The sequence below is a fragment of the Streptomyces sp. NPDC031497 genome (assembly GCF_055580905.1).
This window is the reverse complement of the sequence record NZ_JBVIKO010000037.1, coordinates 1-56453: the sequence shown is the minus strand read 5'-3', so window position 1 is coordinate 56453 and position 56453 is coordinate 1. Positions and strand designations below refer to the sequence as shown.

The 56453-nt window shown below is 70.1% G+C and carries 51 protein-coding genes, 1 tRNA gene and 5 pseudogenes (1 of these 57 running past the window's edge); 29 read left to right on the top strand and 28 right to left on the bottom strand.

What is annotated here, in order from left to right:
* A protein-coding gene (locus ACZ5K7_RS44055; protein ID WP_450973621.1) for a tetratricopeptide repeat protein crosses the window boundary here: on the top strand, positions 1-40 show its 3' end. The gene continues 1994 nt to the left of window position 1, outside the view; only the last 40 of its 2034 coding nucleotides appear in the window; its start codon lies beyond the left edge, outside the window; the stop codon is at positions 38-40.
* Here the strand turns inward: ACZ5K7_RS44055 and ACZ5K7_RS44050 are convergent.
* Positions 15-2189 (bottom strand): SpoIIE family protein phosphatase, encoded by a 2175-nt coding sequence (locus tag ACZ5K7_RS44050; RefSeq protein ID WP_468923340.1) that lies wholly within the window; start codon positions 2187-2189, stop codon positions 15-17. The two genes, ACZ5K7_RS44055 and ACZ5K7_RS44050, sit on opposite strands and share 26 nt — an antisense overlap.
* A 204-nt stretch (positions 2190-2393) precedes the next feature.
* Here ACZ5K7_RS44050 and sigJ point away from each other — a divergent pair, with 204 nt between their 5' ends.
* On the top strand, positions 2394-3350 hold the full coding sequence (sigJ, locus tag ACZ5K7_RS44045; protein ID WP_351709248.1) for an RNA polymerase sigma factor SigJ: 957 nt from the start codon (positions 2394-2396) through the stop codon (positions 3348-3350).
* A 99-nt stretch (positions 3351-3449) separates the two neighbouring features.
* Positions 3450-4649, top strand: coding sequence for an NAD(P)/FAD-dependent oxidoreductase (locus ACZ5K7_RS44040; RefSeq protein ID WP_468923337.1), 1200 nt, complete (start codon positions 3450-3452; stop codon positions 4647-4649).
* Between the two features lie 61 nt (positions 4650-4710).
* Here ACZ5K7_RS44040 and ACZ5K7_RS44035 read toward each other — a convergent pair whose 3' ends face one another.
* From ACZ5K7_RS44035 to ACZ5K7_RS44025, 3 genes and pseudogenes are all read right to left on the bottom strand, one after another.
* Positions 4711-5034 carry an antibiotic biosynthesis monooxygenase family protein gene (locus ACZ5K7_RS44035; protein WP_450973624.1) on the bottom strand — a complete coding sequence of 108 codons (324 nt, stop codon included), beginning with the start codon at positions 5032-5034 and terminating at the stop codon, positions 4711-4713.
* Positions 5031-5552, bottom strand: a pseudogene (locus tag ACZ5K7_RS44030) (DinB family protein). The gene ACZ5K7_RS44035 and the pseudogene ACZ5K7_RS44030 overlap by 4 nt, the downstream one beginning before the upstream one ends.
* 174 nt (positions 5553-5726) lie before the next feature.
* Positions 5727-6647 carry a LysR family transcriptional regulator gene (locus tag ACZ5K7_RS44025; protein WP_351709261.1) on the bottom strand — a complete coding sequence of 307 codons (921 nt, stop codon included), beginning with the start codon at positions 6645-6647 and terminating at the stop codon, positions 5727-5729.
* A gap of 99 nt (positions 6648-6746) precedes the next feature.
* Here ACZ5K7_RS44025 and ACZ5K7_RS44020 point away from each other — a divergent pair, with 99 nt between their 5' ends.
* Positions 6747-7619, top strand: a complete 873-nt coding sequence (locus ACZ5K7_RS44020; RefSeq protein ID WP_468923333.1) for a polysaccharide deacetylase family protein — start codon at positions 6747-6749, stop codon at positions 7617-7619.
* A 99-nt stretch (positions 7620-7718) separates the two neighbouring features.
* Here ACZ5K7_RS44020 and ACZ5K7_RS44015 read toward each other — a convergent pair whose 3' ends face one another.
* Positions 7719-8336 (bottom strand): hypothetical protein, encoded by a 618-nt coding sequence (locus tag ACZ5K7_RS44015; protein ID WP_468923331.1) that lies wholly within the window; start codon positions 8334-8336, stop codon positions 7719-7721.
* A 351-nt stretch (positions 8337-8687) separates the two neighbouring features.
* Between ACZ5K7_RS44015 and ACZ5K7_RS44010 the strand changes: the two genes are divergently transcribed.
* The 8 genes from ACZ5K7_RS44010 to ACZ5K7_RS43975 all read left to right on the top strand — a co-directional run bounded on the left by ACZ5K7_RS44010 (position 8688) and on the right by ACZ5K7_RS43975 (position 18241).
* Entirely contained in the window at positions 8688-9266 is a 579-nt protein-coding gene (locus ACZ5K7_RS44010) for a carboxymuconolactone decarboxylase family protein (RefSeq protein WP_468923329.1), read from the top strand.
* On the top strand, positions 9263-10123 hold the full coding sequence (locus ACZ5K7_RS44005; RefSeq protein ID WP_468923326.1) for an RNA polymerase sigma-70 factor: 861 nt from the start codon (positions 9263-9265) through the stop codon (positions 10121-10123). Before ACZ5K7_RS44010 ends, ACZ5K7_RS44005 begins: the two co-directional genes overlap by 4 nt.
* Before the next feature lie 138 nt (positions 10124-10261).
* A complete protein-coding gene (locus tag ACZ5K7_RS44000; protein ID WP_468923323.1) occupies positions 10262-10840 on the top strand; it encodes a TIGR03086 family metal-binding protein in 579 nt (192 codons plus the stop codon).
* 167 nt (positions 10841-11007) lie between these two features.
* Entirely contained in the window at positions 11008-12489 is a 1482-nt protein-coding gene (locus ACZ5K7_RS43995) for an FG-GAP and VCBS repeat-containing protein (RefSeq protein ID WP_468923320.1), read from the top strand.
* 60 nt (positions 12490-12549) lie between these two features.
* On the top strand, positions 12550-14043 hold the full coding sequence (locus ACZ5K7_RS43990; protein ID WP_468923317.1) for an FG-GAP-like repeat-containing protein: 1494 nt from the start codon (positions 12550-12552) through the stop codon (positions 14041-14043).
* A gap of 228 nt (positions 14044-14271) precedes the next feature.
* Complete coding sequence (locus ACZ5K7_RS43985) at positions 14272-15714, top strand: FG-GAP-like repeat-containing protein (protein WP_468923314.1); 1443 nt, start codon at positions 14272-14274, stop codon at positions 15712-15714.
* Positions 15715-15716: 2 nt separating this feature from the next.
* Positions 15717-17141: an FG-GAP-like repeat-containing protein gene (locus ACZ5K7_RS43980; protein WP_468923311.1), complete on the top strand. Its 1425-nt coding sequence runs from the start codon at positions 15717-15719 to the stop codon at positions 17139-17141.
* A 65-nt stretch (positions 17142-17206) separates the two neighbouring features.
* Positions 17207-18241, top strand: coding sequence for a Yip1 family protein (locus ACZ5K7_RS43975; protein WP_468923309.1), 1035 nt, complete (start codon positions 17207-17209; stop codon positions 18239-18241).
* Positions 18242-18332: 91 nt separating this feature from the next.
* Here ACZ5K7_RS43975 and ACZ5K7_RS43970 read toward each other — a convergent pair whose 3' ends face one another.
* The gene (locus tag ACZ5K7_RS43970) at positions 18333-18761 is read right to left on the bottom strand and encodes a DUF7144 family membrane protein (protein WP_468923306.1); all 429 of its coding nucleotides are present in this window, start codon (positions 18759-18761) and stop codon (positions 18333-18335) included.
* 724 nt (positions 18762-19485) lie between these two features.
* On the opposite strand from ACZ5K7_RS43970, the gene ACZ5K7_RS43965 reads away from it, so the two are divergent.
* On the top strand, positions 19486-19692 hold the full coding sequence (locus ACZ5K7_RS43965; RefSeq protein ID WP_351709297.1) for an acetyl-CoA synthetase: 207 nt from the start codon (positions 19486-19488) through the stop codon (positions 19690-19692).
* A 44-nt stretch (positions 19693-19736) separates the two neighbouring features.
* Here ACZ5K7_RS43965 and ACZ5K7_RS43960 read toward each other — a convergent pair whose 3' ends face one another.
* The 5 genes from ACZ5K7_RS43960 to ACZ5K7_RS43940 form a co-directional block, all read right to left on the bottom strand.
* The gene (locus tag ACZ5K7_RS43960; protein ID WP_468923303.1) at positions 19737-22400 is read right to left on the bottom strand and encodes a WD40/YVTN/BNR-like repeat-containing protein; all 2664 of its coding nucleotides are present in this window, start codon (positions 22398-22400) and stop codon (positions 19737-19739) included.
* A 156-nt stretch (positions 22401-22556) separates the two neighbouring features.
* Positions 22557-23828 (bottom strand): MFS transporter, encoded by a 1272-nt coding sequence (locus ACZ5K7_RS43955; RefSeq protein WP_468923300.1) that lies wholly within the window; start codon positions 23826-23828, stop codon positions 22557-22559.
* A 375-nt stretch (positions 23829-24203) separates the two neighbouring features.
* Positions 24204-25034 (bottom strand): oxidoreductase, encoded by an 831-nt coding sequence (locus ACZ5K7_RS43950; RefSeq protein ID WP_468923297.1) that lies wholly within the window; start codon positions 25032-25034, stop codon positions 24204-24206.
* A gap of 15 nt (positions 25035-25049) precedes the next feature.
* The gene (locus ACZ5K7_RS43945; protein ID WP_468923294.1) at positions 25050-25928 is read right to left on the bottom strand and encodes an NmrA family NAD(P)-binding protein; all 879 of its coding nucleotides are present in this window, start codon (positions 25926-25928) and stop codon (positions 25050-25052) included.
* A gap of 152 nt (positions 25929-26080) precedes the next feature.
* Positions 26081-26578, bottom strand: a complete 498-nt coding sequence (locus ACZ5K7_RS43940) for an MFS transporter (RefSeq protein WP_351709311.1) — start codon at positions 26576-26578, stop codon at positions 26081-26083.
* Between the two features lie 112 nt (positions 26579-26690).
* Between ACZ5K7_RS43940 and ACZ5K7_RS43935 the strand changes: the two genes are divergently transcribed.
* Entirely contained in the window at positions 26691-27317 is a 627-nt protein-coding gene (locus tag ACZ5K7_RS43935; RefSeq protein ID WP_468923291.1) for a TetR/AcrR family transcriptional regulator, read from the top strand.
* Positions 27318-27737: 420 nt separating this feature from the next.
* Here ACZ5K7_RS43935 and ACZ5K7_RS43930 read toward each other — a convergent pair whose 3' ends face one another.
* Positions 27738-28250 carry a phosphoribosyltransferase gene (locus ACZ5K7_RS43930; protein ID WP_468923288.1) on the bottom strand — a complete coding sequence of 171 codons (513 nt, stop codon included), beginning with the start codon at positions 28248-28250 and terminating at the stop codon, positions 27738-27740.
* A 10-nt stretch (positions 28251-28260) separates the two neighbouring features.
* Positions 28261-28836 (bottom strand): dCTP deaminase, encoded by a 576-nt coding sequence (dcd, locus tag ACZ5K7_RS43925; protein WP_351709320.1) that lies wholly within the window; start codon positions 28834-28836, stop codon positions 28261-28263.
* 522 nt (positions 28837-29358) lie between these two features.
* Here dcd and ACZ5K7_RS43920 point away from each other — a divergent pair.
* Positions 29359-29432, top strand: a tRNA-Gly gene (locus tag ACZ5K7_RS43920).
* A 79-nt stretch (positions 29433-29511) separates the two neighbouring features.
* On the opposite strand, the pseudogene ACZ5K7_RS43915 reads toward ACZ5K7_RS43920, so the two are convergent.
* Positions 29512-29762, bottom strand: a pseudogene (locus ACZ5K7_RS43915) (hypothetical protein); the annotation flags it as partial.
* A gap of 239 nt (positions 29763-30001) precedes the next feature.
* Between ACZ5K7_RS43915 and ACZ5K7_RS43910 the strand changes: the two are divergent.
* On the top strand, positions 30002-31204 hold the full coding sequence (locus tag ACZ5K7_RS43910; protein WP_468923285.1) for an IS110 family RNA-guided transposase: 1203 nt from the start codon (positions 30002-30004) through the stop codon (positions 31202-31204).
* 190 nt (positions 31205-31394) lie between these two features.
* On the opposite strand, the gene ACZ5K7_RS43905 is transcribed toward ACZ5K7_RS43910, so the two are convergent.
* From ACZ5K7_RS43905 to ACZ5K7_RS43895, 3 genes are all read right to left on the bottom strand, one after another.
* Positions 31395-31826: a DUF6924 domain-containing protein gene (locus ACZ5K7_RS43905; protein ID WP_468923283.1), complete on the bottom strand. Its 432-nt coding sequence runs from the start codon at positions 31824-31826 to the stop codon at positions 31395-31397.
* Positions 31827-32082: 256 nt separating this feature from the next.
* Positions 32083-32556 (bottom strand): hypothetical protein, encoded by a 474-nt coding sequence (locus ACZ5K7_RS43900; RefSeq protein ID WP_468923281.1) that lies wholly within the window; start codon positions 32554-32556, stop codon positions 32083-32085.
* 86 nt (positions 32557-32642) lie between these two features.
* Entirely contained in the window at positions 32643-33473 is an 831-nt protein-coding gene (locus ACZ5K7_RS43895) for a hypothetical protein (RefSeq protein ID WP_468923278.1), read from the bottom strand.
* Between the two features lie 644 nt (positions 33474-34117).
* Between ACZ5K7_RS43895 and ACZ5K7_RS43890 the strand changes: the two genes are divergently transcribed.
* Complete coding sequence (locus ACZ5K7_RS43890; protein ID WP_468923276.1) at positions 34118-34549, top strand: hypothetical protein; 432 nt, start codon at positions 34118-34120, stop codon at positions 34547-34549.
* A 548-nt stretch (positions 34550-35097) separates the two neighbouring features.
* Complete coding sequence (locus ACZ5K7_RS43885) at positions 35098-35421, top strand: hypothetical protein (protein WP_468923273.1); 324 nt, start codon at positions 35098-35100, stop codon at positions 35419-35421.
* Between the two features lie 241 nt (positions 35422-35662).
* Here ACZ5K7_RS43885 and ACZ5K7_RS43880 read toward each other — a convergent pair whose 3' ends face one another.
* On the bottom strand, positions 35663-36208 hold the full coding sequence (locus ACZ5K7_RS43880) for a hypothetical protein (RefSeq protein ID WP_468923270.1): 546 nt from the start codon (positions 36206-36208) through the stop codon (positions 35663-35665).
* Positions 36209-36730: 522 nt separating this feature from the next.
* On the opposite strand from ACZ5K7_RS43880, the gene ACZ5K7_RS43875 reads away from it, so the two are divergent.
* Positions 36731-38035, top strand: a complete 1305-nt coding sequence (locus tag ACZ5K7_RS43875) for a HEAT repeat domain-containing protein (RefSeq protein WP_468923267.1) — start codon at positions 36731-36733, stop codon at positions 38033-38035.
* Between the two features lie 538 nt (positions 38036-38573).
* A pseudogene (locus ACZ5K7_RS43870) lies at positions 38574-38876 on the top strand (transposase); the annotation flags it as partial.
* Between the two features lie 12 nt (positions 38877-38888).
* Here ACZ5K7_RS43870 and ACZ5K7_RS43865 read toward each other — a convergent pair.
* From ACZ5K7_RS43865 to ACZ5K7_RS43835, 7 genes are all read right to left on the bottom strand, one after another.
* Positions 38889-40901, bottom strand: coding sequence for a S9 family peptidase (locus ACZ5K7_RS43865; protein WP_351709441.1), 2013 nt, complete (start codon positions 40899-40901; stop codon positions 38889-38891).
* Positions 40902-41519: 618 nt separating this feature from the next.
* Positions 41520-41729 carry a hypothetical protein gene (locus tag ACZ5K7_RS43860; RefSeq protein ID WP_351709580.1) on the bottom strand — a complete coding sequence of 70 codons (210 nt, stop codon included), beginning with the start codon at positions 41727-41729 and terminating at the stop codon, positions 41520-41522.
* Positions 41730-42124: 395 nt separating this feature from the next.
* The gene (locus tag ACZ5K7_RS43855; RefSeq protein WP_351709444.1) at positions 42125-42400 is read right to left on the bottom strand and encodes a hypothetical protein; all 276 of its coding nucleotides are present in this window, start codon (positions 42398-42400) and stop codon (positions 42125-42127) included.
* Positions 42401-42536: 136 nt separating this feature from the next.
* On the bottom strand, positions 42537-43271 hold the full coding sequence (locus tag ACZ5K7_RS43850; RefSeq protein ID WP_468923263.1) for a class I SAM-dependent methyltransferase: 735 nt from the start codon (positions 43269-43271) through the stop codon (positions 42537-42539).
* Complete coding sequence (locus ACZ5K7_RS43845) at positions 43268-43777, bottom strand: hypothetical protein (RefSeq protein WP_468923415.1); 510 nt, start codon at positions 43775-43777, stop codon at positions 43268-43270. The genes ACZ5K7_RS43850 and ACZ5K7_RS43845 overlap by 4 nt, the downstream gene beginning before the upstream one ends.
* A 2-nt stretch (positions 43778-43779) precedes the next feature.
* A complete protein-coding gene (locus ACZ5K7_RS43840) occupies positions 43780-45108 on the bottom strand; it encodes a molybdopterin-dependent oxidoreductase (protein WP_468923260.1) in 1329 nt (442 codons plus the stop codon).
* 507 nt (positions 45109-45615) lie between these two features.
* Positions 45616-46353, bottom strand: a complete 738-nt coding sequence (locus ACZ5K7_RS43835; protein ID WP_468923257.1) for a flavodoxin family protein — start codon at positions 46351-46353, stop codon at positions 45616-45618.
* A 170-nt stretch (positions 46354-46523) separates the two neighbouring features.
* Here ACZ5K7_RS43835 and ACZ5K7_RS43830 point away from each other — a divergent pair.
* Together ACZ5K7_RS43830 and ACZ5K7_RS43825 are read left to right on the top strand one after the other, a co-directional pair.
* A pseudogene (locus ACZ5K7_RS43830) lies at positions 46524-46721 on the top strand (SRPBCC family protein); the annotation flags it as partial.
* Positions 46722-46739: 18 nt separating this feature from the next.
* Positions 46740-46937: pseudogene (locus ACZ5K7_RS43825) on the top strand (transposase); the annotation flags it as partial.
* A gap of 192 nt (positions 46938-47129) precedes the next feature.
* Here the strand turns inward: ACZ5K7_RS43825 and ACZ5K7_RS43820 are convergent.
* The 3 genes from ACZ5K7_RS43820 to ACZ5K7_RS43810 all read right to left on the bottom strand — a co-directional run bounded on the left by ACZ5K7_RS43820 (position 47130) and on the right by ACZ5K7_RS43810 (position 50818).
* Positions 47130-49298: a bifunctional polysaccharide deacetylase/glycosyltransferase family 2 protein gene (locus tag ACZ5K7_RS43820; protein WP_468923412.1), complete on the bottom strand. Its 2169-nt coding sequence runs from the start codon at positions 49296-49298 to the stop codon at positions 47130-47132.
* Positions 49299-49357: 59 nt separating this feature from the next.
* Entirely contained in the window at positions 49358-50155 is a 798-nt protein-coding gene (locus tag ACZ5K7_RS43815) for a hypothetical protein (protein WP_468923254.1), read from the bottom strand.
* 165 nt (positions 50156-50320) lie between these two features.
* Positions 50321-50818: a DUF1877 family protein gene (locus ACZ5K7_RS43810; protein ID WP_351709461.1), complete on the bottom strand. Its 498-nt coding sequence runs from the start codon at positions 50816-50818 to the stop codon at positions 50321-50323.
* On the opposite strand from ACZ5K7_RS43810, the gene ACZ5K7_RS43805 reads away from it, so the two are divergent.
* The 7 genes from ACZ5K7_RS43805 to ACZ5K7_RS43775 all read left to right on the top strand — a co-directional run bounded on the left by ACZ5K7_RS43805 (position 50817) and on the right by ACZ5K7_RS43775 (position 56294).
* Complete coding sequence (locus ACZ5K7_RS43805) at positions 50817-50996, top strand: hypothetical protein (protein ID WP_468923252.1); 180 nt, start codon at positions 50817-50819, stop codon at positions 50994-50996. The genes ACZ5K7_RS43810 and ACZ5K7_RS43805 overlap by 2 nt on opposite strands.
* 334 nt (positions 50997-51330) lie before the next feature.
* Positions 51331-51963 (top strand): RNA polymerase sigma factor, encoded by a 633-nt coding sequence (locus ACZ5K7_RS43800; protein WP_351709464.1) that lies wholly within the window; start codon positions 51331-51333, stop codon positions 51961-51963.
* An 86-nt stretch (positions 51964-52049) separates the two neighbouring features.
* Entirely contained in the window at positions 52050-52832 is a 783-nt protein-coding gene (locus ACZ5K7_RS43795; protein ID WP_468923248.1) for a hypothetical protein, read from the top strand.
* A gap of 844 nt (positions 52833-53676) precedes the next feature.
* Complete coding sequence (locus ACZ5K7_RS43790) at positions 53677-53880, top strand: cold-shock protein (protein ID WP_004986771.1); 204 nt, start codon at positions 53677-53679, stop codon at positions 53878-53880.
* 180 nt (positions 53881-54060) lie between these two features.
* The gene (locus ACZ5K7_RS43785; protein ID WP_468923245.1) at positions 54061-55551 is read left to right on the top strand and encodes a DEAD/DEAH box helicase; all 1491 of its coding nucleotides are present in this window, start codon (positions 54061-54063) and stop codon (positions 55549-55551) included.
* Between the two features lie 99 nt (positions 55552-55650).
* Positions 55651-55932, top strand: coding sequence for a CBS domain-containing protein (locus ACZ5K7_RS43780; protein WP_468923409.1), 282 nt, complete (start codon positions 55651-55653; stop codon positions 55930-55932).
* A 47-nt stretch (positions 55933-55979) separates the two neighbouring features.
* On the top strand, positions 55980-56294 hold the full coding sequence (locus ACZ5K7_RS43775; RefSeq protein WP_351709473.1) for an SCO5918 family protein: 315 nt from the start codon (positions 55980-55982) through the stop codon (positions 56292-56294).
* Positions 56295-56453: the final 159 nt, after the last annotated feature.

The following is a 56453-nucleotide window of genomic DNA, read 5'->3' as shown; positions in this document are numbered from 1 at the left end:
CGCCGGGACGGCCACTACGACCTACGGCCACCACCACTGAGTCCCGCACTCCGGTCGGTCCTCGCCGTCGCGGCCGTCGCGGCCGTCGCGGCCGTCCGCAACAGGAGTACCGCCACGTCGTCGGTGTGGCCGCCGGCCGGCCAGGCGTGCTGGACGAGGCTGTCGATGAGGCGTTCCAGGTCGTGGGCGTCGGCGCGGGCCAGGTGGGCGGCGAGGTCGGCGGTGGCGTGCAGGACGTCGGTGCCGGGGCGCTCGATCAGGCCGTCGGTGTAGAGGGCGAGGACGGAGCCGGCCGGGAGCGTGGTACGGGTGACGGGGTAACGGGCGTCCGGATCGACCCCCAGGGGTGGCCCGGGATCGACGTCCAGGGGGTGGGCCCGGCCGGGCCCGGGACGCAGCAAAGGCGGTGCGTGCCCGGCGCTGGCCAGGGTCAGTACCTGGCCGACCAGGTCCAGGTGGGCGTAGAGGCAGGTCACCAGGAGCTCGGAGGAGAGATCGGCGAGCAGCCGGTTGGTGCGGGCGATGACCTGGTCCGGGGCGGCTCCGGTGGTGGCGTGGGCGTGGATGGCGGTGCGGACCTGCCCCATCAGGGCGGCCGCGGCCATGCTGTGGCCCTCCACGTCCCCGATGACGGCCGCCGCGTGGGTGGCGTCGAGGCGCAGCAGGTCGTAGAAGTCGCCGCCGACGTCGATGCCGTGCCCGGACGGCAGATAGCGGGCGGCGACGTCGAGACCGGGCAGGGTGGGCAGGCAGCGGGGCAGCAACGCCTGCTGGAGCTGGTGGACGAGGTGGTGCTGGGTGTCGTACACCCGGGCCCGGTCCAGGGCCTGGGCCAGCAGGCCGGCCAGCGGGGTGAGGACGGCGCGTTCGTCGGCGGTGAAGGTGTGCGGGCGGTCGTACGAGAGGACGCAACAGCCCACCGGACGCCCCGAGATGACCAGGGGCAGCACGGCCCACGCCTGCTTTCCGCTGATCAGCGGGGCGCGCGGATAGGTGTGGGCCAGTTCGGCGGGGCTGCCGAAGTATGCCGGGACGCCGCTGGCCAGGGCCCGGCCGGCGGGGGTGAGGTCGGTGTCGAGGGGGAGGGCGTCGAGGCGTTCGGCGACGTCGGCGGGGTAGCCGTGCTGCCCGGCGATCCGGAGGCGGCCCGCCTCGGCGATGCTGAGCACCAGCCCCTGGGCGCCGAACGCCGGCAGGATCTGGTCCGCGATCAGCGCCACGAGGTCCTGGGTGGTCACCGTCTCGGTGAGCGCGACGGCCTGGTGGATCAACTGGTAGAGGCGGCCGGGCGTGGTCGGGGCGGGTTCCGTGCCGACGGGCGGCGCGGCCGCCGTCTCCGCGCCGGGGGTGATGCGCACGCTGATGCCGCTGTGGTCCGGATGCAACTGGAAGGTCAGCCACCGGTCCGGCGGGCGGCGCGCGCTGAACGACACGGGGGCGCGGCTGACGACCGCCATGCGGTACCGCTCCTCGTACCGCAGGTCGTCCAGCCAGGGCAGGGACTGCCAGGGCCGGGTGCCCAGCAGCAGGTCCGGTTCCCGGCCGAGCAGCCGGGCGGCCGCGGCGGACACGAACGTGACCCGGCCCTCCAGGTCGAGGGCGAGGGCGCCCTCCGGGAGCCGGTCCAGGTAGGCGGCGGCGGCCGGCCCGGTCCTGGCGGGGTGGCACAGGCAGTCCAAGGGGACGACCCGCGGCTGCTCGGGGAGGGCCGGCGGCAGCGGCGAGTCGTCCAGGAACCGGGTCAGCCGGCGGGCGCTCGTGATGATGTGGTGCCGTTCGCGGGCGGTGGCCCGGGCCGGGTGGTCGGCGGGCCACATCAGCACCACCCCGCCCCAGCAGCGGCGCGCCCCGTGCAGCGGCACCGCGGCGAGCGTGAAGGGGTACGGCAGGACGGCCGCCGTACGCGGATAGCGGCGGGCCATCTCGTCCTGGCCGCCGACCCAGACGAGACGGTGCTCGCGGATCGCGTCGGCCACCGGGACGGGGGCGGTCAGCGCCAGCCGCTGCCACGGCGCGGTGAAGTCGACGGGCAGTCCGCACAGCGCCACCAGGCGCAGCAGCGCGGCCGGCTCCTCGATGAGATACGCCCCGCCGATCGCCGCCCCCGTCCGGCACACCAGGCCGGCCAGCGCCCCGTCCAGGGCATCGTCGACCGGGAGGTCCCCCCTGAGCCGGGCACGGTGCCACATGACGTCGTCCTCCGGTCGTGTGCCACGGGCAGCACGCGCCGTACCGTCCCCCGCGGGGGGTGACGCGTACCACCCATTCACGACAATATGCGCATACCTCCTTACGACAACAGCGCCGGGGGTCGCTGGGCGGCGGCGGGTGGCGGTGGAGGGCGGTGGACGGGGGTGCGGCGGCCCTGCACTGTGCGGGCTAGGATCCGGGCCATGGCGCAGACCGTGAGCGAGGTGGAACGGTTCGAGGCGGCCAGGCCCCGGCTGGCGGCCATCGCCTACCGCCTCCTCGGCTCCGCGAGCGAGGCCGAGGACGCCGTGCAGGAGACGTATCTGCGCTGGCAGGCCGCCGACACCGGCCGTATCGAGGTTCCCGAGGCCTGGCTGACCAAGGTGCTCACCAACCTGTGCCTCAACCAGCTCACCTCGGCCCGCGCCCGGCGCGAGACCTACGTCGGCCAGTGGCTGCCCGAACCGCTGCTCGCCGGGGACCCGATGCTCGGCCCCGCCGACACCGCCGAACGGCGCGAGTCCGTGTCGTACGCCGTCCTGACCCTGCTGGAGCGGCTCACGCCCGGCGAGCGCGCGGTGTACGTGCTGCGGGAGGCCTTCGACTACCCGCACCGGGAGATCGCCCGGATCCTCGACATCACCGAGGCCGCCAGCCAGCAGACCTTCCACCGGGCCAGGAAACACGTCGCGGCCGGCAAGGCGCGCGCCGAGGTCGACGAGGCCGCCGCCCGCCGGATCATCGGGGAGTTCCTCGCGGCCGCCACCAGTGGCCGGACGGAGCCGCTGGTCCGGCTGCTCACCGAGGACGCCGTCGCGATCGGCGACGGCGGCGGGCAGGTGCCGGCCCGCGCCAAGGCGTTCGAGGGTGCCCACGCGGTCGCGGCGTTCATGCGGGGCCTGTTCAAACCGGGCCCGGCGCAGCGAGCCCTGGCGGGCGGCACGGTCGAGATCCATGCCGCGACCGCCAACGCCGGCCCCGCCCTGGTGGCGGTCGTCGACGGCCGGGTCTTCGGCGTCATGTGCCTGGAGATCACCGCCGAGGGCATCGCCGCGTTCCGCAACCAGGTCAACCCCGACAAGCTCGAACGCGCGACCCGGCAGTGGGCTGCCACCGGTCACGGCGAACCCCTGCTCCGGCTTTTCTCCGACCCTGTGTGAGCTGCTTCACTCCGCGTTCCTGTCAGGAAACGCCGGCCCGCCCGGTTCAAGGGGCGACTTGCCGTTTCCCGACTGCCGTTTCCCGACAGGAGCACGGACATGCAGCACCGCATCGTCGTCCTCGGCGCCGGATACTCCGGAGCCATCGCCGCCGGCCGTCTCGCCAGGCGGCTGCGCCGCGAAGACGTCGCTCTCACCCTCGTCAACGCCGAACCCGACTTCGTCGAGCGCGTCCGGATGCACCAGCTCGCGACCGGCCAGGACCTCAAGGCCCGGCCCTTCACCGAGATGTTCGCGGGCACCGGCGTGGAGCTGAGGCTGGCGAGGGTCACCGCCGTGGACGTCGACCGCAGGACGGTCACCGTCGTCGACGCAGGGGAGGAGACGGAGGTCCTGGAGTACGACACCCTCGTCTACGCCCTCGGCAGCGCCTGGAACGACCAGGGCGTCCCCGGCACCGCCGAGCACGCCCACCAGATCGCGAGCCGCCCCGGCGCGCTCCGGCTGCGCGAGCGCCTCGCCGGCCTGACCGCCGGAGAGCCGGTGCTCGTGGTCGGCGGCGGGCTCACCGGCCTGGAGGCCGTCACCGAGATCGCCGAGGCCCGCCCGGACCTCGCCGTAGCCCTGGCCGCCCGCGGCGCCCTCGGCGACTGGCTCTCGCCCAAGGGCCGCCGGCACCTGCGGAAGGTCCTCGACGGGCTCGGCGTCACCGTGCACGAGCACACCGCCGTCACCGCCGTGGCGGCCGACCGGGTCACCACCGCCGACGGCGGGACGATCCCCGCCGCGGTCACCGTGTGGACCACCGGCTTCGCCGTCCACCCCATCGCGCGGGCCACCGCGCTGGAGGTCACCGGCTCCGGCCGGATCGTGGTCGACGGGACCATGCGGTCGGTCTCGCACCGGGACGTGTACGCCGTCGGCGACGCGGCGATGGCGACGGGCCCCGGCGACAAGCCGCTGCGGATGTCGTGCGCCACCGGTGCCCCGATGGCGTGGCTGGCCGCCGACACCATCGCGGCCCGCCTGACCGGTGGAAAGCTCCCGAAGGTGCCGCTGCGCTACTTCAACCAGTGCATCTCGCTGGGCCGCGGGCAGGGCCTGATCCAGTACGTCACCGCCGACGACCGCGCCGTACGGGCGGCCCTGACAGGCCGCACCGCCGCCCTCTACAAGGAACTGGTCTGCAAGGGCGCCGCCTGGGCCGTCGCCAACCCGACACTCGCCCTCCCGACCCGCCCCCGCCGCACCCTGCCCAAGCCGACCCAGCCGGCCGAGAAGACAACCACCCCGGCCTGACCCACCCCGGGGGAGCGCGGGGCGTCGCCGCCGCCCCGCGTCCGGCGGTCCGGACCGGCCGTCACTCGCCCTTCGGCCCCGCCGACTGCACCACCTCGAAGGACCACAGCGTCGACCCGGAGGCGGCCGGCTTGGGACGGTCACCCTCGGCGCCGCCCTGGTGAGCCGTCTTCATCGGCCCCTCCATCCACGCCTGGAACGACTCCTCGTCCCGCCACCGCGTGTACACCAGGTACTGGTCGGTCCCCTCGACCGGCCGGAGAAGCTCGAACCACTCGAACCCGTCGGAGTTCTCCACGGCGTGGGCCCGGGAGGCGAACCGCTTCTCCAGGGTCTCCCGCTGTTCGGCGGGGACGGTCAGTACGTTGATCTTCACTACGCTCATGGCCTCATCCTGACGCAAGGGTGATCAGAAGCGCGTGAGTGACTTGGTGCTCCAACTTGGTTGACCCACCACACGATGTCGATGAACGGCTCGTCCGGGTCGCTGCCGTGCGGGTAGGTGCAATACCCCACGATGTCGAGTGCGGCGTCGTCAACGCTCAGCAGTGCCTTCCGCCAGGCCGTCGCGCCGGCGTCGAAGGCACTTCACTGAGGTGACTCAGGCGCCACGCGATGGTGGTAAAGGGCGGCGGCGGGGTGCGGGTAGGACGCGTCGTCGCGTCCCCAGTCGCCGGTGCCTGCCAGCAGCGTCGCGCGCGATCCCGGCCCGTCCACGCGCCGTCGTACCGACCAACAGCCAGGCACCGGCTCCCAGAGGTATTCCTCGTCGGTCATGAGGCCGACCTGCGTATCCGTCCCGTCGCCGCTGTCCATGAAGGGCCCCGACATGCGGTCGGCGAGGCGCTTGCGTGCGAAGTCGTACTGCTCCAGGAGCGGAGACAGGCGGGACGGTATCGTCATCGAACGCTCCTGTGGCGAGCCAGGCCGGGACGATCCGCCAGCTGGCACAGCCGACACCACGGCCCCGTCTCATTTTCAGAGGAACCTCGCCAAGGACGGCCCATGGGAGCCCTGCCCGCCTGGGCGTCGGCGAACGACTCAACCACGCGACATCCAGCAGTTGCGGGACATCGCTCAGGTGGCTTTGTCCGCGCGAGTTCTGAAGCCGGCACGGGACGCGACCTCGCAGACGGTTTCGACGAAGGAGCGGACCCGCGCTGTGACACCGTTGCGTGGCCAGAGCAGGCCGTACTCGATCGGTGGCGCGTCGCGGAACGGTACGAAGACGATGCCGGGCCGCGAGTGGTACTGCGCGGCGCGCAGTGCGGCGGGCGAAACTCCGCGGCCGGCCGCGACGAGCGAGAGGACCTCCATCCAGTAGACGGCGGTGGCGCCGTGAGTGACGGGCCGTCCCTCAGGTGTCCGGCGAGGGTAGTGGTGGTCGATCCAGTAGAGCGGGATATCGCCCGACACGCTCACCAGCGGAGTGCGCGCCAGGTCTTCGAGGCCGACCGACTCGCGCCGGGCGAACGGATGTTGTGCGGGGACGATGAGTGCACGCGGCTCGGAGAAGAGCACTGGTCCGGCGACCAGATCCGGCTCGGCGACGGGGAACTCGGTGAGTTGCAGATCGAGCGCGTTCGCACGCAGCGGGCCGAACGGGTCGCTGAGCTGGACCTCCTGAATCCGCACCGCGCAGTCGGGATGCCGTTCCCGGAACACGTCGGCGGCCCTGACGAGCAGGTCGGCGGCCCACTGCGAGGAGAAGCCGACCCGGAGGGTTCCGGTGACACCTCTGCCCCTCGCGACGGCCCGCGCTATCGCCTCCTGGACCTGTCGGTACGCCGGGGCCAGGTCGTCGCGGAGCTGCTGCCCGGCCGGGGTCAGCGCGACATGGCGGCTGGTGCGTTCGAACAGGGTGACACCGAGGCGGTGTTCGAGCTTCTTGATCGTCTGGCTGATCCTGCCATGGGCCAGCCCGAGGCGCTCCCCGGCACGACGGAAGTGCAGCTCCTCGGCCAGGGTCAGAAACGCCTCGATCTCGTGCCGCTCCATCGCTTTCCCGGGACAGCTCGCTCATCGATGAGTTCCGCGCATCGATCGTAGAACACATCGGTCTTGTTCGGCCCCGACGGCTGTTCGAGGCTTTGGGCCATGGGATCTGCCAACGAGCTCTTCGACTACAGTCCGATCACCGAACGCCCACCGATCACCTGGCCCGGCGGCGCCAGGGTCGCCGTCTACGTCGGGCTCAACATCGAGCACTTCCTGATCGACCGCCCGTCCACGAGCATCTGGCCGGGGACCGCCGACCTGGTTCCGGACGCGCTCAACTACGGCTGGCGCGACTACGGGCCCCGCGTCGGTATCTGGCGCGTCACGGAGATCCTGGACCGGCACGGCATCAGGGCAAGCGCACTGCTGAACTCCGACGTCGCCCACCACTACCCGCAGATCATCAAGGCGGGCCTGGAACGGAACTGGGCCTGGCTCGCGCACGGGCGGACCAACTCGATCCTCCAGGCGGGCATGACCCGCGACGAGGAGCTCACTCATCTCACCGACATCGTCGACACCATCGCCGCTGCCACCGGCCGGCGCCCACGCGGCTGGATGGGGCCCGGACTGACCGAGACGTTCCACACCCCGGCCCTGCTCGCCGAGCTCGGCCTGGGCTACGTCCTCGACTGGACCAACGACGATCAGCCCTACCCGTTGAACGTGCCCGGGATGCTCAGCGTCCCCTACACGGTGGAACTCAACGACCTGGGCCTGTTCTCCAAGGGCACGACCGGGCCTGGGTTCGTTCGGATCGTCAAGGACCAGTACGAGCAACTGCGCGCCGACTCCGAGCACAGCGGACGGGTGATGGCCCTGGCTCTGCACCCGTTCGTGATCGGCCAGGCCTTCCGCGCCCCCTATCTGAGCCAGGCACTGGCCTATCTCGCTGCACAACCCGACGTCTGGCTGACCACCAGCGACGAGATCGCCGAGCACTACCGGCACATGGTCCAGCCGCGAGCCTGATGTCCTCCCGCCGCGCACGAATGCTGCCGCCGGAAGTGCGCGAAGCCGACGAGGGCCTGTGGTAGGTCAGCGCACCTATTGCGGCGCGAGGGTGAGGCTTTAGAACGGGCGCTCGGCTCGTCCCAGGACGACGAGTTCGGTGCCGTCCAGTACCTCCGAGAGCGCCTGCGGCGCGCCGCGCATGTGGTAGTAGTCCCACCGCGCGCGGCGGATTGCCTGGTCCGGGTGGCCGAGCGCACGCAGTACGTCCCAGTGCAGGGCCTGGGCCCAGACGTACCCTGGCTCGCCGTCGACGTCCTTGTCCTCCGCGTCGATCGGGGTGTCCGCGAGCGCGGAGGCCAGGCGGTGGCTGTCCACGGGCCCGGTGGCGAAGTCCAGGAACGCGGCAGGGTCCGCGCCCACGGGTGCGTCGTCGGCGTCCTCATCGTCCCGTCCCGGCCAGGAGTCGTAGCGGTGGGCGAGAACTCCGTCACGCCAGATCTCCAACTCCAGCCGGTCACCGTCGTACTGGAAGGCGGCCAGTACTGGAGCACCCAATTCGGAGCTGATCGGTCCGGCGAGCGCGAAGACGCTGTTCTCGTCGACGGACCGGTCCGGGTGGACGAGGCAGAATCCCGGCCCGGCAGGGGTCGCGTAGCCCGCCGCGCAGACCCCGCGCAGGACGGGGGCCGCCTGTTCGAGGGGCGCGGGAATCAATATCGTGCCGTACGTGGTCACGGCCTCACCTCCTGGGACGCGGTGACGCTACGCGGCGGTGACGCTGCGAGCCAACGAAATACACCCACTTCAGTCCTGTCGTTGCAGGTCATGGGGGCTTTCTGGCTTTTTCGACCAACCCTCGGACGGCCTGCCTTACAAAAATGCGGCTAGGGGTACATCAACGCACCTGCTGCGGCCGGAGAAGCTCGAACCACTCGAACCCGTCCGAGTTCTCCACGTTCTCCACGGCGTGGTCCACAGGGACGGGCCGCGAGCGCAGGCCCGGGGTGGCGGCGGCTGTCACATGGGCGGGCCGGACGGTGTCTTCATGCCGAACAACCCACAAGGATATGTGCGAGGAGAGACATCATGACGCTGCGCGTGCCGAAGACCGAGCTTCCGGCCGAGCTCCAGGAGAACATGATCAAACAGCTGGGCGTCGTGCCCGAGAACGTCGAGGTGCTGTGGCACAGCCCCCGGGTGGCCCAGGACAACCTGGAGTTCGGTGCCAAGGTGGGTGCTTGGGACGTGGTGGACCCGGGCCTGAAGTCGTTCGCGCACATGGCCGTCGCGTCGCAGGTCGGGTGCAGCTGGTGCCTGGACGTCGGCTATTTCCAGGCCCACAACGAAAACCTGGACCTGGCCAAGGCGAGCCAGGTGCCGTGCTGGCGGGAGGCGGACGTGTTCACGCCACTGGAGCGCGACGTCATGGGGTACGCCGAGGCGATGACGAACACGCCGCCGACCGTCACCGACGAGCAGTACGCCGCACTTCTGGAGCGGCTCGGAACACCGGCGATGGTGGAGCTCACCGCGTTCATCGCCTACGTCAACCTGGCGACCAGGGCGAACGTGGCGAACGGTGTCAGTTCGCAGGGCTTCTCCGACGCCTGCGAGATCCCGCTGGCCAGGCGCCCTGCGACGTCCCGCGCAGGGACCACGGCATGACCGAGGACTCGTTCGTCGCCCACCGCAGCCTGCTGTTCACCGTCGCGTACGAGATGCTCGGCTCCGCCGCCGACGCGGAGGACGTGGTGCAGGAGACCTGGCTGCGGTGGGCCGACGTCGACCGGGCACAGGTCCACGACCCGCGGGCGTACCTCGTCCGGGCCGTCACCCGGCAGGCACTCAACCGCATACGCACACTCGCACGCCGTCGCGAGGACTATGTGGGCGAGTGGCTGCCGGAACCCCTGCTGACGCACCCCGACGTCGCCGACGACGTCGAACTCGCGGAAGACGTCTCCATCGCCATGCTCACCGTCCTGGAGACGCTCGGACCGGTGGAACGCGCGGTGTTCGTGCTCCGTGAGGTCTTCGACCTGCCGCATGACGAGGTGGCCGAGGCAGTGGGCAAGACCGCCGCCGCGGTGCGGCAGATCGCCCGGCGGGCCCGGAACCATGTCGCCGCTCGCCGGCCACGCGTCAGCGTCAGCCCGATGGAGCACAAGGCTGTGACGGACCGGTTCCTCGCCGCGCTGCGCACCGGTCGTATCCAGGACCTTCTGGAGCTCATGGCTCCGGACGTGATCCTCGTCGCTGACGGAGGCGGGCTCACGGCCGCCGCACCGGCCCCCGTCCACGGGGCCGAACTCGTGGCGACGATGCTCGCCGGCACGGAACGGGGCGAGTACGAGACCATGCTGGTCTGGCTCAACGGCGCCCCCGCGATCCGGATCGAATCCGACAGCGGACGGGCCGCGGTCAGCCTCCTGATCGAGAACGGGCGCATCACCCGGATCTACGCGACATCCAACCCGCGGAAGCTGGCACGACTCGACAGTCCGACCGATCTCACCAGGTAGCAGGCGGGCGGTGTTCCGGGCAGGACGACGTGCCCGGAACACCGCCCGCGGCGGCATCAGTCGAGGATGGCCGGGACAGGCTGCGGCGCTCCGAAAACGAGTGGCCCGCGAACGGGAGGCGCGGCTAACGTCGCGGCCGTGGATATCAGGGAACTGGACCGCCGTGCCCTCGCCACCCTGGGAGCGGTGATCGCGCAGATCGGCCCGGACCAGCTTCGTCTTCCGACGCCGTGTGCCGACTGGACGCTGCACGGCCTGCTGCGCCACCAAGTGAGCGAGAACCTCGGCTTCGCGGCCGCCGCCGCAGGCGTCACCGGTGACCTCCGGGCCTGGGACCAGGGCGACCTGGGCGGGGATCCCTACCAGGCGTACCTCGACTCGGCCGACGCCATGACGACGGCGTTCGCCGAGGATGTCCTGGAACGGTCGCTCCAGATCAGGGAGTTCGGCTTCTTCCCCGGCCGGGTCGCGCTCGGTATGCACGTGCTCGACTGCGTGGTCCACGGTTGGGACGTCGCCCGGACCATCGGCGTCGCCTACGATCCGGACGCCGACCTCGTCGGCCACTCACTCAAGGTCGCGGCGCTGATCCCGACCGGAGCACCGTCCGACGACCGGCCGAGGACTCCGTTCGCCCCGGCGGTCGAGACCTCCGCGGGCTCTCCCGACCTGGAGCGGCTCCTCGGACTCGTCGGCCGTCGCCCGACGGCAGACTGAGCGACGGCTCACCGACCGCCGGCGTCTCCGGCGGCCTCCAAGATTTCACCGAACTCACGTACAACCCTTACTCCCCGGCGCGGGTCTCCTGATCGTCGGACACCTCATTGACTCCGGCCGTCCGCCGGATCGCGGACGGCCCCCGCATGCCGCAGGAGACGACCCGCATGCACACGTTTCCGCGACTCGCCCTCGCGACGGCCGCCGCGGCCGCGCTGACGGGCGGTCTGCTCACGTTCTCCGCCGCCTCGGCGACCGCCGCGGACTCCTTCAAGGTCGCGCGCGCCGACTTCAACGGCGACGGTATCGGCGACATCGCCACCTCCGCCGCGACCTCCTACGTCAGCGGTCACAAGGGCGCCGGCCAGGTCGTCGCCCTCTACGGCTCCGCCTCCGGCGTCACCACCGCCAAGCGCACCACCCTCAGCCAGAACAGCGCCGGTGTCCCCGGCACCGCCGAGGCCGGTGACGGCTTCGGCTACGAGCTGGCGTACGCGGACTTCAACGCCGACGGCTACGACGACCTCGCCGTCTCCTCGCCGTACGAGAAGGTCGGCAGCGACACCAACGGCGGTACCGTCACCCTCCTCTGGGGCTCCAGGAGCGGGCTCACCGGCAAGGGCGTCGACCTCAAGGACCCCTCCCCGAGCGGCCACGACTACTGGGGCCTGAACCTCGCCGCCGGCGACTTCGACGGCGACGGCAAGGCCGATCTCGCCGTCGGCAGCTCCGCCGCCACCCTGTGGGTGCTCAAGGGCGGCATCGCGGCCAACGGCACGCCCGGCGGCCGGTACACCGTCAAGCCGCCGATCGAGCCGGGCAGCGACGCGAGCCCGTACGGCCCGATGAACCTCACCGCCGGTGACGTCAACGGCGACGGCCGCACCGACCTGATCGCCGACGGCTACGAGACGAAGACCTCCCGGCACTGGAACACCAACTACTGGCTGCCGGGCACCTCCAGGGGCCTGACCGCGACCGGCGCCAAGGCGCTGAAGAGCGGCATCGTCACCGGCGTCGGCGACATCAACGGCGACGGCTTCGGCGACATCGTCAGCGGCGCCTCCTGGGACACCGCCACCGACGACGGCACCGCGGTGCCCGACTCCGCCAAGGGCGGCCGGGTGGCCGTCACCTACGGCTCCGCCGCCGGGCCCGCCAAGGCCACCATGTTCAACCAGAACTCCGGGAACGTCCCCGGCACCTCCGAGAAGGGCGACGGCTTCGGCTGGGACCTCGACCTCGGCGACGTCAACGGCGACGGCTGTGCCGACCTGGTCGTCTCCACCCCGAACGAGGACATCGGCAACAACACCAACACCGGCCAGGTCACCGTCTTCTACGGCTCGAAGACCGGGATCAACATCACCTCCGGCGCCCAGTCCTTCGCGCAGAGCACGGCCGGCGTTCCCGGCGACGACGAGAAGGCCGACCTCTTCGGCGCCGACGTCAAGCTCGACGACGTCACCGGCGACGGCCGGGCGGACCTGGTCGTCGGCTCGTACGAGAACGGCGGCGACGGCGCGGTCACCTACCTGCCGTCCAACGGCTCGAAGATCACCACGACCGGATCCCGGGCCCTGGCCGCGAGCAAGCTGGGCGTGTCGACGTCCGGCACCCCGCAGCTCGGCGCCCTCTTCGCCGACTGACCGGCACCGCCTCCGCGTACCTCCGGCACCCACGCCGCTGATCTCAGGAGCTCCCGCCCCGTGAACGTCTCCGTGAACGTCCTCGCGAACGGACATCACCGCCGCCGCCTCGCCCTCGCGACGGTCACCGCCGCCGCACTGACCGGTGGTCTGCTGACCCTCTCGGCCCCCGTCGCGTCCGCCGCCACGGCGCACGCCTACAAGGCCGACTTCAACCACGACGGCTACGGCGACGTCGCCTTCGCCGCCCCCTACGCCAAGGTCGGCGGCAAGAGCATGGCCGGGTACGTCGCCGTGGTCTACGGCAGCGCCTCCGGGCTCAACCCCGCCAAGCGCACGATCGTCAGCCAGAACACCACCGGTGTCCCCGGCACTGCCGAGACCGAGGACTTCTTCGGCCGAGCGCTCGCCGTGGCCGACTTCAACAAGGACGGCTACACCGACCTCGCCGTCGGCGCGCCCGGCGAGGACAACGGCTCGGACTCCGAAGGCGGTTCGGTCACGATCCTGTGGGGTTCGGCGAGCGGCCTGAAGAACGGTACGTCCGTCAAGGACCCCTCGGCGACCAAGCACGAGGCCTGGGGCTCGGCACTGGCCGCCGGTGACTTCAACGGCGACGGCAAGGCCGACCTGGCGTCCGGTACGGCCGCGTCCTACGCCTACATCGTCAAGGGCGGCTTCACCAAGTCCGGCACCACCGGCGGCACCCAGAAGGTCCCCACGCCGGACAAGGCGAAGTACGGTATCGACGCGCTCGCCGCGGGCGACACCAACGGCGACAAGAAGGCCGACCTCGTCCTCACCTACCGCACCGCGCTCACCTCGGACCCGTCGGGCAGCTGGTCCAAGGGCGCCGCCTACCTCGGTGCGTCCACGGGCGTGGTCGTGACCCAGCCGCGCCCGCTGAACGGCGGCACCTCCCTCGCCCTGGGCGACATCAACGGCGACGGCTACGACGAGATCGCCATCGGCAACGTCTTCTCGAAGGACGACGACCACACCGGCACCCTCGGCGGCCAGGTCGTCGTCATCCGCGGCAGCAAGGGCGGCCCGGTCAACGGCGACGCCCCCATGGCCGAGCTCACCCAGTCCGCCACCGGCGTCCCCGGCACCGACAAGGCCGACGACGGCTTCGGCGGCGCCGTCTCCATCGGGGACACCAACGGCGACGGCTACGGCGACCTGGCCATCGGCGTCGTCTTCAAGGACATCGGCGCGGCCGAGGACACCGGTCTCGTCGTGCTGATGAACGGCTCGGCCGGCGGCGTCTCCCGTACCGGTGCCCGGACCATCTCCCAGAACACCGTCGGTGTCCCCGGCACCGCCGAGGCCATGGACTACTTCGGCTCGGACCTCGTGCTCTCGGACGTCACCAAGGACGGCAAGGCGGACCTGACCGTCGGGGCCTCCTTCGAGGACGAGGGCGTCGGCGCGGTCACCGCCCTGCGCGGCAGCGCCTCCGGCATCACCGCCACGGGTGCCAAGTCCTTCGGCCCGGGTACCTTCGGGCTCTCCCGTACGTACGGCGCGTTCGGTACAGGCCTCACCGGCTGACGCCCCGGGCGGCCCCGGAACCGGCCCCCCAGGAGCCGGTTCCGGGGATCCCACAGCTCTGCCGCGAGCGACGGCGGCGGCGGCGGCGGCGGCAACCTCGGTGTGACCAGCATGAGTTGACGCGCCCCCGCCCGACCACGCCTTGTCACCTCGCCACTTCACCACCTCGCCAATTCACCACCTCGTCACTCCACCACCTCGTCACTTCACCACCTCACGGGGAAGTCCATGCCCAAGCGCACCACCCTGCTGCTCGCCACGGCCCTCACCACGGGCCTTCTCACCGCCCTGCCCGCCGCCACCGCCACCGCCGCCCCCTCGGGCCTGGCCGGTGACTTCAACGGCGACGGCTACCGCGACCTCGCGATCGCCGCTCCCGTCGCCAAGATCTCCGGCAAGACCGGCGCCGGTTACGTGGCGGTCGTCTACGGCACCAAGAACGGCCTCGACACCACCAAGCGCCAGATCATCAGCCAGGCCACCACCGGCGTCCCCGGCAACCCGGCCTCCGGCGACTACTTCGGCGACCGGCTCACCACCGGTGACCTGGACGGCGACGGCTACACCGACCTGGTCGTCGGCGTGCACAGCGAGCCGGTCGGCACGACCGGGGACTCCGGCAACGTGACCGTGCTCTGGGGCGGCGCGAGCGGCCTCAAGGGCGCCAGCAACCTCTCCTCGCCGCTGCCGAGGTACCGCAATGAACTCGGCTGGGCGCTGGCGGCCGGCGACTTCGACGGCGACGGCCACACCGACCTGGCCGTCGGCAACGTCGCCGCGCCCGAGCTCAACATCTTCCGGGGCCCCATCACCCGCAAGGGCAAGGCGGCCTCCCTCGTCGGCATCGACACCTCCACCCAGACCGGCATCAACACGGACAAGATCATCGCGGGCGAGGTCAACGGCGACGGCAGGACGGACCTGCTGGTCATGGGCCAGGAGGAGACCGCCTCCGGCGACTACCGCACCCGCAGTGTCCTCTACACCGGTTCCGCCACCGGCACCCTCAAGGCCGGCAAGAAGCTCGCGGGCGGCTACGACGCGGCCATCGCCGACGTCAACAAGGACGGCTACGGCGACATCGTCACCGGCAACTTCCTGGAGAAGTCGGCCACCGAGCCGAACGGCGGCCTCGGCGGGGCGGTCACGGTGACGTACGGCGCGGCCGGCGGCCTCAGCAGCCGTACTCCGGTCCGGATCACCCAGGACACGGCGGGCGTGCCCGAGAAGGGCGAGAAGAACGACGGCTTCGGCTGGAGCCTGTCCGCCGGGGACGTCAACGGCGACGGGTACGCCGACATCGCCGTCGGTGCCGACACCGAGACCTTCGGTGCGAAGAAGCAGGCCGGCACGGTCACCGTGCTGCGCGGCTCGGCCTCCGGCCTGACCGGCAGCGGCGCCAAGCTCTTCTCCCAGGACACGACGGCCGTCCCCGGCACCGCCCAGTCCCAGGACTTCTTCGGCTCCGCCGTCCGCCTCACCGACACCAACCACGACGGCCGCGCGGAGCTGGTCGCGAGCGCCTACGGCGAGGGCCGCGGCGCCGGCGCCGTCTGGCTGTTCAGGTCCACGGCCTCCGGCGTCCAGGCCGGCGGCTCCAAGACCTTCACCGGCACCACCCTGGGCGGCCCGTCGGGCACCGCCTACTTCGGCGACGTACTGGAAGGCTGATCATGCGCATCCGCACGGCGGCGACCCTCGCCGCCCTCCTCACCGCGGGCCTCGTCCCGCTGGCCGGCACCGCCTCGGCCGCGCCCGCCAAGTACGCGGACGACTTCAACGGAGACGGCTACCACGACCTCGCCACCGCCGCCCCGGACGCCACGGTCGGCGGCAAGGCCGACGCCGGCGCGGTGGTCGTCACCTACGGCTCCAAGTCCGGCGTCAAGGCGTCCAGCCGTACCGTCGTCACCCAGAACTCGGCGGGCGTCCCGGGCACGGCCGAGAAGTACGACGCGTTCGGCTCGTCGCTCGCCTTCGGGGACCTCAACCGGGACGGATACGCCGACCTGGTCGTGGGCGCCGAGGGCGAGGACGGCGAGGCCGGGTCGGTGACCATCGTCTGGGGGAGCAAGAAGGGCCTGACCGGCGGCCGTATCGTCGCCGACCCGGCCCGTACCTCCCACACCCGCTTCGGCATGTCCCTGGCGGTCGGCGACTTCACCGCGGACGGCCGGGCGGACCTGGCCGTCGGCAGCACCGGTGCCGACGTGCAGATCTTCCGGGGCACCTTCACCAAGACCACCGGGGCCGCGTCCCGCACCTGGGTGGTGCCGTCCCTGGAGACCGGCAACCTCTACGGCTCCCAGTCCCTGGCCGCCGGCGACATCAACGGCGACGGCGTCGACGACCTGGTGATCAGCGGCTCGATCCGCTCGGGGAGCGGCGACTACATCGACGGCAACCTGGTGTACCTGGGCGCGGAGTCCCGGCCGAAGGCCCAGCGGACGCTGGTGAGCGGCGGCTGGCAGCGTGCGGTCGTCGGCGACGTCAACGGGGACGGCTACGACGACGTCGTCACGTCCTACAACACGGTCTACGGCGACAAGGTCGGGCCCGGCACGGTCGCCGCCTACCTGGGCGGCGCGCACGGCATCAGCGGCACGCCCCAGGCAGCGCTCACCCAGGACAGCCCGGGCGTCCCCGGCGCCACCCGCGCCCCGGGCAGCGACTCGTTCGGCGACTCGCTCTCCGTCGGCGACGTCAACGGCGACGGATACGCCGACGTGGCGGTCGGCACGCCCTACGAAGGGGTCGGCGCGGCCTGGCAGACCGGCACGGTCACGCTGCTGCGCGGCTCCGCCGCCGGTCTGACGGGCGCGGGCTCCACGCGCTGGACCCAGAACACGCCCGGGGTGCCGGACGTGAACGAGGACAACGACTTCTGGGGCTCCGCCGTCCACCTGACCGACCTCAACGGCGACGGCAAGGCCGACCTGGCGGTCGGCGCCCGGCACGAGAACGGTGGCAAGGGCGCCGTATGGACCCTGCGCGGCTCGTCCGCGGGGCTGACGACGACGGGCGCGGTCAGCTTCGGGGCGACGTCGGTGGGCCTGTCGGGATCGTGGTCGCAGCTGGGGATGGTGTTCGGGCAGTGAGGTCCGGGGCCCCTGGGCCGGTCCCGGGGGCCCCTTGGGACAACCCCTGGGGCATCCCTTAGGGGATGTCACAGCTCTGCGGCAAAGGCGGGCCCGGACGGCCGAGCCCGCCCCAAGGTTCTCCCGGACCAGGTACGTTCGATGACGTGGCTGGATTCAGGAACGGACGCGGTGGCCGGGACGCCCGTGCCCCGCAAACGCGACCGCAACAACCCGCGTACGGGCAGCAGACGCCGCCCCAGAGCTTCGGCGGGCAGCCGGCGGCACCGTCGTACGGGTACCCGTCGGCCCCGCAGCCGTACCCGCAGAACGGCGGGGGCGGCGGCTGGCCGCAGGGCCGCGGCGGCTACCCGGGGCAGGGACAGGGGCAGCCCGGCGGCGACGGTCCGGAGTACTTCGGCGACGACAACGGCTACGGCGGCCAGGGCGCCGGCACCCCCGACCCGTACGCGGCGAACAACCCGGGCCACACCCAGTCGTTCTCGGTCGACGAGGCCGACGGCTACTCGCGGGGCGCGACCTATCACGCCGGTTCGGCGGCGCCGTCCGGCCCGATCGGCCCGCGCCTGCACTGGAAGGACCTGCTGAAGGGGATCGTGCTCTCCCCGAACCAGACGTTCCTCCAGATGCGGGACTACGCGATGTGGGGCCCTGCCCTCATCGTGACCTTCCTCTACGGCCTGCTCGCGGTCTTCGGCTTCGACGGCGCCCGTTCGGACGCGATAAGCGCCACCCTCACCAACGCGATCCCGATCGTGCTGACGACGGCGATCGCGATGGTGCTCTCCTCCTTCGTGCTGGGCGTGGTGACCCACACCCTGGCCCGCCAGCTCGGCGGCGACGGGGCCTGGCAGCCGACGGTCGGCCTGTCGATGCTGATCATGTCGATCACCGACGCCCCCCGTCTCCTGTTCGCCATGTTCTTCGGCGGCGACGCGGGCTTCGTGCAGGTCCTCGGCTGGGCGACCTGGATCGCGGCCGGCGCCCTGCTCACGCTCATGGTCGGCAAGTCCCACGACCTGCCGTGGCCGAAGGCGCTGGGCGCGTCGGCGATCCAGCTGATCGCACTGCTGTCGATCGTGAAGCTGGGCACGTTCTAGCCCCACCCGTACCCGAAACGGCGCACATGAGAAGGCCCCCGGCTGTCGTGCCGGGGGCCTTCTCGTGCGCTTCGGGATGCCGACCGCTGGTTCACCGACCGCCGCGGGTCTCGACATGGACCCTGGTCAGCGCGAACAGGATCAGGAGGTCGAGGGTCATCACAGGGATGGACCACAGCGGGTAGTACGGAACGAACATGAACTGGGTGATCAGGCTGACCACGGCCACCGCCACGCCGGCCCCGCGACCCCAGCTCTGGTTCGTCAGCACGCCCAGGCCGGCGACGACCAGGACCACTCCGATCACCAGGTGGATCCAGCCCCAAGCGGTCAGATCGAACCGGTAGGCGTACCGGGACGCGGCGAACAGGGTGTCGTGTGCGATGCCGGCCGCGCCCATCAGAATGCTGAGGGGCCCGCTGAGCATCATCAGGATCCCGGCGAACGCGGAGGCGCCGGTTATTGCGCCGCTGTCGGGCCCGCCGTACCCGCGCTGTGTCCTGTTCGGCACCGTAGTCATGGCAGCAGCCTCCCTCCGGTACGGTGCGGTCACCGACGCACACGGTCCGTGCGACGCCGGCTGCGCTCCCCTGCCAGCATCACCGCAATCCGTCGGCTCCGCGACTGCAGCCCGCGTGGCCGTCGTCGCGTAGCCGCAGGTGCCGCGAAGGGTGCACCCGTACCGTGGACGAACGAGCGCGGGGTCGAGACGAGGCTGTCTGCCGCCTTCGCCGCGCTGTGTGCCGGAGAACCGGGACAACTCGCGGGGCGGAGCCACTTGTGACGCTGCTCGACGGGGGACCACCCGTCAGCGCTTCGTGGCACGCGTGGGGGATTCGGCGGCGTCGTCGGGGCATGCTGGTGGTCCTACGCGCGGGCCGGGAGGTGCTGGGATGCGGTGGTGGGCCGGGGGATGGATGGTTGCCGTGGTGGTTGTCCTGGCGGGGTGCCACGCGTCGGAAGCCGGCGGATCGGTGGGAGGACCGTCGGAGAACGACAACTCGGCGGGGCCGTCGGCCAGTGCGTCGACGCACATGCCGGCAGCGCCGTCTGCGAGCCGGACCGGGGGAAGCCCGTCGGTGTCGGCCACCAGTCCCTCCCCCGCGCCGGGGAGCTGTGCCGCTGGGCATACCGAGGTCACCGTCAGTCCTGGTGACGCGGTCGAACAGCGGCTCTGTGTACGCCCTGGGACCGTGGTGTCGCTCGTCCTGCGGCCTCGCACGGATGACAAGAGGTGGACGGCCGTGCGGAGCTCCGCGCCGGTTCTCGTCCTGGCGTCCGGATGGCGGGTGGACGCGGACGGTACGTCCCACGCCTCACTGCGGTGTGCGGGGACCCGGGCCGGTGCGGCCGAGGTCACCGCGTCGGCGAAGGCGCCGGATGTGGCGGGTGCGGCAAGGGTCGCCTTCACTCTGCACGTGAGTGTGGTGCCGTATACGACGCAGGGGTGACCCCGGCAACCCGGGATCACCCCTCCGACACCGACACCGCCGCGTCAGTGGCAGTCGCGCACGTCGATCGTGTAGATGCCGCGGCCGTGGGTGGCCGCGTACAGCGTCCTGCCGTCCGGGCCCAGCTTGAGCTGGAGCACGGCGACGGCCGGGAGGTTCCCGATGCGCTGCCAGGTCGTGCGGCCCGGCGCGCGGTAGACGACGCCGAGGTCGGTGGCGACGGCGAGGCCGCCGTTCGGTGTGACGACCGCGGAGTTGGTCGGCACGTCGGGGAGGTTCTTCGAGATGTCCTTCCAGGTGGTGCCGCCGTCGGTGGACTCGAAGACATGGCCGACGCCGGCGCCGGGGCCTTCGGTCCAGTGCCGGGAGAAGCCGTTGACCGCCAGGTAGACGTGGTCCGCGTTCTTGGGGTCGACGGCGAAGCCGGCGAGGTAGCGGTTGGGCACGGTGCCGTCCGCGCCGGTGGCCGGGAGGGTGATGTCGTGCCAGCCGGTGCCGTCCGCGTTGCCGACGGAGATACCGCGGGCGAAGCCCTGGTTGTTGCAGGGGCCGCACCAGGCCGCGTACACCTTGCCGCCCGAGGCCGCGACGGCGGTCGCGGTGCGGCCGGCGCCGAGGTCGTACACGCTGGTCCACTCGTCGCCGCTGCGGATGGCGTAGCCGTGGGTCTGGACCCAGATGTGGCGGCCGCCGGCGATCCAGGTCGAGCTGTTCTTCGCGTCGGCCGTGATCGGGGCGATGAAGCGGGCCTCGCCGGTGGCGTTGTCGGCCGGGGCGACGTTGTACGACGTGACCTTGCTGGGGTCGGTGACCCAGCTGCCGTCGTTCACGGCGCAGTTCTGGGTCACCTGGATGGCGAGGTAGACGTACTCCTCCGCGATGTCGCAGCCGTTGGCCGGGTCGGTGAGGGTGTCGCCGCCGTCGCCGCCGAAGTCGGAGCCCATGACCTTGTCGTTGCTGCGCAGGATGGACTGGCCGTTGTCCTGCAGGCCGCCGGTGACGGAGACGCCGCCGTAGGTCAGGTCCTTGCCGACGCCCACCGAGTAGTACTGGAGGGTGTCGATGGTGCCGTCGTTGAGCGAGGTCCAGTCGGTGGCGTGCCCGGAGGCGTCCTGTGAGCCGTTGAGCGGGCGCTTGTAGACGCCGCCGTCGTTGCCGACGTAGACGAAGCTCTTGCCGTGGTAGCTGCCGATCGCGACGCCGTGCTGGTCGGAGTGGGTGGTCTGACTGCAGTCGCCCGTCTGCTTGGCCGGGTCGATGCTCCAGCAGGGGAAGCCGAAGTTCCAGTACGGGCCGACGGTCGACCAGCTGGTGCCGCCGTCCTTGGTCTCGTAGACCTCTTCGAGGCCCGCGTACACGTGCTCCGCGTTCGCCGGGTCGACGGTCAGGAACTGGTTGTACCAGGCCTGCACGCCCGGCATGTAGCCGCTGGAGGTGAGCGCCGAGCCGTCGGCGGCCAGGCCCTGGTAGTCGGCGATCTTCGTCCAGGGGCCGGTGGGCGAGCCGGACTTGGAGACGTAGATGCCCTCCAGACCGCTGTCCGGATTGGTGTTCAGCTGCTCCGGGGACTGGTCGATGGCGTAGTAGCGGGAGCCGTCGGAGGAGCGGGCGAAGGTGACGTTGCCGACGTTGTCCGCGTCGGCGGGCAGGTCGCCCAGGCCGCTGGTGATCCGCGTCCAGGTGCCGCCTGCGCCCTTGGTGTAGAAGCCGTTGTAGTCGTCACCGCTGCGCCAGCCGACGGCGAGGACCACCTTGGCGGGGTCCTTCGGGTCGATCGCGATGTCGTTGGCGATGTTCTTGTACGCGGCCGAGTCGTCGTTCGCGAGGGAACCGCCCGGCAGGTAGTCGGGGTTGGGTGCGAACTCCAGCTTCCAGGCGCCGCTGAGCTTCTTCGTGGAGTGGCTCCACACGCCCTCGCTGGTCGCCGCCCACACCTTGCCGCCGCCGAAGCGCAGCTCGTGGATGGTGGTGGACTCCAGCTCGTCGCCGCCGACCCGGCTGCGGGCGGAGAACGTGCCGCGGTGCGGATCGGACAGGACGTAGACACCGCTGCCGAGGTAGGCGTCCGCGTTGGTCGTCGCCTCGCCGGTACCCAGCCACAGCCGCCCGGCGCCGTCCAGCGCGAGCGCCCCGGTGGACTGCGAGGACAGCTTGTCGCCGATGGGCTGCCAGCGCCCTCCCCCGGTGTGCGAGCGCCACACTCCGCCGCCCGCGCTGCCCGCGTACACGTACCCGTCGTCGTCGGCGGCCATCGCGGCCATCCGGCCGGTCACGTTGCCCGACCCGCCGCTGGAGTTGGAGTCGTAGTCGCGGTAGCGCGGATCGTCGGAGTTGTACGGCAGGTCGGTGATATTGCGCCAACTGCCGCCGGTGCTCGGCAGGTTGGTCAGACTCGTCCAGGCGGCGCCGTAAGCGCCCGGTGCGACGACGCCGGGTGAGGTGCGAGCCTCGGCGTACTGGTCCGCACCCTCGGCTATCTCGTCGGCCTCGTTGCCGTCGTCACCGCCGCCGTCGTCCTCGGCCTTCGCTTTCGGGCTGACGGCACCGACCGACTGCCCTCGTTCGGCGGCCAGTTGAGCCAGTGCGCGGGCCCCGAAGGGGCTGCCGGCTCCGCCGGGCGCGGCGCCGGCGGGTATCGCCACGAGCGCGGCGGATGCGGTGATGGCGCAGATCGTGAACCAACGTCTCTTGCGGCTTGGTGCTGACACCAGGTCCTCCCGAACAGGCACGGATACAGCCGTCGGGGACGACCCGACCACCGGCGGCAGGAGGCGTCCGACACTTGGACAGTCCTTGACCAGAACCTGCCACTGTCGATGGCCGGAAGCCGACCGGCTCGTCGCGCCTTGATCGGGGACTCCGGGTCAGAGGGCCGCGGTCCGCACGCGGACAATGACCGGCAGCGCACCGGCGAGGGCCAGCGCGATGCCGCCGGAGACCAGCAGCGGGAGGTGGCCGTCGGCGCCCCAGGCGAGGCCGGCCCACACGCCCGCGAGCAGGACGGCGGCGCCGGTGGCGCCCTGGTAGAGGCCCTGCGCGGTGCCCTGCTGGTGGTCGGGGACGAGCGTGGAGATCCAGGCTTTGCCGACGCCGTCGGTGCAGGCCGCGAAACCGCCGTAGAGCGGCAGCACCACGAACACCGACCAGGGGCTGTGGATCAGGCCGAGGCCCAGGTAGCCGATCGCGAAGAAGGCCAGACCTGCGGCGAAGACCAGCGGGCGCGGCAGTCGGTCGGACAGCGCCCCCGCGGGATAGGACAGGGCGGCGTAGACGAGGTTGTAGACCGCGTACGCGCCCACCACCCCGGCCGTCGAGAGGCCCAGGTCGTGCGCACGCAACAGCAGCAGCGCGTCAGGGAAGTTGACGAGGTTGAAGGCGAGCAGCATCCCGAGAACCCGCCAGTAGGGGCGGGGCAGGGAACGCCAGGGTGTGCGGGCGGCCCGCGTCGAGGAGTCGCCCGCCCCGTCGGTTCGGGGGTCGCGGACGGCGGCGACCAGCGCGACCGACGCGACGGCGGGGATCACGGCGATCCAGAACAGCGGTCGCAGCCGGTGGTCGAGCGCCTCGTACAGGACCAGCCCGACGAGCGGACCGACCACCGCGCCGGCGGTGTCGGCGGCCCGGTGCAGGCCGAACACCTTGCCGCGCTGTCCGTTCGGAACGCCCTCGACGAGCAGGGCGTCGCGAGGCGCCCCGCGCATCCCCTTGCCGAGCCGGTCGGTGACCCTGGCGACGAGCACCAGCGGCCACGCGGTCGCGAGCGCGATGAGCAGCTTGCCCACCGCGGCCAGCCCGTATCCCGCACCGATCAGCGGACGACGGGCGAACCGGTCGGCCAGGCGCCCGGCGGCCACCTTGGTGATCGAGGCGGCCCCCTCGGCCGCTCCCTCGATGGCGCCGACCGCGACCGGCGGTGCGCCGAGCACCACGGTCAGGAAGATCGGCAGGATCGGGTAGAGGAGCTCGCTGGCCGCGTCCTGGAGAAAGGACACGCCGCACAGCACCCGCACGTTGCGGGTCAGCCAGGCGGGGCGGCGTCCGGTCGGCCGCGGGGCGCTGCTGGGTTCTGTCACGGGTACACGATCTCCGATGCCGTTGCGGTAGTCGATCGCGACAGCGAGAAGGTGCTGGATCATGTGGGGCGAGGTTCCCCGCTGCTCCAGGATCGCTTTGAACTAGTCGAGTTCGATCGGCACGTAGGTGACCTCGCGGCCGCGGAGACAGTGCGGACAAGGACGAGCATTTCACTGATTGCCCTGTCGGGGTCGACGGCCTGCCCCTGTTTGGCACAGCGGGTGTGCGGCTTGTGACGGCAGGGCGCGCCGCGGGCCGCACGGCCGGAGCTTGCCGTACTCCGGCGCGCAACTGCGGCCCAGGACAAGCCCATCAGCGCCGGCGCACCTCACTGCGGCTGCCGCTTCACGGGCTCGCCGGCTGTTGACCTGTTGGTTCAGGGATTAGAAACCCCGGGTCAGCCCGATACCCACCGGCATCGTGCTCTCTGGGAGCCCTTATTCGTGGTCGGTGGAGAGGGCGATGTGCCGGGCGGCGTCCATGTCCTTGCGGAAGGTGTCCAGTTTGGCGTCGAAGGCCTGCAGGGTGTCGGCTCCGAGGGGGAGGCGTAGGGGCGGCTCGGGGGTGTCGGCCATCTCGACGATGGCGCGGGCGGCTTTGACCGGGTCGCCGGGCTGGGCGTGGTTGAGGCTCGCGGCGGCTGTGCGCATCGCGCCGACGGTGGGCGCGTAGTCGTCGATGGTGTCGGGGCCGGTGTGCAGGCTGGCGGGGTCGAGGAAGTCGGTGCGGAAGAAGCCGGGTTCCACGAGTGTGACGTGGATGCCGAGGGGGGCGAGTTCGGTGTGGAGGGTCTCGGTGAAGCCTTCGACGGCGAACTTCGTCGAGGCGTAGATGCCCCAGCCCGGCGCGGTGGCGAAGCCGACGATGGAGCTGATGTTGATCACATGCCCGGAACCCTGGCGCCGCAGTACCGGCAGTACGGCGCGTTGGACGGCGAGCGGGCCGAACACGTTGGTCTCGTACAGCGCGCGGACCGCGGCGTCATCGGACTCCTCGACGGCGGCGAGCAGTCCGCTGCCGGCGTTGTTGACCAGGACGTCGATCCGGCCGAACCGTTCGACCGCCGCGTCGACGGCCGCCTGGATGCTCGGCGGGTCGGTGACGTCCAGCGCCACGGTGAGCAGCGCGTCGCCGGCGTCGGGGAACTGCTCGCGGACGGTGTCGGGCTTCCGCGCGGTCGCGACCACCTGATGGCCGGCGGCGAGGGCGGCACGGGTGATCTCCAGGCCGAAGCCCCGGGACGATCCGGTGACGAACCAGATACTCATTGTCTTCTCCAGCGTTCAGATGGTGGTGGGCAGGTCGAAGGCCGCGCGGTTCTGCGCGATGAAGCCCTCGACGTCGAGGGGGTCGCTGCCGCCGATCGTCTTCACGAGGTCGTTGGTGCCGGCGAAGACGCCGTTGCGGTAGTCGACGGCCACGGCGAGCAGGTGCTGGATCAGGTGGTCCGGCGCGCCGCGCCCGCGCAGGATGGCGGCGAACTCGTCGAGTTCGATGGGTACATAGGTGACCTCACGGCCCAGTGCCTTCGACATCTTCTCGGCGATCTCGTAGTGGTTGAGCTCCTCGGCTCCGTACAGCGGGTAGATCTGGCCGGCGTGCGGGGCGGGGTCTTCCAGGATGGCCGCGATCACCTTGGCCTGGTTGCTCTCGGCGATGGGGGCGTGGCGTCCGTCGGCGAACGGCAGGCGCAGTTCGCCGGTTCCGTCGGCCCAGGTGTCGATCAGCCACTGGGCGAAGAAGGTCGGACGGATGTGGGTGACCGGGACCGGGGAGCGGTCCAGGACGCGTTCGGCGACCCAGTGCTGGCGTGCCGCGTTGCTGGCGGTGTCGCGGCGGGCGGAGATCTGCGACATGTTCACGATCGCCTGGACCCCGTTCTCCTCCGCCGCCTGGGCCACGTTCACGGTCGCGTCCATCAGGCCGGGGCGGATCGGATAGGTGAAGTACAGGGCGTCGATGCCCTTGGTCGCCTCCGCCAGGGAGTCCAGGTCGAGGACGTCGCCTTCGACGACGTCCGCTCCGAGGGCGGCGAGCCGCTCGGCACGCCCGTCCAGGCCCCGGACGAGTGCGCGGACGTGGTGCCCGCGCTGGAGCAGGAGTTCGGTGGTGTGGCCGCCGGTCTTGCCGGTGGCCCCGATCACGAGGAGGTTGCGTTCCATGATGATGATCTCCGTTTCTTGAGGGGGGAGCCGGCGGGAACTCCACCGTCAGACCTTCGAGCGGGTGTCGCAGAAGATGAGTGACGTGGTGCGATGCCCGTCTTGCTGGAGGCTGTGATCGCGGGGCCGCCCGAGTGGCTGCGGCCCTGTGGTCAGGGTGTACGGCGGGGCCGGAGGGCGAGCAGCGCGGTGGCCGCGGCGATTCCGGCGCCGGCCTGGACGGACCAGGCGTGGTCGAACCCGGTGGTCGTGGCCTGGAAGGCGCGGGCGGCGACCAGCACGCCGAGACTCGGTGCGGCGGCCGCGACGGCGGAGGTGAGGGTGAACAGCGCCACTCCGGACAGCAGCATCTTCCTGCGCCCCCACTGGTCCGCGATGCGGCCGGCGGGCACGAGTACGGCGGCGAAGACGATCGCGTAGGCCGACAGCACCCACGACACGCTCGCGACGCCCGCGCCCGGGAATGACCGGCCGATCCCGTCGAGGGCGACATTGACGACGAAGAAGTCGAGCTGCGCCATGAAGGCGACGGCCCCCAGCACCGCCATGATGCTCCAGCGGCGCGGGTGACCGGCGTCGGTGACGGCCGGAGCCGTACCGGCGGGCCTTGTCGATGCCGCGGCTGCCTGCGGTGAAGCCTGTGTGGACATGGCGTCCGCCCCTCACACGAAAATGGGCTTGCTAGCCCCTTTTTGGGCTCGACCTCATGGAACACCCAAAAAAAGAGGCTGTCAAGCCCATTTTCGTGCTAAGGTCATCCGCATGACCGCAAGCAGCGAAGTGTCGGCCCGGAAGCTGACCCCCAAGGGTCTGGCCACGCGCGAGCGCATCATCGAGGCAGCCGCGGAGCTGATCTACGAACACGGCGCCCAGAACACCAACAACGAGCAGATCCGTGAGGCCGCCGGAGTCAGCGGCTCACAGCTCACGCGCCACTTCCCCACCAAAGAGGCCCTGGTGCGTGCGGTGCTCGCCTGGCAGGCCGACAACATCGTCGCCCGCCACCAGGCACCGGAGCTGGGCGAGCTGGACAGTTTCGCCGCCCTCCATCAGTGGGCCGACTCCTACATCGCCTCGCAGGACATGCTGCGCGGCGGCTGCACGTTCGGCTCCCTGGCCGCCGAGGTCGTCAAGAACGAGCCCTCCCACCGGGACGCGGTGGCCGAGGGCTTCGAACGATGGCAGGAACTGTTCAGGCGCGGCCTGAGCAAGATGCGCGAGCGCGGCGAGCTGCGGCCGGAGGCCGACCCGGCAGCGCTCGCCCACCTGCTCACCGCCGCGTTCCAGGGCGGAGCGCTGCTGGACCAGGCGGCCGGCGAGTCCGCACCCCTGCGCGACGCGCTGTACGGCGCCCTGGCCTACATCGAGTCCTTCGCCGTAAAGGGCTGAGCGGCCCGGCACTGGCGGACACTCGGCGGCAACCGATGGAGGAGCACGCCGCCCGGTGAGGCCGCAGAGGAATCCGGACGGCACCCGCCCACTGCTCTACGAGACTCCAAGGACCACCGGCTGGGCCGTCGGGCCCCGAAGGCGAGAGCGACCGCTGCGGAGTGACGGATCCCCTGACAATCAGCGAGTGATGGCCGACGCCCACCTGGCGCTCCCGGCCCCGGACTCGCCGACGCCCCCCTGGCGATCCCGGCCCCGGACTGCGGCGGAGTGAGTGCCTGCAGCTCACAGCCAAGGCGGTGCCTTCGGCGGGGGATCGGCCGGCACCGGGATGGAGGGGGCGCCGTTTCCGCCCGCGGGCCCGTGGTGGCGTGCGCGGGGTCCTCCCATCCCGTCCACCGTCAACCCGACTCCGTCACGTCAGAGTGCTTCCTTCGACGGCGTGATCGGCTCGCCCGACTTACGTACTACAGGCAGAACACTCCAGGGGAAGTTGATCCAGTCGTCGGTCCGCTTCCACACGTACTCGCACTTCACGAGGGAGTGGGACTTCTCGTAGATCACCGCGGACCGGACCTCGGCGACGGTGTCCAGGCAGAAGTCGCGGACCAGCTTCAGCGTCTTGCCGGTGTCGGCGACGTCGTCGGTGATCAGCACCTTCTTCTCGCTGAAGTCGATGACGTTGGGGACGGGCGCGAGCATGACCGGCATCTCGAGAGTCGTCCCCACCCCGGTATAGAACTCGACGTTGACCAGATGCAGGTTCTTGCAGTCGAGGGCGTAGGCGAGCCCGCCGGCGACGAACACGCCACCGCGGGCGATGCTCAGCACTATGTCGGGTTCGAACCCGTCGTCGGCGATGGTCTGAGCGAGCTCGCGCACGGCGACGCCGAACTGCTCGTAGGTGAGGTTCTCCCGTGCGGCGCTGCTCATGGCCGGCTCCTCACACCTGCGTCCGATGGAAATTGAGGTAGGAGCGGGAGGCGGTGGGTCCGCGCTGCCCCTGGTAACGGGAGCCGTAGCGCTCACTGCCGTAGGGGTGCTCGGTGGGGGAGGAGAGCCGGAACATGCACAGCTGCCCGATCTTCATGCCCGGCCACAGCTTGATGGGGAGGGTCGCGAGGTTGGACAGCTCAAGGGTGACGTGCCCGCTGAACCCCGGGTCGATGAACCCGGCGGTGGAGTGCGTGACCAGCCCGAGCCGCCCCAGCGAGGACTTCCCCTCCAGCCGCGAGGCGAGATCGTCGGGCAGCGAGATGACCTCGTACGTCGACGCGAGGACGAACTCCCCGGGGTGGAGGATGAAGGGCTCGTCGCCCTCCGGTTCCACCAGCCGGGTCAGGTCCGGCTGCTCGACGGAGGGGTCGATGTGCGGGTACCGGTGGTTCTCGAACACCCGGAAGAGGCGGTCCAGCCGCACGTCGATGCTCGACGGCTGCACCATGGATTCGTCGTAGGGATCGATCCGTACCCGCCCGGCGTCGATCTCGGCCCGGATGTCCTTGTCTGAGAGAAGCACGCCCCGAGGATACGCAAGGCGCGCGGACCCACGACAATCGTGACAGTCCACGCGCCCCTGTTACTGCTGTCCTCTTCTGCCTCTTCTGCCGCTAATGCTTCTCAAGTGCGACCGGCACGACGCTGCGCAGCCGGGCGCACTTGGGACACCGGACGAGCCGACCGGGGCCGAGCCGCTCGGCCTGCTGCATCGGGAACGTAGTGGTGCTGAACACGTGCCCTTCGGCACAGCGGACGACGGTGCGTTCCATCAAGTCCCTTAAGTCCCTTCCCCAGGAGCCGCGTCGGGCTTACTGCCGTGACGACGGAAAGCCACATTACGGGATCAAAGGGACGGCTCTCCAGGCGGCACTCCGGCCCACCCGGACCCTCTCCCACGCCCCCACCGTACGCCCCAACTCCGCCCCGCCGCAGCCCGATCCCACCCCCTGAAACGCACCCGGACCCCAGGGTCTCGGCACCAGGGGTCCGTCATGAGGTACAGTGAGCGAGCATTCGGACACCGACCTGGTCGGCGTCTTACGCGGGTGTAGTTTAATGGTAGAACATCAGCTTCCCAAGCTGAGAGCGCGAGTTCGATTCTCGTCACCCGCTCCAGGAGAAACCCCCAGGCCAGAGGCCCGGGGGTTCTTTGTTGTCTAGACCGGTGAGCGGGGTGCGCACCACAACCGCACCATTAGCTTTCGGCGGCCGCCTGGGTGTGGTGTGTCTCGTGGTGCGCGGGGTCGTCGTGGGGTCTCTCGTCGTTGTGGCGCTTCGCACGCTCGGCGCGGACCAGGTCGTCAAGGCCGGCGGCGACCTCTCGTTGCCTCTCCTCGTCGGAGTGCTGATAGATCAGCGCGGCCTTCTCGGATGACTGGCCCGCGCGAACCACGTGTCCTTGAGGGTCTCGCCGGAACGGGTCGAGAGGGTGTGGCCGGCGCACCGGAAGCCTTCTAGGCAACGATCGCTCACGCCAAAGCAGCTCCGTAAGTTGTTCGGTGGCCCGGGAGGGCCGGATGTGGCTTCAAAGCAGCTTGCCGATCGTGGCTCGGCTGGAGTGGCCGTCCGGTCCTTCGGGGCGCCCTGGTCGCTGATTGAAATACGCGAAACGCGTCGCTGTTTACGGAGCTGACGACGGGGTGTCCTACGGGCCGACGGAAGGAACTCGGCTGCGGGAGGGACGCGTGAGCGAACGACGGGCCCGGATATGGGTCGGTATCGACGCGGGCAAGGTCCATCACTGGGCCGCGGTGGTCGACGAGACCGGCGCGACTCTCTGGTCGAAGAAGATCGGGAATGACGAGTCGGCGATCCTGTCCGCACTCGGCGAGATCCTGGACCTGGCCGATGAGGTGCACTGGGCGGTGGACATCTCCAGCAGGTCCTCCGCACTGCTGCTGGCGCTGCTGGCAGCCCGCGGGCAGCAGCCTGTCTACGTGCCCGGGCGGACGGTCAACCGCATGGCCGGCGCCTACCGGGGCGAGGCCAAGACGGACGCCCGCGACGCCTACGTCATCGCCGAAACCGCCCGCCACCGCCGGGACTTCGCCACCCTCGACGTCCCCGCGCAGCTGGCCGCCGACCTCGCGCTCCTAACCGCTCACCGCACCGACCTGGTCACCGACCGAGTGCGGACGGTCAACCGGCTCCGCGACGTGCTCACCGGCATGTTCCCCGCCCTGGAGCGCGCCTTCGACTACTCGGCCCGCAAGGGCGCACTGGTGCTGCTGACCGGCTACCAGTCCCCGGCCGCCCTGCGCCGACGCGGCCTGGCCCGCCTGACCTCTTGGCTGGCCAATCGAGGGGTTCGCGACGCGGACAGCGTGGCCGCCACGGCCATGGAAGCCGCCCAGGCCCAGCGGACCGCCCTGCCCGGCGAAGACGCCGCCGCACAGATCGTCGCCGACCTGGCCACTCAGATCCTGGCCCTGGACGACCGACTCAAGCACATCGACCGGCAGATCCGGGACGCCTTCCGCACCCACCCCCAGGCCGAGATCATCGAGTCGCTGCCCGGCATGGGCCCCATCCTCGGAGCCGAGTTCGTCGTCGCCGCGGGCGACATGACCGCCTACGCCGACGCCGGCCACCTCGCCTCAGCCGCCGGACTGGTCCCCGTCCCACGCGATTCCGGCCGCCGCACCGGCAACCTGCACCGCCCCAAGCGCTACAGCCGCCGCCTGCGCAGAGTCTTCTACCTCTCCGCGCAGACCAGCATTGTCCGCGACGGCCCCAACCGGGACTACTACCTCAAGAAACGCGGCGAGGGCTGCAAACACGTCCAGGCCGTCATCGCCCTCGCACGACGCCGCACCAGTGTGTTGTGGGCCCTCCTGCGCGACGACCGGGCCTTCACCCCCACACCGCCCATCACGCAGACGGCTTGAGTGTGGCCACAAAGCCAGCAGCGTGGCTGAGGCCGGTGGGGCTGCAGCGAGACACACGCGCACCTGATCGGTCGGCGTGCCCGCCGTCGTGGCTGACTTTCGTCGGCTGAGGCACAGACGATCTCCGGGACGAGGTGCCGTCCTCACGGGCGCCGACCGCCCGGTACCGTGCACCATGAGGGACGGCGGGTCAGTCGTCACCCCAGCCGCGGAACGTCCCTGAACCGTCAACTGCGTCGGCAAAGTCAGCGAAGTCTATGTTGGCGATACTCAGATTGGCGGAAATGTCGGGGTACCACCGGGCCGGGACCCGGCACGTCCGTCCAGGTTCGTTGTAGAGGTCGACGGCCAAGAGCGGGGACGAAGGGTCGGTCATGGTGGTCGCATCCGCGAGGAACACGTAGGTGAGTTTGTCGTCTTCCTCGGTGGCGGCCTCCTCGTCGATCAGCGCCTGGATGCTCACGTCGGTGAAGCGGGGATCACTGACGTACGTCGCGTGTGGGGACCCGTCTGCAGCGTCGATCGCTGCTTGTACTGCGGACCAGGCCGCGTCATCACTGAAGTCGGTTCGCAGGACCGTCGAAGTCAGATCCTTCGGTGCAGGCAGGGGCATGCTGGCCATCCTGTCACCTGGGACAAGCTGTCGGACCCGGGCCGTCTCGGGGCCGTATGAGGGCGCTCAACGACGACCAACGCTGACAACCACATCTAAGTCGCAGGTCGCAGCGTTGATCGATTACACGGCCGCAGGTCAGAGATCTAGCGCTTCACTTCTTCGGCTACTGGTCGCACACGCTTGACTCGCCCATTGAAACTCCAGCCCGAAGCCCTTTCGCCGCCCGCTCGATATCTGCGACCCTGACGAAGTCGAACCTGAATTAGCGGTTCCCCGGGTCGATAATCCTTACCGGTTCATCTCTGGTTGCGATGGTACCGTCGTGATCGGATACGTCGATGAGGAGACGGAATAGCCAAATCAAACGCACAGCTCGGAGGAGCCCCAGGAAGAGCAGCAAGCCGACCACCCATCCCTGCCAGCCGATCGTCTTCCCTGTGTCGCTTAGCATGGCCGCCAGGCATCCAGCAGATACCGCAGTCATCGAGGTCAAGATGCTTACCCAATTTCGGCGAAGGCTCTCACCGAAGCGCGCTCTCAAGAAAGTCATACGCCGACCGGAACTGGTTGCGTACTGGCTAATCGCGGCTGTCCCAAAACCGCCGATGATCGCCGCAACGGAAGCGACTGTCGCGTAGACATTCATTCGCTGATCACTGGAGTGATGACTGAGAATATGATTGTGCTGCCATAATCCAAGCGCCACCACGCAAATTAGCGCACCTGCCCAGTCCACGCCCGGATGCTCACTCCACAGATTGTGCGCTCTCCGAGTAAATTGAACCCCGCTTGCCATCACTGCCCCCTTCGGCTAGCGAGAGCCTATGGCACGGGTCTGACAGCGTCGCGGAGCTCGGCCTCATGGGCCGAAGCCACGTCGAGGACCGCGTGGACGGCTGCCTCATACCAGGGGGCCTGCCCTTCGCTGCGGCGTAAGAACACTGGCTTCTGTGCAGTGATGTGGTCGGAAACGAAGTTGATTTGATCTTCTACAAGCGATCCGTCCGAGGCTGACAGAGTCACATGCGCAATCGCTCTATCTACTGCCCCGTCAGGCCCGACCAGGCTGCCGAAGTCCGAGATGAAATGCTGGACATCTTCACGCAGTCGCCGCTCCCCCCGAGAGCGGGAAGTGTCCCGCCCAAACCCGCGCCGCTTGGGAATCTTCATGGTGAGCGTAATCAGCGCATCTGGATTCCGCCTGTGCGCTTGTCGCGAAAAATCTCCTAGCCCATCGGCGTCCGAGGGGAACATCAGCTTCCCAGGGCGAAGCCTCATTTCAAACAAGTTGACCGCTTCAGCGTTACTCAACTTCTCCCATGCCTTCTTTCCCACCAAAGGCATTACGGCCAAGTCTCGATCTACGACATTCATTGCATTCAGCCACCGCTGCAAGGCCGTCGGTCGGGGAGCGGAGGCACTCCCCTGGATCACTCCGATTACATTCCCGAAAGGAAGAAAACAGACAATCGTTGTATCGACTACGCTACGATTTCCGTCAAGCTGTAAGTCGGAAATATGGTTGTGCTCCCAGTCGATCTGCTGAATATCTCCATCTCGAAGCCTCGCCAAAACGAGATGCTGGCGACCTTGCACTGAGATGGGGTCGCCTACGTACACATCATCGCCATGCCTATATCGACGCTGAAGCATTTCAAGGCTCCCAAGGTTCGTTAGAACCCTTGGCCAATCGAGGTGTCCGAACCTAGGGTCTCCCGCTTCCTTGGGCCTGACGATTTCGTAGAAAGCGACGGTCTTCTTGCGGCCGACATTCCCCAACCCGAGCCACCCCCAGCAAAATTGACACCTGGTGGGACAGTATGGCTCTCAAACGGTCCGCTTGCTAGCAAAAGGGAAGATCTTCCCCTTGGTAACGGGCGGTGCACAGGTTCCTGCCGACGGCGAGCATGGGCGGCGACGGCATCCCGAGACGGGCTCGAACCTCCACACGGCTGACATGACGACACCGGACCGTGGTGCACACCAGCACCTCCGCCTGACTGCTGTACCCGGTACCTACGTTGCGGCTTGCTATGGCCGGCGCCACGAGCCAGTAGCGTGGCTGAGGCCGGTGGGGGTACAGCGAGCCACACGCGTGCGTAGTCGGCCGGCGCACCCGCCGTCGTGGCTGACTGTCGTCGGCTGAGGTGCAGACAGGGCGTCAGATCGGCTCTGACATTGGCGACGGCGCCGCTGATGCAAAGAGCGAGGGCACGGCACCAGAACTTGCAGGGCAAACCTCGGCAACATCGCGAAATATCACGGTCTTTGGCGCGTGAGGCAGAAGAATGAGCGAGGTGGAGTTCCTCGACATCGACAAGCGGTGCACCCCTGGCCTCTACGGCCCTCGCGGCACACGACCAGGTCACGCATTTTGGACTAACTGTGACCATTCGAGCAAATGCGGATGGCTCTACGTAATCGACTTTTCCGATGGAGTGATCAAGGTCGGTCGAACCACGGACGCTCGACAGCGAATCAAGCGGCATCACTGGGATGCGCACAAACGAGGCGCAGAGGTTCGCCGCTGGTGGATATCCGTAAAGCACTCCAACACCTCCGAAACAGAGGGTGTGCTGAAACAATGCTGCCTACGCCACTGGCGGCTATTCGACGGGGATGAGTACTTCGCCAACGCTGACTTCGACATGGCGGTGACCTACGCCATGTTCTTCCGGTACACACGCCCGTGCAATGGTGAGATCCTGCGCGATAACCTCCGAGCGTGATGAGCAGCTCGTAGTCGCTTCACCAAGCACGACGTCGACCAGTCGTACTCATGGAAGACACTGGCTCCGCCCGTGATCAGGTTCCTGATCAGCCCAGACACAGTCTGAGGACTGCCAGGTCCTGCGGGGAACCACGGGGATCGGCGGAGACCCGGTCGTCGACCAGCCCGCTCCCGTAGCCGCTCCGTTGCAGGTCAGCCTAGGAACCGCCCGTAGAAGACCCAAGCTTCCCAAGCTCAGGGCGCTGACAGTTCCCCTGTCGGCTAGGTCTGGCACGGACCTGTCGCCGTATGCTCTGCCATCTTCCCCCTCTTATTCCAGGAGTGAGCCGTGCGTCGCTTCGTCATGGTCGTGCTGCTGGCCAGTATCTGCGCCGTAGGTTGCTCACCCATGCCCCCGGCACCCAGCCAGACATCGTCTGCCGGCACCGCTGCGGCACCGGCTAGCAAAGTGGCGTCCGCGTCTCCCACCGTTCCCGCCTGCCAGGCATCTGCGCAAGCCGACGAAGCGCTGTCTGCATCTGGTGCGCTCTTGGTGACTGGGTGTCCTTGAGTGACGAGACCCTGACCGCAGCGGGACGAATCGTGAAGCAGGCTCAGGGCCTGAAGAGCGTCTCCGAATCAGTGTGCCGGATTGAGACTGGCAACAGTGGCAAGCCGAACAGGCAGACCGTGTGCCAGGCGGCCAAGGAATTGGACCGTGACGGCGGTTTGAGAGCCCAAACGGAGGCGGAGAACGTAGCCGACGCGGCAGAACTGGCTTCGGCTGATGACATAGCCACCTTCAAAAGACAGTTGGATGCCGTCGCGGATCCAGCAAGATCAGGGACCATCGCTCTGCTCGCCAAGTACTGCGACGAGCCCCTCTCATAGGGGGAGCCTCGGTCCACCAGGCGTGACCGTGGCCGTCACCGTCTCAGTTTCCGTCTCATTCAGCCACGTTCACGGCCGTTCAGCTGAGACCACCAGGCCAACTCACCCTGGCGATCAACCGCCCATGAACGCAGGCGAACGCCCCTGCACACACCCCCTGACCCCACCACCACAGTTGGAAAGCGTGTTGAGGGGTGATCATGTCTGTCATCTACTGGAGCGCACCTGCGCCTCGATTGCGCTACAGCTGCCTGGGATCCTGTCCAAGGATGACCGGATCTTCGGCGCGCAACCGAAATGCTGCCTGAACGCCCAAGCTCTTACGCGCAGCGATGTAGTACTCGTCGCGCTTCTCCTGGAACTGCCTGAACGCTCGCGTCCAGTCCTCTGCCGTACCCGAGCGCATGTCACGAACGAACTGCTCTAGCACCCATGCGTGGCGTTGCAGCGTCCGCGCCGCCGAGATGGTCTCAGCGTCTCCCATGAGAAGAACAGCCTCGAATGCGTACCCACGCTCCAACTCGGCGTCGGCCAGTCGCTCCAAACCGATGTCTCCCGTCAAGGGCTGGGGGAGGTCGAAGAGCTCTTTGCCCGCTGCCAGGCGGCCGGCCACCGACGTGAATCTCTTGATGGCATCGGCATACCTGAGGTAAGCCTCCAAGCGACGCTCGTCCCATCGCGTCGAGAGCTGGCGTCGCCAACGTGATCTCTCCGTCAACGCTCCGCCAACGTAAGACGCAGCTGCGCCCACGAGCACACCCGCCAAGGTGAACAGCTCTCCCGACATGTCCCCCCACGATCAGATAGACACAGGGTGGACACTACTTGCGGAGCCTCACAGCCGAAAGAGCGATCTTCACACCGACCGTCGCCGGCGATGGGGCGAGGCTTACCTCGGTCAAGCCCGGCCGCCTTCCGGCGTTGTGGGCAGACACCGCACCACAAGCGCACCAGATAGAGCGGGGAACAGCGGGGAATCACGGTGAAAGCAGCTCAGCTCATCAAGGCCACGCCTCAGCCGTTTGTACAGGTCAGCGCCTGAACCGGCCACCAATGATCGCAGCTTCCCAAGCTGAGAGCGCGAGTTCGATTCTCGTCACCCGCTCCAGAATTGAGGCCCAGGTTCGAGACCTGGGCCTTGTTCGTTGTCCGGTCCTGTAGGTGGCACACCACGACCGCATCACGGAGCGGCATTCCTGGACGAACGGCCTGCCCGGGGCACGTACGAGTAGCGGGACCGCTCAGCCAATGTCAGACCCCTGCGGCATCATGACGCTCTGAAGCCGGGTCGACCTTGCTGGAGGGGCACGTGGTGAATGCCGACCTGATACGGGACCTCGGCAGGTCAGACCGGTACGAGGCAGCAGCAGACGCGTTGGTCACATTCGGCGCCGACGGGGTGGAGCAGTTGGTGCGGGAGGTGATGGACGCGGAGTCCCCGGTGGACTGGCGGCCGATCACCGCCGTACTCGGGCGGATCGGGGAGGCAGGGTTCGACGGTCTGCTCCAGGGGCTCGTCTCCGCGTCCACCGAGGAGTCCCGCAAGCGAGTCGGCTTCGCGTTCTCCCAGTTCGGCGTGGCCGTTCTCGACCGTTACACCGCAGCCCTCGCCCACCCCGCGCCGCTCGTGCGCCGTCAGGCCGTCCGTGGGATCGAGCACTGCGGCGAGGCCGGCCAGTCGGCCGCCGTCCTGCTGCCGCTGCTCGGCGACCCGGACCAACAGGTCGCGCGGCAGGCCCAGGACACTCTGATCCGAACAGGCGAGCACGTGCTTCCGCTGCTCCGGCACGTCCGGGAGCGGGGGCCGGGCCGGCAGCGGGCGCGGGCGTTGACCGTACTCGCCGAACTCGGTGGCGAACCGGCGCTGTCGCGCGCCGACATGGCCGCGATCGAGCGACTCATCCGCATCAAACTCCGAGACGATCGCCCCGAACCGCTGTGGGCCTGCTGGAACTACTGGATGGCCGTCCCCAGCGGAGACCAGGCCGGGATCATGCGCGTCCTCGGCCTGACCGCCGCACGGCCCGTGACCTTCGCGCTCGGCAACGACATCGTTGACGCAGACGGCCACGGCTGCGACACGGACGAACACACCCGTTACGAACGGGTCTTCGTCACCCCGGAACTCGATGGCTGGACCCTCGTCCTCGGCGCCTGGTGCGACCCGCACGGTCAGGAACGCCGTGAGGACGTGCTGCGTCTGTGCACCGAACTCAGTGCCCGTTGCGGCCGGGCCCAGGCGTACTACTACGGCGGCCAAGGCGACGGCTCCGCCTGGCTTGTTGCCGAGCACGGCACGGTGATCCGGCGTTACGGCGAAACCGGCGAGGCGGAGGACGAGTTGCTGACGCTCGGCGAGCCGCTGCCGTACGAACGAGCACGCCGCACGGAACTGGGTCTGCACCCCGACTGGGACCCTGCGCAGAGGAGCGAGGACGACGAGAACGAGTGGCGTTGGACCGCTCACGACCTCGCCCCGGACATCGCCCGCTCCCTGGGCGCCGTAAGCCCACTCGACGTCACTGCCGACACACCGTCACGCGGCACCGGCGTCATCGCCCTGACTCCGTACGGTGTCGCCCACGGCGTACCGGCGGGCGCCTACCGCATCTGAGTCACGGCGGCAAGGATCGCGCCGATATTCCGTGCTCGACAATCCCTGCCCTCGATGTGCTCCCGCAACGGCGTCCTTCCGGCCGGCGCACGCTTCCCGTGCTCGTCCGCCCGCCGACCACCTCGAAGGGCTCTCGACGTCTCGGAACCGACGGCGTGCCCATAGCGTGCCTATAAGACCGGTAAACCACGGTCAACAACGGTGCGATCCTGTGCTCCAGGGCGTCACACCAGAGCACGTATGCCCACGTCAGAGGCCATCCGGCTCCGCAAGCGCCGTCGCTTCCCAAGCTGAGAGCGCGAGTTCGATTCTCGTCACCCGCTCCATAACTAAGGCCCAGGTCAGAGACCTGGGCCTTGTCTGTTGTCTAGTCCAATTCGGGTGCCACGTACCCTTCGCGTGCCAAGTCGGCAGGTAGTGGCTGCACCCCAGAAGGACGGCTGCCGCCGTCGGCACGGATCGGAAAGCGACACGATGCCAGCGGCGAGCAGCGCCACGGGGCGAGCGCCCAGAAACGCAGAGATCCCGCCCGATCGAAATGATCGGACGGGTACAACTGCCGGACTCTGGAAGCCCGCTGCTCGCGGCCCCGCCGGACCGGCCGCCGACGACAGCAGCTGCCCCACGCCCCGCCGGCCACACGTTCGTCGGCGTGGAACCGTCCCACCACTCCGTCGACATCGCCACCCGCGTGCCCCGGCAGTACACCGGCGTCGCGGGCGAGATCACCAACTGCCGGGCCGGGGTGTCGCTGCACCTGGCGTCCGCCAACGCGTCGGCCGCGGTGAACCGGCGTCCGTTCCTGCCCAAAAGCGGGGATCCCGCCTCGTCGAAGGCAGACGCCCGCCCGCGGTCACAGCAGTCCGGGCCGCTGCCACTCGGCACCGAGGACGTGGTGGTCGAGGAAGTTCAGGAACGCCTCGTACCAGACCTGGATGTGGCCCGGGGAGAGGATCCAGTGGTTCTCGTCCGGGAAGTACAGGTACTTCGCAGGCACCTCGAACCGCTGCAGATCCTGGAAGAGCGCGGCGCCCTGGCCGACCGGCACGCGGTAGTCCTTCGCGCCGTGGATGACCAGCATCGGCGTACGGATCTTCGCGGCGTCCAGGTACGGGGAGTGCGCCTCGTACCGCTCGGGCCGGGTCACCGGGTCCCCGAAGATGCACTGGAAGTACCAGGGCGCGTCGGTGTCGCCCTGGAAGGACCGCAGGTCCCACAGGCCCGCGTGACTCACGATCGCCTTGAACCGATCGGTGCTCGTGGCGACCCGGTTGGCCATGTAGCCGCCGTAGGAGCCGCCCCCGAGCGCGGTGCGCGCGGCATCGATGTCGTCACGGGCCTCGGTCGCGTCGGTCAGCGCCATCACGTCCGTGTACGGGACCCCGCCCCACTGCCCCCAGCCGCGCCGGTGGCCCTGCTGACCGTAGCCGGTCGACAGGGCCGGGTCGGGCAGCAGCACCGCGTAGCCGCGGGCCGCGAACGGCCACGGGTTCCACCGCCAGGTCCAGCCGTTCCAGCTGCCCTGCGGCCCGCCGTGCACGGCGACGAGCAGCGGCGCGGGGTTCTCGGCCGACGCGCCCTCGGGCAGCACGAGCCAGCCGCGCAGCCGGTACCCGTCCACCGCGTCGGCGTGCACCTCGGTGAGGGTGCCCGGCAGCGCGTCGAACGCACCGGGGGCGGGCAGCTCGACCGGCGTCTGGTCGGCGACGCCGGCCTCGAACCTGACCGGCCGCGGCGGCGAGTCGATCGCGTTGCGCAGCGCGTACAGCGTCCGCCCGTCGGGGGCCACGCAGAGCGAGCCGTACGCGCCCGAGGCGGTGAGCCGGGTCACGGTGCCGTCCGCGTCCCGCCGGAAGACGGGCGCGTGCCCCTCCACATCGGCCACGAAGAAGAGGGCGTCGTCGACCGGCGAACAGACGGCGCCGACGGGCCAGTTGTCGAACCCGGGCAGCAGATCGACGGCCTCGCCGCCGTCCACGCCGACCCGGACGAGCGTCATGTCCATCGGCTCGTCGTAAGTCGGCCACGTCATCCGCGAGCACACGACCGCCGAGCCGTCGTGCGTGAACACCGGCGCCTCGTAGAGGTGCTCCACATCGCCCAGGACGAAGACCTCCTCGCCGGTGGCCGCGTCTGCCACCACCACGGCGGTGCGGTTCTCGGCGGGCACCCGGCCGGGTACGAACCGGGTGTAGGCCACTCGCGTCCCGTCGGGCGACAGCGCCACGTCCCCGGGGTGCTCGAGGCCGACGCCCTGCCCGCCGGCGTCGACCACGGCGCCCTCGGCCCCCGCGCGCACGAAGGTGTGCTGTGCCTCGGGGCCGAGATCGCGGTCCCAGGCGCGGGTCGGCCCGGCCTCGTACAGGATTGCGGTGACCTTCGCGTCCTTGCGCGCCGTGCGCAGCTTGCCGTGCGCGTCGGCGTCGGCGGCCCCGGGCAGCAGCCCGGCGGTGTGGGCCAGCGCGCCGGAGTCCCGGGCGACGGTGAACGCGGTGATCCCGCCCGGGTGCCGGGCCACGACGGCGGCCTCACCACGCCCGGGCAGCGCCCACAGCGCGGCACCCTCGTGCTTGTCCTCCTCGCTGTCGTCCTCGCGTTCCGACAGGAAGTACAGCACCCCGTCCGGGCCGAACGCGGGCCCGGACTCGCCCTTCCCCGACCGGGTCAGGCGCAGCGCCTCGCGCTCCCCGGCCGGATCGATCTCCCACAGCCCGGACACGAACCTGGTCCGGTCCTCCGACAGCGTCTGCACGGCGGCGACGAGACGGCCTCCGTCGGCGGACAGCGCAAGGGAGTTGACGCGAGCCTGGGCGAGGAACGCGGGCAGGTCGTGGAAGGCGGTCGTGCCACCGGGGATCGCAGACATGCGGACGATTCTTGCTCGCGAAGGAGGCGGTGAACAGCGGATTACGGGCGCCGCCCGCCAGGGGTGCCTGCCGCCCGTCCGGCGAAACGCAAGATCCCGAAGGAAGCCCTGCAGGCTCTCGGACTCATTCCGCTGATGGCGCCCGCACCTGCCTCGCTTCACCCGCCGTGTGCCCCATCCGTGCCCTTCAGAGCGGACAACAACGGTCGCCAAGGGTGCGTTCCCGGCCCCGCCACGGAAACCTGGTCCCGCGTCAGCGCAGGTCAGCACACTGTTCGGCGCGCAAGCGCCGTCGCTTCCCAAGCTGAGAGCGCGAGTTCGATTCTCGTCACCCGCTCCAGGAGAAACCCCCAGGTCAGTGGCCCGAGGGTGCTCAGGTGTCACTCCAAGCCGCTCAAGGACGACCATCAGGCGCAAGGGCCTACTCCCTGCTGAGCAGGGAAGCGCAGGTCACCAAGATCCCCGACAAGACCCGGGACAAGAAGAGGCAACCCCTGATGATCAGGCCCCCTGCCCGCGAGGACCCGTGGGCAGGGGGCCTGTCGCCGTGGACGCCGATCGGCGGTCAGGCTGCCGGTATCGGCGATCCCGCGATGAGGAAGTCCCGCGATCTGACGATCAGAAGGAGACAGTGACGCCGACCTGGTGGTACTGGCTGACGGTGTCCAGGACCCCGTCCTTGAGCGCGCCGAACTGAGCCACGAGGTCCGAGCTGCTGATCGCCGTGGGGCCGGCGGCGATGCCGACCTGCGGGCTCAGACCGCCGGAAACGGTGTCGAGTTCGGCGTCGGAGATTTCAAGGGTCTGAACCTGGGGAGCGGAGTTCATGATGAAACTGCCCTTCGTATGGATGTTCCACAAGGGGGAGCGGCCAAGCTGGGGATAGCCGGTGGGCCGCGACCGCAGGCCCGCGCCATCCGTTTCCGGACGCCTTGGCGCGATCCCGGCGGTGCGCAGGATCAAATCACGGAGCCTGCCCGGCATCCAGTCGCTCACTGCTCCCAGCAGGGCAGTTGAAGCAGTCGACTACTCATCCATGCGCGCATGCACACGAATTGGGGGCAGCTTCTCTACACGGAGCTCCGCATAGGAAACCGACAGCTATTGCCACGGCAGTTCCGACCAGGACAACTCCGCACCAATCGAATGCACCCGTGCCGCAGTTGCGCATTCGCTGTGGAGATTCGGCCACGTATGCATCCGTGCGCCCTTCAGTACCTTGTTCACCGCGTTCCGCGGCGGGCCGGTACGACGAGGCCCGCGCCCACGCCGAACAGGCGCCGGCGCTGGCCCGCGACCACTCGTTCCGCCTGGTGGAGGGCCAGGCCCTGACCGCCCTGTGCGCGACGGCGGAGGCCGAGGAAGCACACGGTGCAGCCGTCGAGCTCGGCCAGGATGCCCTCGCCGTACACCGCGAGACCGGCCACCGCCTCGACGAAGCCCGCACCCTCATGGCACTTGCCCGCGCCCACCACGGGGGCCGGGCAGGCCGCCGGCATCGAGGACGTCGAGGCGCACGCCGAAGCCGACTGACCCCACGATTCAGGGGGCCGCCAGACCCGGGCAGGCGGCATGCAGCACGCGCTGCCGGCTGACCGACCCCGGGCAGCGCGGGGGAGCGGGGCAGCGGCCGGCTCAGACGACCGCTGCCCCGCCGTCCTCCGTCGCTGTGGGGTCCGCGTCAGGACGGTCGCAGGATGATCCCTGGTGGGTGAGGGTGGCGAAGCAGCGGTGGCCGCTCGTCCACTGGTCGGTGACGGTGAGGGCGAGCCCGGCGGCGATCCTGTGGAGCGCTGGTCGTCCCAGTCGGGCCCAGGGAAAGTACGGCCCCGCCTGCCCCTGGACGTTCTCGAACCGGGCGGTGCACTGCTCGTGCACGTCCTGGGGGTCGACCTCGACGACGAGGCATCCAGCGGGGGCGATGAGGCCGCCGCAGCGGCGCAGCAGGCCACGCGGGTCGCCTCCGATGCCGATGTTGCCGTCGATGAGCAGCACCGTCTGCCAGCCTTTCTCGGCCGGTAGCCGGTCGAAGACAGATGCCCGAAGTGCGAGCCCGCCCAGGGCGGTGGTCAGTGCGACCGCGCGAGGTGTGATGTCGACCCCGAAGGCGAAGACTCCCTGGCTCAGGAGTGCTCTGCACATGCGGCCCGGGCCGCAGCCGATGTCGATGACGGGGCCGGCGCAGCGTTCCAGGACGGTGCTGTCGGCCGCCGTGGGCTGCCCGTGCCAGCGGTGGACCGGCATCCGGATGCGGCGCCCGTCGTCCAGCCGTAGGTAGACCGGTCCGCGGCCGGGTCGCAGGGCGAGCGCGTAGGGGTCCTCGTCGGGGTCCTCGCCGGCGTCGTACAGCTCGTCCTCGTCCGTTGTCACGGTGCTGCGCCATCCCCGGCAGGGGGCAGGCTCCCGTCGCTGCCGCCGGGCCGGCGCACGCGGCGCAGTCTCAAAGCGAAGGCGACCGCGGAGGCCGCGAAGAGCACGCCGGTGATCGCCAGCCATCGGCCGAGGTAGACGTCGTAGGACAACCCTGTGTCACCGGGGTAGGGGACTGCCAGACGGAGGATGAGAGGGAACCAGACCAGCAGGAGCAGACCTGACAGGAAGGCGGGGACGCGCAGGTGGTTGATCCATGGCGCCGTCGGCCTGGCGGAGGCATCGGCTCGGTGCCTTAGTACGGAGAGGGCCGACAGGTCGGACAGCGAGTACAGGGGCAGCAGGATCAGGTCGTGGAGGACGGCCGCCCCGACGAACCAGATCGCCACCTCCCACGGCTGGACGGTGAACAGGCGCACCATGGCGTAGCCGGTGAGGGCGAACGAGGCGATCAGGACGAGCAGGTGCAGGGGTCCGGAGCCGTACCAGCGGCCGAATCGTGCCATGGTCACGCCCTGAAGGTGAGCCGGTGGACCCACTTGGTGTTGTTCACGCCGGGGTTGGCCGGGACGATGATGCGGGCCGGGTAGCCGTGGTCGAGCGAGAGGTCCGCGCCGTTGACGCGGAGGGCGAGCAGCCCTCGGGGGTCGCGGATCTGGTTGCCGCGCAGCACCACCCTGGTGAAGGGGCCTGGCGGTTGGATCGACTGGACCAGGACGCTTCCCGCACCGGGCAGGCCGGCCAGAGCGGCGAGGTCGGCCAGCCGAAGGCCGCTCCAGTGCTGGTCCTCGGTGGACCATCCCTCCACGCAGGCGATCGGCAGTGCGGCGGCGTGCTGGGGCATCGCCAGGAGCTGCTCGCGGGTGAAGACCTGTGGTGCTCCGCGTCCGTGGACCTCCAGTCGCCAGGTGGGGCCGACGAGCGCGGGGGTGATGCCGACCTTCGCCGCCGTCTTGTTGATCTGGAAGGCGTTCGGGCCGCTGCCGGGGTTGCGGTTGTGCGGTGCGAGCAGTGCGGTGGCGCGCAGCCGGCCGCCGATGCTCTGTCCGGCGGTCACGACGAGGAGGAGCAGCGATCCCGCGCCCACCATGCCGAGTGCGCCGCGGCGGGTCATCGTCGGTGCGGCGGGGGCGGCCGCCACCAGGCCGTCGGGATCGGGTGGTTCGGGCACGGTGTGGGCGAGGTCGGTGTGCAGTTCGGTACGCAGGCTGCGCGAGCGCAGGGCCCGGGTCATCCGGCCAAGTCTGAGGCCCACGTGCACGACGAAGGCGGCGATGAACACCCATGCGCCGTAGAAATGGAGGCGGTAGAACGAGCCCGGGAAGACGTAGTAGAGCTGGATGTTCAGGATTCCGGTGACGAATTCGAAGATGACGCCGCCGACCAGCATCAGTAGGGACAAGCGCTCCAGGCCGTGGGCGACGGAGCGTACCGGCAGCCATTCGAAGAGCTTCGGGATCACCGACCACAACTTGGCCAGCAGCACCGGTACAAGGACCACGCCCAGGGTCACGTGCACGCCCTGGAGCAGCCGGTAGAGCCAGTAGGGATGCGTGGGCCAGCTGAAGAGGTAGAAGCCCAGGATGCCCTTGTCGGGGGTCTCGTCGTTGAGGGGGCTCAGCCCGGGGTTGTAGGCGGCGTAGGAGAACAGCCCGGTGATGAACAGCAGCGGAATGCCGACCAGGAGGACCAGGCCGAATACAGAGGTCAGCCAGGGCCCGCGGATCGGACTGCGCCAGAATCCGGGGCGGAACGGACCCGGCGGCGGGGGAAGCTGCCCGACACGCTCTGCCGTTCCGCGAATCCGACCGCGGCCCGCAGCCGCGGCGGCAGCCACAGTGCCGCGTGCGCGCTTCAGCCGTTTCAGCGCCGAGGTCTCTTCCGGTCTCGGGTGTCGCGACCCGCCGGTCGGGGCCGGACCCGACGGCCGTCCGCCACCTGCCATCGGCCGTCTCCTCCAGTCTTCGAGCCGTGCTCACAAGTGGACGGCCCTCAATGCGACGACCTGTTCCGGATAAACAGGACACCCTCAAGCTGGCACAGGTCAGGTGGACTGTCCGGGCCCGAGGTGCAAGCGGGTGTCCGTCTCCAGCCGAACGGCGGAACCACTGCCTCGGGGATCTCCAGGTCCCCGTGCCCTGTGGCCACGCCACCCTCATCAGGGGTAGTGCGTTCTTCGACGACAGGGGCAGTGGCCGATGGGCCTTCGCCACCTCTGCCGAACCCGCTGACATCCTCACGGCTCTCGAGGTGCTGGGCCGACGATGCGGCACCGTGCCGCGCTCGGTGGCGGAGACGGACGCTGCTTCCGGGCTGCGCACGGCTGCTCCGGCCACTGGTGTCCCTACCGGTGTTCGGGGTTCTCGTAGTCGTGGCGGCAGCCGGCGTCCCAGGCCGTGCGCTGGTTGCCGTAGGCGGGGATGCCTCCGAGGTCCTTCAGCGCACGTGCCAGGTGCAGCAGGTTCCAGGTCATGAAGGTGGTGTTGCGGTTGGTGAAGTCGTTCTCCGGGCCGCCGGAGCCGGGGTCGAGGTAGGAGGGCCCGGGGCCCGCCTCGCCGATCCAGCCGGCGTCCGCCTGGGGAGGGATGGTGTAGCCCAGGTGCTGGAGGCTGTAGAGGACGTTCATGGCGCAGTGCTTGACGCCGTCCTCGTTGCCGGTGATCAGGCAGCCGCCGACCCGGCCGTAATAGGCGTACTGGCCTGCTTCGTTGAGCAGGCTGGAGCAGGCGTAGAGGCGTTCGATCACCTGTTTCATCACGGAGCTGTTGTCGCCGAGCCAGATGGGGCCGGCCAGTACGAGGATGTCGGCCGCCATGACCTGTCGGTACAGGTCGGGCCAGGCGTCCGTCTCCCAGCCGTGCTCCCGCATGTCCGGCCAGACCCCGGTGGCGATGTCGTGGTCCACCGCTCGCACCACGTCGACCTGGACCCCTTGTGCGTCCAGGATGGCGGTGCTGCGGTCGATCAGCCCATGGGTGTTGCTGGTCTCCGGCGAACGCTTGAGGGTGCAGTTGACCACCAGCGCGCGCAGGTCGTCGTACCGGGCCGGTGGCACGTCGGTGGTGGGCGACGAAGCGGTCACTCGTTCCTCCTGCAAGGCCTTGCCATCACGTGGGGCGTGGCAAGTCGTCCATGTCCGAGGTCCAGCGTGCGAGTCACCCACGTCAGGTGCCACAGCGGTGCCTCCGAATGGCCTCGACCGCATCCGTCCGCTGCGGTGCGGTCTCCGGCACCGGCTGGGACCCTGGTCCTGTGGCAATCGATGTGACGGCGCGCCGGGTGATCCCGCTGCCGCCCGACCGGGTCGCCGCGTACGCCATGGACTGGCGTCACGACGCGGAGTGGACCCAGGGCATCCGCGGAGCGGAGCTGACCAGGGAGGCGGACGGCGCTGGGTTCGGCGTGGGTGCCGAGGTCACCCGTACGGCCCGGTTCCTCGGTCGGCGCATTTGACTACGTCCTGCCGACGCACTCATGTCCGCGGAGGCCGATGCTCTCTGCAACGCCGAATACGGGCAGGTCAGCGATGAGAGAGTCAACCACCGCTACGGCTACCGCCCACGCGAGTGGGACACCCGGGCCGGCACGGTCGAACTCGCCATCCCCAAGCTCCGCAGCGGCAGTTACTTCCCACACTGGCTGCTGGAGCGCCGCCGACAGTGCGAGGTCGTGCACCTTCGCGGGGCGTTCGGCCCGCGAAGGTGTACCGGTGGCGCCGAGTGGCCGCCATGTGCGGCGCTCGAAGTGCGGCGCTCTGCACGCGTCCGACGCACGACGACTCACGGATGTCACCTGCGGCACAGGAATCCGGTGCGGATGGTGCCGTCTTCCTGGGCCTGGGCCCGGGGCCGCCCTGGTTCAGGCGGGAATCCGCGGAGGGCGGTCCTCGCCGGGAGTCTCCGCACCTGTCGGTGCCCGCAGGCTGCCGTAGCGTTCCATGCGCTGCCACCGCAGCCGTGAACCCGACACGGCGGTGAAGACGGACTGGATGACCACCAGGTACATCAACTGGCGGTAGACGAACTGCTGCAGCGGCAGGCTCCACAGCGGGCCCGGGCGTTCGCCGTCCAGGCGGAACGCGTACAGGCCCATCAGCAGTTGGAGGAGCAGGAAGGCGAGCCAGAGGGCGGTGACCCGCAGCGGGTCGAGGAAGACCAGACCGTAGAGGGCGAAGACGTCGACCACAGGGGCGAGCAGGGGCAGCAGGATCTGGAAGAGGAGGAGGTAGAGCAGGCCCCGGCGGCCGAGTCGGCCGGCGGCGCCGCCCTGCACCAGCGCGCCGCGGTGCTTCCACATCGCCTGCAGGGTGCCGTAGCACCAGCGGTACCGCTGCCGCCACAGGGCGCCCAGCGACGCGGGCGCCTCGGTCCAGGCAACCGCCCCTTCCTCGTACACCACACGCCAGCCGGCGCGGCACAGCGCCATGGTGAGGTCGGTGTCCTCGGCGAGGGTGACGTCGCTGACCCCGCCGAGGGCGAGCAGGGCCCGGCGCCGGAACGCCCCGACCGCTCCGGGCACGGTCGGCATGCACTCGGCGAGGTCGAACAGACGGCGGTCGAGGTTGAAACCGACCACGTACTCGATGTGCTGCCAACGGCCCAGCAGGCCACCGCGGTTGACGACCTTCGCGTTGCCCGAGACGGCACCGACACGGGGGTCGGCGAAGGGCTGCACGATCGTGCGGACGGCGTCGGGTTCGAAGACGGTGTCGCCGTCGACCATGACCACCAGGTCGCAGCCGGCGGCGGCCAGACCGGTGTTGAGCGCGGCGGGCTTGCCCGCGTTCCGCTGCCGGATCACCCGCACTCCCGGCAGACCGAGGGCCTCCACCAGGTCGGCGGTCCCGTCGGTGGAGCCGTCGTCGACCACGATGATCTCCACCGGATGGTCCGAGGCGACCAGGGAGCGTACGGCCGCCTCGATTCCCGCGCTCTCGTTGTACGCCGGGACGATGACGCTGACCGGTTCGGTCACCGGCGGTCCCCAGGGCCTGGCCCGGCGCCCTGTCCGCAGCCGGCGGTGCCGGTGGGCCGCCACCAGTACGACGGCGGCGCGCAGCACGCTGATCGCTCCGGCCGCGTACATCAGCACGCCGAGCAGCCGGATGGCCCAGTCGCCGAGCTGCAACATCCTGATGAGGGCGATGCCCTGGAGGTGGTCGCCCGGTCCGGCGGGCCGGACGGGGCCGTCCATGCCGACCGCGGCGCCGACCGTCGTGAACCGGAAGCCCTGTGCCTTGAGCCGGGGGATCAGGGTGTTCAGGGCGGCGACGGTCTGGGAGCGGTCACCGCCGGCGTCGTGCATCAGCACGATCTGCCCGGCCCTGCCGTGCGGTGTCGCGTTCGCGAGGACGCGGGCCGTGCCGGGGCGCTGCCAGTCCTCGGCGTCCAGGGTGGAGAGCACCGTGACGTACCCGGCTGTGTCGGCCTGCTTCAGGACGGACCAGCCGGCGTCGTCCAGCGCGTCGTTCTCCGAGGAGTACGGCGGCCGCAGCAGCGCGGTGGTGACGTCGGCCGCGCCGGCCACCGCCAGCTGTGTCTCGCGCAGCTCCAGGGAACGCTGCCACGGGGCGAGGCGGGAGAGGTCGGGGTGGGTGAAGGTGTGGATGCCGATCTGGTGGCCCTCGGCGACGATCCGCCGGACCAGTTCCGGGTGGGCGACGACCTGGGTGCCGACGACGAAGAAGGTCGCGTGCACATGGTTGCGGCGCAGCACGTCGAGGATGCGCGGGGTCCAGACGGGGTCGGGGCCGTCGTCGAAGGTGAGGGCGATGGTGCCGGCCTTCGGGCGGGCGGTGTGCGGGGAGCCGGCGGCGTTCGCGATCACGGGGCCGCCCTGGGCCACCTGGCCGGGCACCGTGTCGGCCCGGCCGCGGGGGCCGGTCACGTCGTCCGAGGTGATCCCGAACATGTGGTGGGTGTAGCCCTGCAACAGGAGGGCCGCCGACAGGGTCACCACGAGCACGCACAGCAGTAGCCAGTGGGTGCGGGGGGTGACCCGGCGGGTACGGCCGCGGCGGCGGGGCATGGCGGTGCGGCGTCGGCGATCGGTCGGGTCGGTCGGACAGGTCACGTCAGGGCCTTGGGTCACTTCACGGGCTTGTGGGATGCGGCGTTGGCGCGTCCCTTGGCGGAGGGCGCGTCCGTGGTGGCACTGGCACTGGCACTGGTGCTGGTGGTGGCACTCGCGGTCGCGGTCGTGGTCGCGGTCGCGGTCGTGGTCGCGGTCGTGGTCGGGACGGCGGTCGGGGAGGTGGTCGCGGTGGTCGCGGGGGTGGCCGCGGCCGTCGGCCGGCCGGTCTGGCCGGAGGCCGTCCGCGGCGACGTGGCAAGGGCGTTCTCGTCCGTCGCGCCGGAGCCCGCGCTCCCTGCCGTGTGACCCGTACCGGCGGGAGATCCGGGGGCGGTCGCTCGGGGCGCGGCCGGGGGCGTGGTGTCCGGGAGCGGGACGAACGGAGCGCTGATGGTGGGGCCGCCCAGCAACGCGCTGACCAGCAGGGCGACATAGACGCCGGCGGGGATCAGCAGCAGCCGTGCGGTGCGCCGCACGCGGCGCTGGCGGCGCCCCGAGGCGTCCACGAAGACGGGCCGTGCCGGATCGTTCTCCGACGTGTCCGGCTCCGATGCGGGACGGCCGGAGTCGTCGAGGTCCGTCGGCAGCACGGTGATGACGGCACCATGCGGAGAGTCCCGCTCCGTCGTGGCGAGGTGGTCCGGCCCGGCGACGAGCAGTGTCGCACCGGCGGTCCAGGGCTCCGGCTCCGCCGTGGCCGGGTCGGCGGTGGTGCTGCCGCCGGTGCCCTCGTGGCCGTGGGCATACCCGTACCCGACGCCGGCGTACGGCTCCTCGCCGTACCCTGCGCCGCTGTCGCCCGTCCGCTGCACGCGTCCCGCCTCCTCTCCAAGCCGACCGACGTGGTCGTCCGCATGGAAAGAGCGCAGCGGGCCGAAACTGTTACACCTCCCGCCCCGGACCGTCATATGTCCCACTCCGGACACTCACATGTCCCGCCTCGCAGCGGCACCTCTCCCGACTCGGATCGCCACTCCTCACGCCTTGGAACGGCACTTCACCACCGCGTTCCCGCACGCGGCGGTGTGCGCGTAGAACTCCCGCAGCTCCCGGTGCGTGCTGGCGAACGCACGCGACGTCTCGGGCTCCGCGGTCGCTCCGCCGTAGCGGGGCAGCAGTCCGTCCCGGGCGGAGTCCCACAGCGCGTCGAAATCGGTCTGCTCCAGGAATTCGGCCACCCGGCGGGCCTGGGCGGCCGTGAGGACCAGCAACGGCGGCTTCTGCCGGTCAGTGCGGAACACGGGGCGGCCGCCGAGCACCACCTGGGCCTGGGGCCGTCCCGGGGGACCGGCCGGTGGAGCGCCGGTGTAGATGTGCTCCTGGTCCAGGCAGCACTCGTCCAGCACCTCTTCGGGGCACTGGCCGGGCTGGTGCCGGACGGTCGCCGCATCGCTCGCGAAAAGCCGTTCCAGCCAAGCCGGACTGTTGCGCAGTGCCGGGGCCGGTACCGCTCGCAGACGGAGGTAGGTACTCATGACAGTGGGAGCGCACGAGGGCGCCGAAGCATCACGCGGCCCGGCGGTCCCGGGCTCGGGGCGGCGGCTGTGGCGGGCTTCGGCGCGTGCCGCCCACGGGCTCGGGGTGACGCTCGTCCTGGCCTCCTCCCTGGTCGGTGTTGCTGACCGCCCGCTGCCGATCGCCCTCTGCCGGTAGGTCGGCTGTCCCTCTGTGAGGGGCTGGGGGCGGTCGCGGCGCCGTCATCGGCGTGGATCGCCGCGGCCCGTGCGGTCGGTGCAAAGCTCCTGCTCCCCGGCGCAGGGCCTACGGGAAGCGTCGCCCGGCTCGGACGGCGCCGGTTCCGCTCCGTCGCAGTCGGGGCTGCCGAATCCAGCGGCTGAGCGCGGGGAGACGGTTGATACCGGACAGGCTCCTGGGGCGTTGTGACGTTTCTGTGAGAGTGCGCGCTGGTCATCGTGGGGCCGTCGTTGCGACCGGAGCACGACGGGCGGTGTGAAATCGGTTGTGATCGGTGCGAACGAGGGCAATCTTGGGCCAGGTGCGGCAACCTCGGCGCGTACAGGAGTACGACGGGGAACTGGGCGCGGCGGTCGCGCGCGCCCAGGACGGCGACGAGGCCGCTTTCGAGGTCGCCTACCGGATCGTGCAGCCGGGCCTGCTCGGCTACCTTCGCGGCGTCGTCGGCGAGGAGGCGGAGGACGTGGCGTCCGACGCCTGGCTGGAGATAGCCCGCGACCTCGGGCGTTTCAAGGGCGACGGCGCGGGCTTCCGCGGCTGGACCGCGACCATCGCCCGGCACCGGGCGCTGGACCACCTGCGTCGTCGGCGGGTGCGGCCCCAGGCGGGCGGTACCGACCAGGACGTACTGGAACTGGCGGGCCCGCACAACACTCATGAGCAGGCTCTGGAGTCTCTCTCCACCGAGTGGGCTCTGGAGTTGATCCGCGGACTGCCGCGGGACCAGGCGGAGGCCGTGCTGCTGCGGGTCGTGGTCGGTCTGGACGGTCCCGCCGCGGCGCGGGTCCTGGGCAAGCGGCCGGGTGCGGTGCGCACGGCCGCCCACCGGGGCCTGAAACGCCTCGGCCGTCAGCTGGGTATCGGTGGCGGAGCCGAGGAGGGTGTGACGGATGTGGCTTCCCGCGCGCTGGGGGAGTCGACATGAACGACAACCGCGACAGGATCGACAGGCAGGCGTCGGAGCCGGGGCAGCGGACGAATCGAAGCGGTCGGACGGGAACGGAAGCGGACATGGGTGAACGGCTGGGCGGCGACGGGGTATGGGGCCGTCGACGTGTGCAGCCCGGCGGCGCCCCGTCCGACCCCCGGGGCGCGGGTGACGACGCCGCGCTGGAGACGGCACTGGCTGCCGCCGTCCGCGCAGACGATCTCGCGTCCCAGGGCGAGCGGCAGGCCGTGGCCGCGTTCCGGGCCGCCCGCGCCTCGGGTGCGCATCGCGCACGTACCCGGCGCCGTGACGACTGGCGGCCGACGGCCGAGCGGCGGGTGCGGCGCCCGGCGAAACTGACGTTCGGCGTGGTCTTCGCCAGCCTCGCGCTGGGGGGCGTGGCGGTCGCGGCCATCGGTTCCGCCGGTTCGGCCGGCTCCGCCGGCGAGGGCGCCGGCGACGGCCGGGGAACGACGCCCCCGTCGGCGACCGCCTCGCACCGGGCGGTCGGCGGGGCCGTGTCCCACCCGTCCGCTGGTGCTCGGCCGACGGACCGGCCCGCCACCGCCCAGGACACCGAAGCCCACTGCCGTGCCTACGAGCACGTCCAGGGCCATGGCAAGGCGCTGGCTGCGACAGCCTGGCAGCGACTGGTCGCGGCGGCCGGCGGTGCGGACAAGGTCGCCGCCTACTGCTCCGAGCGGCTGACACGGGAGACGGCCAAGCCGAGCCACTCGGCCGGTGCGGGCAAGTCCGGCAAGGATGCTGCGAACTCCGCCAACGGCACGGCGGGCGACGGCGCTTCCGGCAACGCGTCTGCCAACAGTGAGGCGAACGGCGGGCAGGGCAACGGCAAGAAGAAGTAGCCCTGGACGAGTCCGGTGGGTTGGAAGGGGAGAAGCTCTCCCAACCCGAGAGCGCAGGTTCGAGTGTCGGTGTCCGGTTCGATGCGCATACGCGACGCGCCGTTCAGGAGCCCCAGGTGTCCGGCGTCCGGCGCGTGGAAGCGACAACACAGACGCATTCCTCGTCTGCTGTCCGGCTCCGTGTCCCACAGCGTGCCCATGAGGGCGGACAACCGCGGTCAACGGGGAGGCGGTCCGGTCAGGACAACCACTCCGACGGCCAAGGTGCCTTCGCAAGTCAGAACCGTAGAGCCGCCCGAGCGCCGTCGCTTCCCGAGGTGAGACGCGAGAGCACCCGGAATGCCTTGTGCGGCCCATCGGGCAGACAGCCCGGACGTCGCACCGGTCGAGAGTGAGAATCGCGTCCAAGTGCGGAGCCCGATCGGCCCGCGGGCCGCGAGACCGCCGCGGTCGCCCCGCCGGAACCGCCGTGTGGCCTTCCTCTCGCTGCTGGGGTCTCGGCGCGTTCGTCGGCATGTCGTCAGCTGATGGCGACGGCAGCCGCGGCCAAGCCGTCGAAGGAGGTCACGGCGCTGCGACCGGACGGACTCGACGGCAACAGTGTGGCCCGGGAGAGCAATTCCTGTGGTCGGGAGGTGAGAATTCGACACGGCGCACGAGAAATATTCCTGAGGTGGGAGACGGCCCGGAATTGTTTACCGCGTGGGGTCGCTCACGACGTGCTACTGTCAGTATCAGTTGCAGGTGTGGTTGCCAGAATTGTTTTTCCGGCGGCTGATCATCACGGCGACACGGAAAGCGCACAGAGCGTATTCCTGACACCGTCTCCGAAGGAGAAACAAAAATGGCTACTGGCACCGTGAAGTGGTTCAACGCGGAAAAGGGCTTCGGTTTCATCGAGCAGGACGGCGGCGGCGCCGACGTCTTCGCCCACTACTCCAACATCGCCGCCCAGGGCTTCCGTGAGCTGCTGGAAGGCCAGAAGGTTTCGTTCGACATCGCGCAGGGCCAGAAGGGCCCGACGGCCGAGAACATCGTTCCCGCCTGACGCGTCGGCACTTACGCATACTTCGCAGCTGGGGCCCGCACCTTGGGGTGCGGGCCCCAGCTCGCTTCATTTCCAGGGCAATTCAGCCCTGTTTTTTTCGGCTCGTTCTCGCGATTCTCTGCGCCGTTCGTTCTACTGCGGAAATTCCTTGATACGCGCCCACGTCGAGGAAGGTTCCACATGAACCGAGCACGCACGACTCGCACACGCACGACTCGCACATACGACCGCTCCGCAGGAAGTGCTGCTGTCGGCCGCTCCGGTGTTCAGAGCCGCTCCAAGGGCAACGGAAACCGGCGGGCCGCACAGGGTGAGTTCGCACCGCCGAAGACGACCACACCGGCGTTGCCCGCCGTCGAGACGTTCGCCGATCTCGCCATGCCGACGCCGCTGCTGGCCGCGCTCGGCCACGAGGGCGTGACCGTACCGTTCCCCATCCAGGCGGCGACCCTGCCGAACTCCCTGGCGGGCCGTGACGTACTCGGTCGTGGCCGTACCGGGTCGGGCAAGACGCTCGCCTTCGGCCTCGCGGTCATGGCCCGCACGGCAGGCCGGCGCGCCGAACCACGGGAGCCGCTGGCCCTGATCCTCGTACCCACCCGTGAACTCGCCCAGCAGGTCACCGACGCGCTCACCCCGTATGCCCGCGCCGTCCGGCTGCGGCTGGCCACCGTGGTCGGCGGCCTGCCGATCGGCAGGCAGGCGAGTGCGCTGCGGGCCGGGGCCGAGGTCGTCGTCGCGACACCGGGGCGGCTCAAGGACCTGATCGACCGGGGCGACTGCCGACTGCGGGACGTCGCCGTCACCGTCCTGGACGAGGCCGACCAGATGACCGACATGGGCTTCATGCCCCAGGTCACCGCCCTGCTCGACCAGGTGCGGCCGGAGGGCCAGCGGATGCTCTTCTCGGCGACCCTGGACCGTAACGTGGACCTGTTGGTCCGTCGCTACCTGACCGACCCGGTGGTCCACTCCGTCGACCCGTCGGCGGCTGCCGTCACCACGATGGAGCACCACGTACTCCACGTGCACGACGCGGACAAGCACCGGACGACCACCGAGATCGCGGCACGGGACGGCCGGGTCATCATGTTCCTGGACACCAAGCACGCCGTGGACCGGTTGACCGCGCACCTCCTCAGCAGCGGCGTCCGCGCCGCCGCCCTGCACGGCGGCAGGTCCCAGCCGCAGCGCACCCGGACCCTGGCTCAGTTCAAGGACGGTCACGTCACGGTGCTGGTCGCCACCAACGTCGCGGCCCGCGGCATCCATGTCGACAACCTCGACCTGGTCGTCAACGTGGATCCGCCCGGCGACCACAAGGACTACCTGCACCGTGGCGGTCGTACGGCCCGTGCGGGGGAGTCCGGCAGCGTCGTCACCCTGGTGACACCCGGCCAGCGCCGCGACATGAGCCGGCTGATGGCCTCGGCCGGCATCACCCCGCGCATCACTCCGGTGCGCTCGGGTGAGGTGGAGCTGAGCCGCATCACCGGCGCCCAGGCGCCGTCCGGTGTCCCGGTCGTCATCACCGCTCCGGCCGTGGAGCGTCCCCGCCGCACGTCTTCCCCGTCCCGTGGCCGTCAGGGCCGCACCGGGCAGGGGCGGCCCGCCGGCGCGGCGGTGGGCCGCAGGGCACAGCGGCGCACCGCCATCGACTCGGCGGCCTAGGCCCAGCACTACGCCGGAGCCGCAGCGGTCTCCCCAGGCCGCGATGGCCACCAAGCCGACCAACCCGATCCGCAGGAGGCATTTTTGACGCCCACTCAGATGCAGTGCCGCGTGGCGGACCCCGCATCGACGACCGTGGTCCACGGCAAGGAAGCGCACGGGCCTCGGGTCTGTGACGACATGACCGTCGAGGTGGCTCTGGCCGTCATGGCGGGTGCACGTGTCGAGTACCTGACCGTGTGCGACGGGGACGACCAGAGCACGGGTTCGATCACTCTGGCCCGGCTCGCCGTTCTCCGTGCCAGTTCCACGTACACGGACCGCATCCGTCTGCGGGACGTCCTCGGCAGCCGGCTCCGGCCTGTTCCCGTCCGCGGCTGATCCACCCTGCCCGGGTCAGTTCCTTTCCGTCATGCCTGGGAGGCATCATGCGTTGTGTCATCGCCCGGTACCCGTTCGACCTGACCAAGATCGGGGTGCTGGCCTCGATGAAGGGCGTCAAGCCCGAGCTGGTCACGGGCGCGTCCGTGACCATCGGCCGCCGCCGCTACCCCGTCAAGCAGGTGGGCCAGGTCACCACGGGACAGGACCGCCGTGACTTCACCGTCGGCGAAGTCACCCGGGCCATGGCGCGCCTGGGCTTCACCTGCCACGACGGCCCCGAGGCCGCGCCCGTGAGCGTTCCCCTTCCGCTCCGGGCCCCGTCGGCACTGCTCGACGGCACCTGCCCTGTGGGCGTGTGAGGACGGGCGGGTAACCGCCCTCAGTATCCCGGTGGGGGGGGGGGGGGGGGGGGGGGGGGGGAGGAAAACCGGCGGCCCCGCCCCGAGCCCGAGAAACAGCCCCGTCGTCTTCCCTATGTGCCCCTCCCACTGGTTTAGAACGCCTCCAGCGAAGAAAAA

Coding starts and splice junctions, on each gene's coding strand:
- ACZ5K7_RS44050 (WP_468923340.1), bottom strand. CDS start 2,189: ATGTGGCACCGTGCCCGGCTCAGGGGGGACCTCCCGGTCGACGATGCC.
- sigJ (WP_351709248.1), top strand. CDS start 2,394: ATGGCGCAGACCGTGAGCGAGGTGGAACGGTTCGAGGCGGCCAGGCCC.
- ACZ5K7_RS44040 (WP_468923337.1), top strand. CDS start 3,450: ATGCAGCACCGCATCGTCGTCCTCGGCGCCGGATACTCCGGAGCCATC.
- ACZ5K7_RS44035 (WP_450973624.1), bottom strand. CDS start 5,034: ATGAGCGTAGTGAAGATCAACGTACTGACCGTCCCCGCCGAACAGCGG.
- ACZ5K7_RS44025 (WP_351709261.1), bottom strand. CDS start 6,647: ATGGAGCGGCACGAGATCGAGGCGTTTCTGACCCTGGCCGAGGAGCTG.
- ACZ5K7_RS44020 (WP_468923333.1), top strand. CDS start 6,747: ATGGGATCTGCCAACGAGCTCTTCGACTACAGTCCGATCACCGAACGC.
- ACZ5K7_RS44010 (WP_468923329.1), top strand. CDS start 8,688: ATGACGCTGCGCGTGCCGAAGACCGAGCTTCCGGCCGAGCTCCAGGAG.
- ACZ5K7_RS44005 (WP_468923326.1), top strand. CDS start 9,263: ATGACCGAGGACTCGTTCGTCGCCCACCGCAGCCTGCTGTTCACCGTC.
- ACZ5K7_RS43995 (WP_468923320.1), top strand. CDS start 11,008: ATGCACACGTTTCCGCGACTCGCCCTCGCGACGGCCGCCGCGGCCGCG.
- ACZ5K7_RS43985 (WP_468923314.1), top strand. CDS start 14,272: ATGCCCAAGCGCACCACCCTGCTGCTCGCCACGGCCCTCACCACGGGC.
- ACZ5K7_RS43980 (WP_468923311.1), top strand. CDS start 15,717: ATGCGCATCCGCACGGCGGCGACCCTCGCCGCCCTCCTCACCGCGGGC.
- ACZ5K7_RS43975 (WP_468923309.1), top strand. CDS start 17,207: ATGTCACAGCTCTGCGGCAAAGGCGGGCCCGGACGGCCGAGCCCGCCC.
- ACZ5K7_RS43970 (WP_468923306.1), bottom strand. CDS start 18,761: ATGACTACGGTGCCGAACAGGACACAGCGCGGGTACGGCGGGCCCGAC.
- ACZ5K7_RS43955 (WP_468923300.1), bottom strand. CDS start 23,828: ATGATCCAGCACCTTCTCGCTGTCGCGATCGACTACCGCAACGGCATC.
- ACZ5K7_RS43950 (WP_468923297.1), bottom strand. CDS start 25,034: ATGAGTATCTGGTTCGTCACCGGATCGTCCCGGGGCTTCGGCCTGGAG.
- ACZ5K7_RS43945 (WP_468923294.1), bottom strand. CDS start 25,928: ATGGAACGCAACCTCCTCGTGATCGGGGCCACCGGCAAGACCGGCGGC.
- ACZ5K7_RS43940 (WP_351709311.1), bottom strand. CDS start 26,578: ATGTCCACACAGGCTTCACCGCAGGCAGCCGCGGCATCGACAAGGCCC.
- ACZ5K7_RS43935 (WP_468923291.1), top strand. CDS start 26,691: ATGACCGCAAGCAGCGAAGTGTCGGCCCGGAAGCTGACCCCCAAGGGT.
- ACZ5K7_RS43930 (WP_468923288.1), bottom strand. CDS start 28,250: ATGAGCAGCGCCGCACGGGAGAACCTCACCTACGAGCAGTTCGGCGTC.
- ACZ5K7_RS43905 (WP_468923283.1), bottom strand. CDS start 31,826: ATGGCCAGCATGCCCCTGCCTGCACCGAAGGATCTGACTTCGACGGTC.
- ACZ5K7_RS43895 (WP_468923278.1), bottom strand. CDS start 33,473: ATGCTTCAGCGTCGATATAGGCATGGCGATGATGTGTACGTAGGCGAC.
- ACZ5K7_RS43880 (WP_468923270.1), bottom strand. CDS start 36,208: ATGTCGGGAGAGCTGTTCACCTTGGCGGGTGTGCTCGTGGGCGCAGCT.
- ACZ5K7_RS43865 (WP_351709441.1), bottom strand. CDS start 40,901: ATGTCTGCGATCCCCGGTGGCACGACCGCCTTCCACGACCTGCCCGCG.
- ACZ5K7_RS43860 (WP_351709580.1), bottom strand. CDS start 41,729: ATGAACTCCGCTCCCCAGGTTCAGACCCTTGAAATCTCCGACGCCGAA.
- ACZ5K7_RS43855 (WP_351709444.1), bottom strand. CDS start 42,400: ATGCCGGCGGCCTGCCCGGCCCCCGTGGTGGGCGCGGGCAAGTGCCAT.
- ACZ5K7_RS43845 (WP_468923415.1), bottom strand. CDS start 43,777: ATGGCACGATTCGGCCGCTGGTACGGCTCCGGACCCCTGCACCTGCTC.
- ACZ5K7_RS43820 (WP_468923412.1), bottom strand. CDS start 49,298: ATGCCCCGCCGCCGCGGCCGTACCCGCCGGGTCACCCCCCGCACCCAC.
- ACZ5K7_RS43805 (WP_468923252.1), top strand. CDS start 50,817: ATGACAGTGGGAGCGCACGAGGGCGCCGAAGCATCACGCGGCCCGGCG.
- ACZ5K7_RS43810 (WP_351709461.1), bottom strand. CDS start 50,818: ATGAGTACCTACCTCCGTCTGCGAGCGGTACCGGCCCCGGCACTGCGC.
- ACZ5K7_RS43795 (WP_468923248.1), top strand. CDS start 52,050: ATGGGTGAACGGCTGGGCGGCGACGGGGTATGGGGCCGTCGACGTGTG.
- ACZ5K7_RS43790 (WP_004986771.1), top strand. CDS start 53,677: ATGGCTACTGGCACCGTGAAGTGGTTCAACGCGGAAAAGGGCTTCGGT.
- ACZ5K7_RS43785 (WP_468923245.1), top strand. CDS start 54,061: ATGAACCGAGCACGCACGACTCGCACACGCACGACTCGCACATACGAC.
- ACZ5K7_RS43780 (WP_468923409.1), top strand. CDS start 55,651: ATGCAGTGCCGCGTGGCGGACCCCGCATCGACGACCGTGGTCCACGGC.
- ACZ5K7_RS43775 (WP_351709473.1), top strand. CDS start 55,980: ATGCGTTGTGTCATCGCCCGGTACCCGTTCGACCTGACCAAGATCGGG.